At 64.5% G+C, this 57,115-nt stretch carries 51 protein-coding genes, 2 tRNA genes and 2 pseudogenes (1 of these 55 cut by a window edge); 28 read left to right on the top strand and 27 right to left on the bottom strand.

Features of this window, described 5'->3' with window-relative positions:
* The 3 genes in view from IPG14_RS05025 to IPG14_RS05015 are tightly spaced (at most 32 nt apart) and all read right to left on the bottom strand, a layout consistent with a single transcriptional unit that may run on beyond the window.
* Window positions 1–1,169, bottom strand: partial view of a heavy metal translocating P-type ATPase gene (locus IPG14_RS05025; protein WP_343391083.1) — the beginning only. 1,204 nt of this gene lie to the left of the window's left edge; the window shows 1,169 of its 2,373 coding nt (coding positions 1–1,169); its start codon is at window positions 1,167–1,169; its stop codon lies off the left edge, out of view.
* Window positions 1,170–1,201: 32 nt separating this feature from the next.
* Window positions 1,202–1,411: a cation transporter gene (locus IPG14_RS05020; RefSeq protein WP_343384464.1), complete on the bottom strand. Its 210-nt coding sequence runs from the start codon at window positions 1,409–1,411 to the stop codon at window positions 1,202–1,204.
* On the bottom strand, window positions 1,404–1,712 hold the full coding sequence (locus IPG14_RS05015) for a metal-sensing transcriptional repressor (RefSeq protein ID WP_343384465.1): 309 nt from the start codon (window positions 1,710–1,712) through the stop codon (window positions 1,404–1,406). Before IPG14_RS05015 ends, IPG14_RS05020 begins: the two co-directional genes overlap by 8 nt.
* A 116-nt stretch (window positions 1,713–1,828) precedes the next feature.
* Here IPG14_RS05015 and IPG14_RS05010 point away from each other — a divergent pair, with 116 nt between their 5' ends.
* The gene (locus IPG14_RS05010; RefSeq protein ID WP_343391082.1) at window positions 1,829–2,740 is read left to right on the top strand and encodes an SMP-30/gluconolactonase/LRE family protein; all 912 of its coding nucleotides are present in this window, start codon (window positions 1,829–1,831) and stop codon (window positions 2,738–2,740) included.
* Here IPG14_RS05010 and IPG14_RS05005 read toward each other — a convergent pair.
* Both IPG14_RS05005 and IPG14_RS05000 read right to left on the bottom strand, forming a co-directional pair.
* The gene (locus IPG14_RS05005; RefSeq protein WP_343391081.1) at window positions 2,737–3,504 is read right to left on the bottom strand and encodes a 3-oxoacyl-ACP reductase family protein; all 768 of its coding nucleotides are present in this window, start codon (window positions 3,502–3,504) and stop codon (window positions 2,737–2,739) included. The two genes, IPG14_RS05010 and IPG14_RS05005, sit on opposite strands and share 4 nt — an antisense overlap.
* Before the next feature lie 10 nt (window positions 3,505–3,514).
* A complete protein-coding gene (locus tag IPG14_RS05000) occupies window positions 3,515–4,714 on the bottom strand; it encodes a CoA transferase (RefSeq protein ID WP_343391080.1) in 1,200 nt (399 codons plus the stop codon).
* A gap of 129 nt (window positions 4,715–4,843) precedes the next feature.
* On the opposite strand from IPG14_RS05000, the gene IPG14_RS04995 reads away from it, so the two are divergent.
* The 7 genes from IPG14_RS04995 (at window position 4,844) to dnaG (ending at window position 15,520) form a co-directional block, all read left to right on the top strand.
* Window positions 4,844–5,746, top strand: coding sequence for a deoxyribonuclease IV (locus IPG14_RS04995; protein ID WP_343391079.1), 903 nt, complete (start codon window positions 4,844–4,846; stop codon window positions 5,744–5,746).
* Between the two features lie 38 nt (window positions 5,747–5,784).
* Window positions 5,785–6,090, top strand: a complete 306-nt coding sequence (locus IPG14_RS04990; protein ID WP_343384470.1) for a hypothetical protein — start codon at window positions 5,785–5,787, stop codon at window positions 6,088–6,090.
* A 360-nt stretch (window positions 6,091–6,450) separates the two neighbouring features.
* Window positions 6,451–8,301 carry a glutamine--fructose-6-phosphate transaminase (isomerizing) gene (glmS, locus tag IPG14_RS04985; RefSeq protein WP_343391078.1) on the top strand — a complete coding sequence of 617 codons (1,851 nt, stop codon included), beginning with the start codon at window positions 6,451–6,453 and terminating at the stop codon, window positions 8,299–8,301.
* Window positions 8,302–8,443: 142 nt separating this feature from the next.
* Complete coding sequence (gene ppsA, locus IPG14_RS04980; protein WP_343391077.1) at window positions 8,444–10,714, top strand: phosphoenolpyruvate synthase; 2,271 nt, start codon at window positions 8,444–8,446, stop codon at window positions 10,712–10,714.
* A 129-nt stretch (window positions 10,715–10,843) separates the two neighbouring features.
* On the top strand, window positions 10,844–11,908 hold the full coding sequence (locus tag IPG14_RS04975) for a deoxyguanosinetriphosphate triphosphohydrolase (RefSeq protein WP_343391076.1): 1,065 nt from the start codon (window positions 10,844–10,846) through the stop codon (window positions 11,906–11,908).
* Between the two features lie 80 nt (window positions 11,909–11,988).
* Entirely contained in the window at window positions 11,989–13,581 is a 1,593-nt protein-coding gene (locus IPG14_RS04970; protein WP_343391075.1) for a CARDB domain-containing protein, read from the top strand.
* Between the two features lie 85 nt (window positions 13,582–13,666).
* Window positions 13,667–15,520 carry a DNA primase gene (dnaG, locus tag IPG14_RS04965; protein ID WP_343391074.1) on the top strand — a complete coding sequence of 618 codons (1,854 nt, stop codon included), beginning with the start codon at window positions 13,667–13,669 and terminating at the stop codon, window positions 15,518–15,520.
* 308 nt (window positions 15,521–15,828) lie between these two features.
* Here dnaG and IPG14_RS04960 read toward each other — a convergent pair whose 3' ends face one another.
* Together IPG14_RS04960 and IPG14_RS04955 are read right to left on the bottom strand one after the other, a co-directional pair.
* On the bottom strand, window positions 15,829–16,362 hold the full coding sequence (locus tag IPG14_RS04960; RefSeq protein WP_343384476.1) for a helix-turn-helix domain-containing protein: 534 nt from the start codon (window positions 16,360–16,362) through the stop codon (window positions 15,829–15,831).
* Window positions 16,337–17,761, bottom strand: coding sequence for an HD-GYP domain-containing protein (locus IPG14_RS04955; protein ID WP_343389595.1), 1,425 nt, complete (start codon window positions 17,759–17,761; stop codon window positions 16,337–16,339). The genes IPG14_RS04960 and IPG14_RS04955 overlap by 26 nt, the downstream gene beginning before the upstream one ends.
* A 290-nt stretch (window positions 17,762–18,051) precedes the next feature.
* Between IPG14_RS04955 and IPG14_RS04950 the strand changes: the two genes are divergently transcribed.
* A complete protein-coding gene (locus IPG14_RS04950) occupies window positions 18,052–19,212 on the top strand; it encodes a CoA transferase (protein WP_343391073.1) in 1,161 nt (386 codons plus the stop codon).
* Window positions 19,213–19,282: 70 nt separating this feature from the next.
* Here the strand turns inward: IPG14_RS04950 and cysS are convergent, their stop codons facing one another.
* On the bottom strand, window positions 19,283–20,506 hold the full coding sequence (gene cysS, locus IPG14_RS04945) for a cysteine--tRNA ligase (RefSeq protein WP_343391072.1): 1,224 nt from the start codon (window positions 20,504–20,506) through the stop codon (window positions 19,283–19,285).
* Between the two features lie 61 nt (window positions 20,507–20,567).
* Complete coding sequence (locus IPG14_RS04940; protein WP_343391071.1) at window positions 20,568–22,934, bottom strand: CoA transferase; 2,367 nt, start codon at window positions 22,932–22,934, stop codon at window positions 20,568–20,570.
* A 206-nt stretch (window positions 22,935–23,140) separates the two neighbouring features.
* Between IPG14_RS04940 and IPG14_RS04935 the strand changes: the two genes are divergently transcribed.
* From IPG14_RS04935 to IPG14_RS04925, 3 genes are all read left to right on the top strand, one after another.
* Window positions 23,141–23,992, top strand: a complete 852-nt coding sequence (locus IPG14_RS04935) for a CHAP domain-containing protein (protein ID WP_343391070.1) — start codon at window positions 23,141–23,143, stop codon at window positions 23,990–23,992.
* Between the two features lie 98 nt (window positions 23,993–24,090).
* Window positions 24,091–25,818: a DEAD/DEAH box helicase family protein gene (locus IPG14_RS04930; protein WP_343391069.1), complete on the top strand. Its 1,728-nt coding sequence runs from the start codon at window positions 24,091–24,093 to the stop codon at window positions 25,816–25,818.
* A 69-nt stretch (window positions 25,819–25,887) separates the two neighbouring features.
* Window positions 25,888–26,907 carry a potassium channel family protein gene (locus tag IPG14_RS04925; protein ID WP_343384484.1) on the top strand — a complete coding sequence of 340 codons (1,020 nt, stop codon included), beginning with the start codon at window positions 25,888–25,890 and terminating at the stop codon, window positions 26,905–26,907.
* Between the two features lie 45 nt (window positions 26,908–26,952).
* On the opposite strand, the gene IPG14_RS04920 is transcribed toward IPG14_RS04925, so the two are convergent.
* From IPG14_RS04920 to IPG14_RS04900, 5 genes are all read right to left on the bottom strand, one after another.
* Entirely contained in the window at window positions 26,953–27,429 is a 477-nt protein-coding gene (locus tag IPG14_RS04920) for a YbaK/EbsC family protein (RefSeq protein ID WP_343384485.1), read from the bottom strand.
* A gap of 6 nt (window positions 27,430–27,435) precedes the next feature.
* Entirely contained in the window at window positions 27,436–28,224 is a 789-nt protein-coding gene (locus IPG14_RS04915; protein WP_343391068.1) for an SDR family NAD(P)-dependent oxidoreductase, read from the bottom strand.
* Window positions 28,217–29,059, bottom strand: coding sequence for an SDR family NAD(P)-dependent oxidoreductase (locus IPG14_RS04910; RefSeq protein ID WP_343391067.1), 843 nt, complete (start codon window positions 29,057–29,059; stop codon window positions 28,217–28,219). Before IPG14_RS04910 ends, IPG14_RS04915 begins: the two co-directional genes overlap by 8 nt.
* A 63-nt stretch (window positions 29,060–29,122) precedes the next feature.
* On the bottom strand, window positions 29,123–29,944 hold the full coding sequence (uppP, locus tag IPG14_RS04905; protein WP_343384488.1) for an undecaprenyl-diphosphatase UppP: 822 nt from the start codon (window positions 29,942–29,944) through the stop codon (window positions 29,123–29,125).
* A gap of 52 nt (window positions 29,945–29,996) precedes the next feature.
* On the bottom strand, window positions 29,997–30,299 hold the full coding sequence (locus tag IPG14_RS04900; RefSeq protein ID WP_343384489.1) for a putative quinol monooxygenase: 303 nt from the start codon (window positions 30,297–30,299) through the stop codon (window positions 29,997–29,999).
* A gap of 87 nt (window positions 30,300–30,386) precedes the next feature.
* Between IPG14_RS04900 and IPG14_RS04895 the strand changes: the two genes are divergently transcribed.
* From IPG14_RS04895 to IPG14_RS04875, 5 genes are all read left to right on the top strand, one after another.
* A complete protein-coding gene (locus IPG14_RS04895; RefSeq protein WP_343384490.1) occupies window positions 30,387–31,067 on the top strand; it encodes a class I SAM-dependent methyltransferase in 681 nt (226 codons plus the stop codon).
* Window positions 31,064–31,573: a DinB family protein gene (locus IPG14_RS04890; protein WP_343391066.1), complete on the top strand. Its 510-nt coding sequence runs from the start codon at window positions 31,064–31,066 to the stop codon at window positions 31,571–31,573. The genes IPG14_RS04895 and IPG14_RS04890 overlap by 4 nt, the downstream gene beginning before the upstream one ends.
* On the top strand, window positions 31,566–32,351 hold the full coding sequence (locus tag IPG14_RS04885; protein WP_343391065.1) for a DNA repair exonuclease: 786 nt from the start codon (window positions 31,566–31,568) through the stop codon (window positions 32,349–32,351). Before IPG14_RS04890 ends, IPG14_RS04885 begins: the two co-directional genes overlap by 8 nt.
* A gap of 41 nt (window positions 32,352–32,392) precedes the next feature.
* A tRNA-Met gene (locus IPG14_RS04880) sits at window positions 32,393–32,469 on the top strand.
* Between the two features lie 82 nt (window positions 32,470–32,551).
* A complete protein-coding gene (locus IPG14_RS04875) occupies window positions 32,552–33,373 on the top strand; it encodes an enoyl-CoA hydratase/isomerase family protein (protein WP_343384493.1) in 822 nt (273 codons plus the stop codon).
* A 93-nt stretch (window positions 33,374–33,466) separates the two neighbouring features.
* Here the strand turns inward: IPG14_RS04875 and IPG14_RS04870 are convergent, their stop codons facing one another.
* The 5 genes and pseudogenes from IPG14_RS04870 to IPG14_RS04850 form a co-directional block, all read right to left on the bottom strand.
* Window positions 33,467–34,954: a hypothetical protein gene (locus IPG14_RS04870; RefSeq protein ID WP_343391064.1), complete on the bottom strand. Its 1,488-nt coding sequence runs from the start codon at window positions 34,952–34,954 to the stop codon at window positions 33,467–33,469.
* A gap of 206 nt (window positions 34,955–35,160) precedes the next feature.
* Window positions 35,161–36,102, bottom strand: a complete 942-nt coding sequence (locus IPG14_RS04865; RefSeq protein WP_343391063.1) for a P1 family peptidase — start codon at window positions 36,100–36,102, stop codon at window positions 35,161–35,163.
* 55 nt (window positions 36,103–36,157) lie between these two features.
* A pseudogene (locus tag IPG14_RS04860) lies at window positions 36,158–36,947 on the bottom strand (alkaline phosphatase D family protein).
* Between the two features lie 950 nt (window positions 36,948–37,897).
* The gene (locus IPG14_RS04855; protein ID WP_343391062.1) at window positions 37,898–39,898 is read right to left on the bottom strand and encodes a phosphatase PAP2 family protein; all 2,001 of its coding nucleotides are present in this window, start codon (window positions 39,896–39,898) and stop codon (window positions 37,898–37,900) included.
* Between the two features lie 135 nt (window positions 39,899–40,033).
* The gene (locus IPG14_RS04850; RefSeq protein ID WP_343391061.1) at window positions 40,034–41,104 is read right to left on the bottom strand and encodes a TIGR03617 family F420-dependent LLM class oxidoreductase; all 1,071 of its coding nucleotides are present in this window, start codon (window positions 41,102–41,104) and stop codon (window positions 40,034–40,036) included.
* Between the two features lie 215 nt (window positions 41,105–41,319).
* Here IPG14_RS04850 and IPG14_RS04845 point away from each other — a divergent pair, with 215 nt between their 5' ends.
* Window positions 41,320–42,492, top strand: a complete 1,173-nt coding sequence (locus IPG14_RS04845) for an acyl-CoA dehydrogenase family protein (RefSeq protein WP_343391060.1) — start codon at window positions 41,320–41,322, stop codon at window positions 42,490–42,492.
* Between the two features lie 133 nt (window positions 42,493–42,625).
* On the opposite strand, the gene IPG14_RS04840 is transcribed toward IPG14_RS04845, so the two are convergent.
* Both IPG14_RS04840 and IPG14_RS04835 read right to left on the bottom strand, forming a co-directional pair.
* Window positions 42,626–43,528 carry an SDR family NAD(P)-dependent oxidoreductase gene (locus IPG14_RS04840; RefSeq protein WP_343384500.1) on the bottom strand — a complete coding sequence of 301 codons (903 nt, stop codon included), beginning with the start codon at window positions 43,526–43,528 and terminating at the stop codon, window positions 42,626–42,628.
* A gap of 127 nt (window positions 43,529–43,655) precedes the next feature.
* The gene (locus IPG14_RS04835; protein ID WP_343391059.1) at window positions 43,656–44,489 is read right to left on the bottom strand and encodes a methyltransferase domain-containing protein; all 834 of its coding nucleotides are present in this window, start codon (window positions 44,487–44,489) and stop codon (window positions 43,656–43,658) included.
* 93 nt (window positions 44,490–44,582) lie between these two features.
* On the opposite strand from IPG14_RS04835, the gene IPG14_RS04830 reads away from it, so the two are divergent.
* From IPG14_RS04830 to IPG14_RS04790, 9 genes are all read left to right on the top strand, one after another.
* Window positions 44,583–44,933, top strand: a complete 351-nt coding sequence (locus IPG14_RS04830; RefSeq protein ID WP_343384502.1) for a rhodanese-like domain-containing protein — start codon at window positions 44,583–44,585, stop codon at window positions 44,931–44,933.
* A gap of 119 nt (window positions 44,934–45,052) precedes the next feature.
* A complete protein-coding gene (locus tag IPG14_RS04825) occupies window positions 45,053–46,312 on the top strand; it encodes a branched-chain amino acid ABC transporter substrate-binding protein (RefSeq protein WP_343391058.1) in 1,260 nt (419 codons plus the stop codon).
* 91 nt (window positions 46,313–46,403) lie between these two features.
* Window positions 46,404–47,363 (top strand): branched-chain amino acid ABC transporter permease, encoded by a 960-nt coding sequence (locus IPG14_RS04820; protein WP_343384504.1) that lies wholly within the window; start codon window positions 46,404–46,406, stop codon window positions 47,361–47,363.
* Window positions 47,356–48,492, top strand: coding sequence for a hypothetical protein (locus IPG14_RS04815; RefSeq protein ID WP_343384505.1), 1,137 nt, complete (start codon window positions 47,356–47,358; stop codon window positions 48,490–48,492). The genes IPG14_RS04820 and IPG14_RS04815 overlap by 8 nt, the downstream gene beginning before the upstream one ends.
* Entirely contained in the window at window positions 48,492–49,391 is a 900-nt protein-coding gene (locus IPG14_RS04810; RefSeq protein ID WP_343391057.1) for an ABC transporter ATP-binding protein, read from the top strand. Before IPG14_RS04815 ends, IPG14_RS04810 begins: the two co-directional genes overlap by 1 nt.
* Window positions 49,378–50,085, top strand: coding sequence for an ABC transporter ATP-binding protein (locus IPG14_RS04805; RefSeq protein WP_343384507.1), 708 nt, complete (start codon window positions 49,378–49,380; stop codon window positions 50,083–50,085). Before IPG14_RS04810 ends, IPG14_RS04805 begins: the two co-directional genes overlap by 14 nt.
* Window positions 50,082–50,915 carry an alpha/beta hydrolase gene (locus tag IPG14_RS04800; protein WP_343391056.1) on the top strand — a complete coding sequence of 278 codons (834 nt, stop codon included), beginning with the start codon at window positions 50,082–50,084 and terminating at the stop codon, window positions 50,913–50,915. Before IPG14_RS04805 ends, IPG14_RS04800 begins: the two co-directional genes overlap by 4 nt.
* A 4-nt stretch (window positions 50,916–50,919) precedes the next feature.
* On the top strand, window positions 50,920–51,594 hold the full coding sequence (locus IPG14_RS04795) for a class F sortase (RefSeq protein WP_343391055.1): 675 nt from the start codon (window positions 50,920–50,922) through the stop codon (window positions 51,592–51,594).
* 52 nt (window positions 51,595–51,646) lie between these two features.
* Window positions 51,647–51,723: transfer RNA gene (locus tag IPG14_RS04790), tRNA-Asp, on the top strand.
* Between the two features lie 57 nt (window positions 51,724–51,780).
* Here IPG14_RS04790 and IPG14_RS04785 read toward each other — a convergent pair.
* Window positions 51,781–52,158 carry a hypothetical protein gene (locus tag IPG14_RS04785; RefSeq protein ID WP_343391054.1) on the bottom strand — a complete coding sequence of 126 codons (378 nt, stop codon included), beginning with the start codon at window positions 52,156–52,158 and terminating at the stop codon, window positions 51,781–51,783.
* Between the two features lie 203 nt (window positions 52,159–52,361).
* On the opposite strand from IPG14_RS04785, the gene IPG14_RS04780 reads away from it, so the two are divergent.
* Window positions 52,362–53,219, top strand: coding sequence for a DUF2520 domain-containing protein (locus IPG14_RS04780; RefSeq protein WP_343391053.1), 858 nt, complete (start codon window positions 52,362–52,364; stop codon window positions 53,217–53,219).
* A 9-nt stretch (window positions 53,220–53,228) separates the two neighbouring features.
* Here IPG14_RS04780 and IPG14_RS04775 read toward each other — a convergent pair whose 3' ends face one another.
* From IPG14_RS04775 to IPG14_RS04755, 5 genes and pseudogenes are all read right to left on the bottom strand, one after another.
* Window positions 53,229–54,113 carry a hypothetical protein gene (locus IPG14_RS04775; protein ID WP_343391052.1) on the bottom strand — a complete coding sequence of 295 codons (885 nt, stop codon included), beginning with the start codon at window positions 54,111–54,113 and terminating at the stop codon, window positions 53,229–53,231.
* A 128-nt stretch (window positions 54,114–54,241) separates the two neighbouring features.
* The gene (locus tag IPG14_RS04770) at window positions 54,242–55,783 is read right to left on the bottom strand and encodes an ethylbenzene dehydrogenase-related protein (RefSeq protein WP_343391051.1); all 1,542 of its coding nucleotides are present in this window, start codon (window positions 55,781–55,783) and stop codon (window positions 54,242–54,244) included.
* A 128-nt stretch (window positions 55,784–55,911) separates the two neighbouring features.
* Window positions 55,912–56,160: a hypothetical protein gene (locus IPG14_RS04765; protein WP_343391345.1), complete on the bottom strand. Its 249-nt coding sequence runs from the start codon at window positions 56,158–56,160 to the stop codon at window positions 55,912–55,914.
* 261 nt (window positions 56,161–56,421) lie between these two features.
* Window positions 56,422–56,607: pseudogene (locus IPG14_RS04760) on the bottom strand (4Fe-4S dicluster domain-containing protein); the annotation flags it as partial.
* Between the two features lie 252 nt (window positions 56,608–56,859).
* Window positions 56,860–57,115, bottom strand: a 256-nt coding sequence (locus tag IPG14_RS04755; protein ID WP_343391050.1) for a hypothetical protein, incomplete at its 5' end; no start/stop codon positions are given.

Raw genomic sequence — 57,115 nt, 5'->3', positions numbered from 1 at the left:
GCGGTAGGGGTCGCGAGGCCGAGCGCGCACGGGCAGGCGACGACCAGCACGGCGACCGCGGCGACCATGCCATCCTGCCAGCCACTGCCGACGAATCCCCAGGCGACGAAGGTGAGGGCAGCGAGCACGATGACGGCCGGAACGAATATCGCCGCGACCTGGTCAACGAGCTTCTGGATGGGTGCCTTCGAGCCCTGGGCATCCTCGACCATCTTCGCCATTCGCCGGAGGGCGGTGTCCTCGCCGACCGCGGTGGCTTCAAACGTGACGACACCGTTCTGGTTGATGGTCCCGCCGATGACATGGTCGCCGGGCTTCCGTTCGACGGGAATCGATTCTCCGGTCAGCATCGATTCGTCGACAGTGGAGTGACCGTCCCGGACCACGCCGTCGACCGGGATGCGCTGGCCGGGGCGGACCACGAGGAGGTCGCCGCGAGCGACCTGTTCGACTGGCACTTCGGTCTCGACACCGGCACGGAGGATCGTCGCATTACGGGCGCTGAGGCCAAGGAGTGAGCGAATTGCACTCGAAGCCGCGCCTTTCGAGGTTTCTTCGAAGTACTTGCCCATCGTGATGAAGACGAGCACCGCGGCGGAGACATCGAAGAACATGTGGTTGTGGTTGTCCCGGAGGACGACCCATGCGCTGTAGAGGAACGCCACCGACGTTCCCATGGCGACGAGCACATCCATGTTTGGGTTCAGGTGACGAAGGCTGACCCAGGCGCCCCGATAGAACCGCCAGCCGAGGCCGAGCTGAATGGGCGTCGCGAGAGCGAGCACGATCCAGCCGTGAAGCCGGGGGTCATCGTTGATGTGCATGCCGGCGATGTCCATTGCCATCGCCAGGATGATCGTCGGGACCGCGAGCGCGCCGAAGAACAGCAACTGAACGAGGGTAGACCGGGCGTGGGCCTCCCGCTCGGCCTGGCGGTCTTTGCCCGCGGCCGACGGAGCTGCCTCATAACCCGCCTTTTCAACGGCAGCGACGAGCGCACCGACTGCAACCGGTGATGCGAACGTCACGCGGGCCGTCTCCGCTGCGAGATTGACGCTGGCGGTCTCGACTCCCTGAACCTTGCTCAGGGCGCGTTCGACTCGTCGGACGCAGGAGGCGCAGGTCATCCCGGTTATGTCGAGCGTGACGGCGGGATCTGCTGTGGCCATCGGGTGTGGTCCCTTTCCGTGGCGCGGGCAGGCTACCGCGCAGCCGCGGTGTAGCCCTCTTCCTCGACGGCCGCGATGAGCGCGCCGAGGTCAACGAGGTCGGCCGTTACGGTGGCTTGCTTCTTTTCGAGACTGACGACAGCGTCTGAAACGCCGGTGACGTCCTTGAGGGCATTGGTGACCGCCTTCACGCAGTGATCGCAGGTCATCCCGGTGATCTCGAGTTCGATCGTCTTAGCCATGTTGTGCACTTCCTTTCGCGATGGGTGTTGCTTCAGCGGGGCCCTGTACCCGATAAAGCCGCAGAAGTTCGGAGATAGCTCGCTCTTCCTCGCCGCCGGTCATCATCTCGATGACATGGGTGCGGAGGTGGCCCTCGATGACGAGCCCGTCCAGGCTGCGCAGGGCTTTCTGGATGGAGAGCGAGAGATCGAGGACATCCATGCAATAGCGGTCGTCTTCGATCTGTTTCTCAAGAGCCTGGACCTGGCCGCTGATGATTTTCATGCGGCGAAGGGCCTGACGGCGAGTCTCAGGGGTCATCTGGTGATGTCCTCAATAGGGTACCCCCCTATCCTGCCGCAGTCCCCTGCGGGATGCAAGACCCTGGCGTGCTGCCTTTCGGGCCTATGCCAGGTTGTGTCAGAATCCCGTCCGCAATGCGAATCGAAGACGACAACGGCATCTCCGGTCTCCTCAAAGGCGATGAGCGAAAGCTCTGCGGTGGATTCGGGTTCACCGAAGGGCCCATCTGGGTCGCGAGCGACAGCGCGCTGGTGTTCAGTGACATCCCCGGCAACACGATGTACCGATGGCGTCCGGGCCGGGACGAGGCCGATGTCTACCGGAAGCCAAGTGGCTGGTCGAACGGGATGACCCTCGACGGCTCGGGGCGACTCGTGGTCTGCGAACACGGCGGGAGGCGCGTCTCACGCGGCGAGTACGCGAGGCCGTCGGAGACAGTCTCCCTGGCGACCGCATGGGCCGGGAAACGACTGAATAGCCCAAACGACGTCGTGGTGCATTCGAGCGGCGCGATCTTCTTCACGGACCCCACGTACGGCATGGACACCGGCCGCGTACCGGCCTTCGGTTCGCCAGGGCAGACACAAGAGCTCGACTTCCAGGGGGTGTACCGGATCGCGGCAGGTGGGGCCCTGGAGTTGACGATCGCCGAAGGGTTCAGCCAGCCGAACGGCCTTGCGTTCTCGCCCGACGAGTCCGTGCTGTACGTTGGAGACTCGCAGGAGCGGTTGATCTGGCGGTATCCCGTGGGAGCCGACCTTTCGCCTGGGACGAGAACACTCTTCGTGGACCAACGAAACGACCCGCGGCGGGGAGCACCCGACGGCATGAAGGTGGACAGCGACGGGCGGTTATGGACGACGGGCGCAGGCGGCGTCTCGGTCCATACAGCCGAAGGAAGCTATCTCGGAGTCTTTGAGATGGACGAGCATGCGGCCAACCTGACCTTCGGAGGAGCGGATTTCTCGACGCTCTTCCTTACCGCCGGGACGAGCGTCTACGCGGTCGAAACCCTGGTCCGAGGGTCCGTCCCCGGTTCTCGCTAGCCTGCCATCGTCAGGCCGCCACTCACGCTCAACACCTGCCCGGTAACGAAGGCGGAATCGTCACCGGCGAAGTAGACCACTGCCCCGGCGAGGTCTTCGGGTTTCCCGAGCCTGCGCATTGGGATACCCCGGACCATCGATTCGATGACCCTCGCACCGCCTTCGCCGGAAGTGACCTCCGCCAACAGAGCGGTGTCGGTGGGTCCCGGGCAAACGACGTTCACGCGGATACCGTTTCGGGCCATTTCGCGGGCGATGGTCTTGCTGAAACCGATGATGCCGGCCTTGCAGGCGGAGTAAACGGCTTCGCCGGTGGAGCCGACCCGCCCGGCATCCGAAGCGATGGAAACCACCGCCCCAGACTGCTGTTCGACCATGACGGGCAAAACCGCCGAGAAGCAGTTGATGGGACCTCGAAGGTTGATATCGATGACACGATCACGGGTTTCCGGTGTCGTCTGGAGGAACGGCTCGATCTTGTCCCAGCCGGCGTTGTTCACCAGGACATCGATCCGCCCCCAGCGTTCGAGAAGGGAAGTCACGGCGGCCGCCACCGACTGAAGGTTCGTTATGTCGCACTCGATTGCGACCAGCTCACCGCTCCGCTCACCTCGCAACGCGACGGTTTCCACAGCGGACTGGGGCCTGATGTCCGCCACGCCGACGCGCGAGCCCTCCTCCGCGAGCCGGAGACAGATTGCCTGTCCGATGCCGCTGCCGCCGCCGGTGACCAAAGCCACTTTTCCCGCCAGGCCGGTACTCATCGCCTGTCCATCACCTGGCGCCAACGGCGCCGCAGGTCTTGAGATGCTCGATCTCATCCCATGCGAAACCAAATTCGAGGAGTACTTCTTCCGTGTGCTGGCCGAATTCAGGCGCTCCCGAGCGAATCGAACCCGGACTGGCTTCGAGCTGAACGGCGGGACCGACAATCTTGCGTCGCTCCCCGGAAGGGTGGTCGTATTCCACGATGTATTCGTTCGCGACAACCTGGGGATCCGTGGTGATCTGTTCGTAGTCCTGGACCGGTGCGCAGGGCAGACCCTGGCCGCAGAGGAACTCGACCCACTCCCACTGGTCCTTTTCGAGGAAGAGCGCATCGAGCTTCCGAATGATCTCTTCGCGATGGTCGTAGTGGTCCGGAAGCCGGTTGTAGCGGGGGTCATCTCGCCAATCGAGGTGTCCGATGCCCTCGCAGAACGGCCTCCACCAGCGTCCGATCTGGGACATGCTCAAGGCGATCCAGCCGCCATCCTTGCACTGATAGACGTTCCACATGGGCGCCGCCTGAGCGCGGGCGCGCCTCGGAGGAATGGCGCCGGTAAACAGGGTCCCGGTGATGTTGAACGACTGGAGCATGACCTGGCCGCCCAGGAGCGATGCATCGATTTGCTGACCCTGGCCGGTCCGGGCCCTGTGCCAGAGTGCGATGAGGATCCCGTAGGAGAGGGAGATGGCGCCCACCTGGTCCGCCATGCCACCGAAGGAGAAGATCGGCGGGAGGTCGGGCGGGCCCTGCGTCATCATCGTACCGCCGCGGGCCTGTCCGAGGATGTCCATCGCCGGCCACTCTCGGTGCGGGCCCTTGGAGCCATAGCCGCTGGCAGAGGCGTAGATGACGCTCGGGTTTCGCCCGCTGACGGCCGCGTAGTTGAGGCCGAGCTTGTCCATGACACCCTGGCGCATGTTCTGGACGAAGACATCTGCCTGTTCGGCGAGACGGAGGACGGTTTCGCGGCCCTCCGGGTGCTTAAAGTCGACTACGATGCCGCGCTTATTACGATTGTGGCTCTGGAAGTAGGCGTCGCTCACACCACGTCCGGGATCCGGCGAGTCCGGTCCTTCGATCTTGATGACGTTGGCACCGAAGTCGGCCAGCATGGCACTGGCATAGGTGCCCTGCTGCCAGATGGTGCAGTCGATTACCGTGAGTCCCGAAAGCGGGAGCCCGGTGTTCGGGACATCGGGAAACAAAGAAGCCCTCCCTGAGCGACCAGGCGCTCTGGCGGGAATCTTGGAAACGCACGGTGGCGCTGTCAACGACGACGAGGTCAAAGAGCGCCTGTGATAGTGTCCTGAACAGCCGGTGGGGGGTTAGCAAGCATGCGTATTGGAGCGCACGTTTCGAGTGCCGGGGGGCACCACCTCGTTTTCGAACGGGGGCGCGCCATTGGGGCCGAGGCCGTCCAGCTGTTCATTTCGGCGCCGCAGCAGTGGAAGCTACCGGCATGCACCGGGGAACAAATTGACGCGTTCAATGCGGCACGGGAGAAGCACGCGCTCCCCGCGTTCTTCCACGGCGTCTACTTGATGAACTTCGGGAGTCCGGATGAAGGAATGCTCGAGCGCTCGATGGCCTCGCTAAGATCGTACATGCATTTCGCGGGACTCATGGGTGTGGCCGGCACCATTTTCCACGTCGGGAGCCACCTGGGCGCCGGGTTCTCGGACACGATGGCGCGACGCATCGGCGGGATGCTCCTCGACGTGCTGAACGACGAGCCAGCAAACCCTTCGCTCCTCATCCTCGAGAACAACGCGGGCCAGGGCAATTGCATCGGCGGCCACTTTGGAGAGCTCGGGGCGCTTATTCGGGCGATGGACAACCACCCCCGTGCAGCGGTCTGCATCGACACGTGTCATGCCTTCTCCATGGGATACGACCTTGCGACCGAGGACGGCTGCCAGTCCGCGATGGAGGAGTTCGAGCGGGAAATCGGCTTCTCGCGGCTCGCGGCCGTACACGCGAACGACACGAAGCAGCCCATCGGGACGTTCCGAGACCGGCATGAAAACATCGGCGAAGGGCACATCGGTCTTGCCGGATTTCGGACGCTCATGGCTCATCCGGCCTTCCGAGATGTCCCGTTCCTGCTTGAGGTGCCCGGGTTCGATGGGGCCGGACCTGACGTGAAGAATGTCCAGCGATTGAAGAAACTTCGAAGGGAGCTGGCGATAGACGGCCCGAAGCTCCCGAGGATTCCGTCGACGAAGAAGCCGAAGTAGGCTTTGGAAGAGAACAAGCGACGACTTCAGAGGTAACTATGGCTTCGACTGGAAAACTGCAGGGAGCGCTCCTGGCGGAGTGTGGCGAGTGGGTCTGGGAACAACTGCAGGAGGACGGCTATCAGATGTCCGGTGAGCTGGTCGACCTCATCCTCGAGACTGAGCGCGAACTGGCCATCCATACGCGTCCTCTCGACGAGATCGCCTCGCTGCTGGAGGAGGAGTTCCGCATGCGCGGCATCGTGGCGCAACCATATGGGCTCGACGCCGCGCTCATCAAAGTGATCCTCGAATGGGAGGACGACTTTCTCGGTTTCGCCTCCATTTCCCGCGCGGAAAGTTGACCTCATGCGGCGAGGTGGCGGACACTCGCTGCAATCTCGCGAGTCGGAGGCTGCCGCACCAAAAGCCAGGACACAGCACACAGAGAGCCAGTAGCAAGCGCCAGGTCCTTCAGCGGTGAAGGACGACGAGGCGGGGGCAGTATCGAAACATTCGGCGGATGGCCCCCCGGCAGGCACGGCCGCAGGCAGCACACAAACCAGCGCGGGCAACCGGCTGACAAAGGTGCACCAGGTGCCAGGGGACTTGCAGTCCCCTTGTCGCTCTCCATGCCCATGGAACGGTAGTGGACTCGCCGAGCGCGAGCCTTGTGTGCTGCCGCCTTGCCCTCCGGGGCCCACGGCAAAGGAGCCAATCCTCCCATGTGTGGAATCGTCGGTTACGCGGGCGACAAGCCCGCCGTCCCAGTATTGTTGCGCGCCCTCAAAGACCTCGAGTACCGGGGGTACGACTCCGCCGGCATCGCGGTCCTCGACCCGGGCGAAGCCGGAGCGCTTTCGGTAACGAAGAAGCAAGGGAAGATCGCCAATCTCGAAGCTGCGATCAGTGCCGATGCCAGCGCCGCGACGACCGGCATCGGCCATACTCGCTGGGCGACACACGGCAAGCCGAGCGACCAGAACGCGCACCCGCACCTGAGCTGTGGCGGCGAAGTTGTCGTGATCCACAACGGTATCGTCGAGAACTACGCGGAGCTCCGTTCGGAATTGGTTGCGCGCGGACACCAGTTCCGAAGTGAGACGGACACCGAGACGATCGCCCACTTGATGGAGGAGCGGGTGAAAGCTGGGGAGTCCCTCCTCGATGCGCTGCGCGGCAGCGCCGGCCTACTGGCCGGTTCGCAGGCCATTGTCGCGATGTCCCCGGACGAGGCGGGGGTGATGGTGGCCGCGCGACTCGGCAATGCCGGCGGCGTGGTCATCGGCTATGGCGAAGGTGAGATGGTACTTGCGAGCGACCTCGCCGCGGTCCTTCCCGTAACGCAGCGTGTCGCCTTCCTGGCGGACGGCCAGTTCGCCCGCATCGACAAGCTGGGCGCCAGCTTCGTGAACGTCGCAGGAGAAGCGCTTCAAGTCCCGGTGAAACGGATCCCGATCGACCCGGTGAGTGCCCTGAAGGGCGACTACCAGCACTTCATGCTCAAAGAGATCATGGAGCAGCCCGAAGCGCTTTCGGACACCATCTGGAGTCTCGCGACACTCGAACCTGCGGAGCTGTATCTCAACGACCTCGGCGCCGCCGCTGAGCGACTCGCAGGGGTGCAGCGCGTCGTGCTTATCGGGATGGGGACTTCACTTCACGCGGCGATGATCGGCAGACACTACTTCGAGCAGTTCGCGGGCGTGCCTGCGGAAACCGACAACGGCAGCGAATTCCGTTACCGCGACCCGGTACTGGGCCCGGAGACCCTGGTGGTTTCCGTGAGCCAGTCCGGCGAAACGGTGGACGTCCTGGAGGCGATGGCGATCGCCGGTGCGAAAGGCGCCCTCCAGGTGACCATCTGCAACACCGAGGGCGCGCAGACGGCTCGAGTTGCGGAGGGGGCGGTCTACACACGGGCCGGGCTCGAACGCGGCGTCGCGAGTACCAAGTGCTTCACGGCCGCCGTGGTCGCCCTGTATGCGCTGGCGCTGAAGCTAGGCCAGGCGAAAGGGAGGCTTTCAGCCGATGAGGTACGCCGCCGTTTGGCCGAGCTAGCGAAGGTGCCCGACGCAGTCGCACGGGTACTCGCGGACGCGAAGCGATACCAGCGCCTAGCGAACGACTACGCCACGACTCAACACCTCCTCTTCCTCGGCCGGGCGCTGGCGTATCCGGCGGCACTCGAGGGTGCGCTCAAGATGAAGGAGATTTCCTACATCCACGCCGAGGGCTATGCCGCCGGCGAGATGAAGCACGGCCCGATAGCGCTCATCGACCCGTCATTCCCGACGATCGCCATCGCGACGAAGCATGCGTTGCGTTCGAAGATGATTTCGAACGTCGAGCAGGTCCAGGCCCGCGGCGGTAAGGTCCTCGCCATCGTCACGGAGGGCGACGATGAACTGGCGAGACTCGCAGATGGGGTGGTCACGATCCCGGAGGTTTCGGAGCTTCTCGAACCAATCGTCGCATCGATCCCGCTCCAGCTGTTGGCGTACTACGTGGCCGTCCATCGGGGCTGCGATGTGGACCAGCCAAGGAACCTCGCGAAAACGGTGACTGTGGAATAGTCCTTCGTTAAGCGTGAAATATTTCCCGCTGGCGGGGGTGTGCATCCCCGCCAGCGGGCTATAATGCGGCGACCGAAGTCATCGGTCTGCGCTATGCGGAAGCCCCGGAGGTATAGGCAGATTGGTTAGCTTGACTCGTTCGGTGGTTTGGTTTTCCGAGGTGGGCCGGGACGATCTCGGCCTCGTCGGTGGCAAAGGCGCCAACCTCGGAGAACTCACGCGCGCCTCGATTCCGGTGCCCCCGGGATTCGTCGTGACGGCCGACACGTATTTTCGATTCATCCAGATCAACGCCCTCGAGCCGCTCATCAAGAAGGACCTGTTTGGGCTCGATGTCCACGACTCGCGCCAACTCAACGAGCGGGCGGCGTTAATCCGCCAGAGGATCATCGAGGCTCCGATGCCGCGGCATATGGCAGAGGAAATCATGGACGCCTACCGCGAACTCGGCGAAGGGGCCGTTGCGGTGCGCAGCTCAGCCACCGCCGAGGACCTTCCCGAAGCGAGCTTCGCCGGCCAGCAGAGCACGTTCCTGAACGTTGTCGGCCCGGAAAACGTCGTCAAAGCCGTCCAGGCCTGCTGGGCTTCGCTGTTCGAGGGCCGGGCGATCTTCTACCGCGAAGAAGCGGGCTACGACCACACAAAGGTCGGCCTCGCCGTCCCCGTGCAGCGCATGGTCCAGTCTCAGAAGTCCGGCGTTATGTTTACCGTTGAACCGGTGACATCGGACGCGACGAAGATCACGATCGAAGCCGTTTACGGCCTCGGCGAGGGAATCGTGTCCGGCGAGATCTCGCCGGACCTCTACCTCGTGGACAAAGAATCCCTGCAGATCCTCGATACGACCGTTGTCGCGCAGCCCCGGATGATCGCGAAGACCCAGGGCTCGGACGGCGGCCACGAGGGTGCGAACTCCTGGATGGACGTGCAGGAAAACCTTCGCGAAGCGCAAAAACTCACGAACGCGGAGATCGTGGAACTCGCCCGCATCGGGCGTTCCGTCGAGGAGCACTACGGGCACCACCAGGACATCGAGTGGGCCTACGAAGACGGCAAGTTCTACCTGACGCAGGCACGCCCTGTGACCACGATGAAGGCGGGCCACGACGACCAGGATGTGGGGGAGGCCGAGGTAGCCGCCGTGCTGCTCAGCGGACAGCCTGCGAGCCCCGGCGTTGGCGTCGGGACCATCCGCGTGGTGCACGACCCTCGGGACATCGACATGGTCAGGCCTGGGGATGTCCTGGTCTCTGAGATGACGACGCCCGACTTCGTCCCGGCGATGAAGCGTGCTTCCGCCATCATCACCGAGCGGGGCGGCCGGACGTGTCATGCCGCGATCGTCAGCCGTGAGCTGGGAATCCCGTGCGTGGTTGGCGCCCACAACGCGACAACCGCCCTCGAGGTCGACCGGGAAGTCACGGTGGACGGGTCGGACGGCAAGGTCTACGCCGGCCGTGCCGAGGCCCGACTGGCCTGGTACGAGCGGCAGAAGGTGAAGTACGCCGCGGCTTCAGCGCTCAAGACCACGACGCGGCTCTACGTGAACCTCGCCGAGCCGGAGCTGGCCGAGCGCGTCGCTCAGCGGAGCGTGGACGGAGTTGGGCTCCTTCGCGCCGAGTTCATCGTGGCGCAAATAGGCACGCACCCGCGCAAGTTCATCGAAGAGGGAAACGGGGCGGAGTACACGCGCCAGCTCGCCGAGGGCATCCGCGAGTTCTGCCGCTCGTTCACACCGCGGCCGGTCGTCTACCGGCTCAGCGACTTCAAGACGAACGAGTATGCAAACCTGCGCGGCGGCGCCCAGTATGAAGCAACCGAAGAGAACCCGATGATCGGCTACCGTGGGGCCAGCCGGTACATCCGCGAACCGGACATCTTCAAGCTCGAAGTCGAAGCGATTAAGGCTGTCCGCAGGGAGTTCAAGAACCTGTACGTAATGGTCCCGTTCGTCCGGACGGCGAGCGAATTGAAGGGCGTGAAGCAACTCCTCGCTGAACACGGCCTGATCCGGGGCGACGACTTCAAGCTCTGGATGATGGTCGAGGTCCCTTCCAACGTGATCATCCTGGACCGGTTCATCGACGTTGGTATCGACGGCATTTCGATTGGGTCCAACGACCTGACCCAGCTCGTGCTGGGGATCGACCGCGACAGCGAGGCGCTCGCCGAGACGTTCGACGAACGGAACGAGGCCGTGATGGCAGCGATCCAGACCGCGGTGACGGTTGCGAAACGCCGGGGCATCACGGCGTCGATCTGCGGGCAGGCGCCCAGCGTCTACCCAGAGGTCACGGAGAAACTCGTCGAGTGGGGAATCACGAGCGTGAGCGTCAGCCCGGACATGATCGATCGGACCCGGGAGATCATCGCGAACGCCGAAGTAAAGCTTGGGCGCGCTCCGAAGCCGTAACGCGGAGCGCTGACTCGGGGCTGTCAACGGGTTCACGACGGACACTCCCATCGGGCAACGGTGGAAACGCATCGGCGAGATCCGGAACCGGCAACAGGTGCGTTCACGCTGCCGCCGTAGAATGTGCGTGTGGACTTGCACCAGGTACGGAGAAGGCTCGAAGGCGACGAACAGCGCCTGAGTCGCTACGCGGCACGCACTTCTACGAGCCGGGGCCGCGCCAGGCCCGAGGCCCCGTCACCGGTGCGCACTGACTACCAACGCGACCGCGACCGAATACTCCACACCAAGGCCTTCCGGCGGCTCAAGCACAAGACGCAGGTCTTCATCGCCCCGGCGCAGGATCATTTCGTCACGCGGCTGACCCACACGCTCGAAGTCGCGCAGGTCGCCCGCACCATCACGCGGGCGTTGAACCTGAACGAGGACCTGGCCGAGGCCGCGGCCCTGGGGCACGACATCGGACACGGACCATTTGGCCATGCCGGCGAAGAAGCCCTGGCGGCGTGCCTGCCCGAGGGATTCCGGCACAATTACCAGTCGGTGAGAGTCCTCGACAAGCTGGAAGGCAACGGCCAGGGACTGAACCTTACTTTTGAAATCCTCGACGCGATCGGCAAGAGCTCGAAGACGCGCGACGATATCTTCGCGGAAGGCTGGGGCGTGCCGGAGACGCTCGAAGGGCAGGTCGTAAAGACGGCGGACGCCATCGCCTATGTGAACCACGACATCATCGACGCCATCCGGGCGGGCCTCATCACCGAGGAGGATCTGCCGCACACCGCGAAAAACGACCTGGGCCGCAGCCATTCGGAGCGGCTGAACACGATGATCTGCGACATCGTCGAGGCGAGCTGGGCCGCGACGGGGGCCGGCGAAAACCCCGTCATCCAGTTCAGCCCAAGGGTCCATGCCGCGGCGAACGAACTCCGGGAGTTCATGTTCCGGCGGGTGTACCTGTACGACTCGACCCTCGCCGAGGCCGAGCGAGGGAAAACCATCGTGACCTTTCTCTTTCGCCACTTCGTCGCGCACCCGGAGGGGATTTCGACGGACTACTCACTCTCCGACGACCCCGTAGAACGCCGTGCCGCGGACTACGTCAGCGGGATGACCGACCTGTTCGCGATTCGTGTCGCGAAGGAGCTCGGTTGCGAACAGGCGCTTGGCTGGCGCGGGCATTCAAGCGGTTAACTTCACGTTAGCTTTGCGTTATGTCCGGGGCGTACTTTGTTGCTGGTAGATCGGGCCAGCCAGATACTCGCAACACCCGCATGAGTGATCGTTACGGCACGGACTACCCAGAAGATGAGCCGATCATCGGCGGCGGTTACGCACCGCCCGCTCCGCCGCCGCTCACGCCGCCCGGACAACCGCAGTACGCCGGCACGGGGGCGGGTTACGAAGACGACGGCGAGGACGCACTCGACTCCTACGAAGATGATGAGTACGACGAGGACGACTACGAGGATGATGAGGACTCGTACGGGTATTACGACGAGTACGAGGATTCTGCTCCCGCCCGCCAGCCGATGTTCTACGTCTTCGTCGCGTTGGCCGCCCTCGTCGGCGGGATTGTTGTCTTCCTGCTCTTTTCGCTGGTGAACAACGGCAACGGCGGAAGCCCGAGCGGCGGAGGGGACACGAAGTTCGCAGTCTCGATCGATTCGCCGCCAAAGGACAAACGCGTCGAAATCGGCAAGATGGAAGAGGTCATCGTCCAGGCTTCAGCGACGGAGGCGATCACCCGCTTCGAACTGTTTGTGGGAGACAAGCTCACCGACACGGTTACGGTGAGCGAGACGCCAGCCGACAACAAGTATCGCGCAGTCATGAAGTTCACCCTGACTGCCCGGGGTAATTACGACCTGATGGTGCGGGTGACGGCTTCGAGCGGGGCGACGAAGGAGTCGAACAAGGTGCGGGTGATCGCGATCGAACCGGTGGGTGAGCGCCCTCAGACGATCAAGGGCAAAGTAGTCGCGGATACGACGCTCCGGTCTGGCCCCTCGGAAACGTACCCCGAGTCGGGCACGTTGAAGGCCGGCACGGAAGTTACGATCCTGGGCAAGAACAAATCGGTCGATTGGCTGTTGATCGACTCGGCCCAGGGTCAACGGTGGGCGAAGCGAACAGCGATTGACCCGCTCGATTCGCTGGAGCTTGTGCCCGTCCGCGATGTCACGCCGACGCCCGCCCCGACGCAGGAAGCCACCAGCACCAGTATCCCGTCGCCTTCCGCTTCAGCGAGCACCAGCCCGACGGCGAACCCGAACGCTCCGGACTTCGTGCCGACGAACGCGGTCCTCATCGAGGGAGGGGCCAAGCTCCGAGTGACGGTGCAGAATGTCAGCACCAATGCCTACAACGGCCCGCTCGTCATCGGCGTGAGCGGGGACATCGCATCGAGTGAGCTGGCTATCGATGCGAAGCTCGCCGGAAATGGTGGAACCGCCACCGTCGATTTCGAAGTCGCCCCGCCGATCACCACGACAGGCAAGAAGGCAGTAGTCAGCGTCGACCCGAAGAACGCTGTGAAAGAAGCGCGCGAAGATAACAACGGCGCGACGTTCGTGCTGCTCCCGCCGGAGGAGTCTCCGGTCATCGTGATCCAAACGCCGACCGTTCAGCCATCGGCCATCAGTATCACGGTCCAGAACACGGGCGGGGCACTCGCCGCGACGACAGTCACCGTGCGTGTGAAGCTCGGTTCTTCGGTCACACTCGAAGAGAAGAGCATCGCGCTGGCGAAGAACCAGAGCGCGACGTTCACGGTTGCACGGCCCCAGGGGACGGGTGAGGCCACGGCGGAAGTGGTCATCAACGGCCAGGTCGTCGCGAGCGCCCAGTTCACGATCTCGCCGTGACGTAACTCCGGGCCGGAGGTTCAGACCGCGACGGTGTGCCCGCAGCGCGACACCTGAAGTCGCGTGCGCCCGTAGCATGGCCCTTGTGGATGTGGTGGAGACGATCAAGCGCCAGGTAGACCCGGTCGAGTACATCGGCCGGGTATCACCGCTGCAGAAATCCGGACGCAGCTTCAAAGGCCTCTGCCCCTTCCACACCGAGAAGACCCCCTCGTTCTACGTGTTCCCCGACCGGGGGACGTGGCGCTGTTTCGGCACGTGCGGAGAAGGTGGCGACATCTTCACGTTCGTGCAGAAGCGGGAGAACACGGATTTCCGCGGGGCACTGCGTGTGCTGGCGGCGGAAGCGGGAGTCGAACTCGTCGCGGAGGACCCGCGCAAACGGTCGCACAATGAGCGGCTCGCCGCGACGATGTCGGCTGCTGTGGAGTACTTCCAGCGGTGCCTGCGCGAGCCGGGCGGCGTCGAGGCCCTGCGTTACCTGAGAGAGAAACGCGGGCTCGAAGAGCGCACAATCGAAACGTGGCGGCTCGGCTGGGCGCCCGATGATTGGCGAGGCCTGCGAGACTTCCTCCGCAACCGGGGGTACGAGGACCGCGACATGATCGGGGCGGGCCTGCTGGTCGAAGGCGAGAACGGTCGTGAACCGTATGATCGGTTCCGGGGCCGCGCGATCATCCCCATCGCCAACGAACGCGGCGAGTTCGTCGCGATGGGTGGGCGTGGCCTTCACGGCGAGGAACCGAAGTACCTGAACTCCCCTCAGACCGAGATCTTCGACAAGGGGCGAACGCTGTTCGGGCTCAACATCGCCGCCGCCGGTATCCGCGAGAGCGGCACGGCAGTGGTTGTCGAAGGCTACATGGACGTCATGGGGCCGTGGCAGGCCGGGTTCACGAATGTAGTCGCCACGATGGGCACGTCGCTCACCGAGAACCACGCGGCAATGCTTCGCCGGTACGCAAAGCGGATCGTTCTGGCGATGGACCCGGACGCGGCGGGACTGGCAGCTGCCGAGCGGGCAGGCGGACTGGTGCTCGGGATCGAATCGCCAGAACGGATGGGACAGGCAGTACGCGCGGCGGACACGCTCGTGAACGCCAACCAGGTCGAACTGCGAGTCGCGCCTTTGCCGGCGGGGAAGGACCCGGACGAGATCGCTCGCGAAGACCCGGAACGGTGGCGGGCGGCGATCGATGGGGCGGCGACCTACCCGGAATTCCTGCTCAAGCGGATCATGGCGGCGGAACCGGTCGAATCCCCCATGCAGGCGCGCGCGACCGTCGACCGCCTGCGACCAGTGCTGGCGGCGGTGAGCGACCCCGTGGAGCGGGCGATGTACGTGCAGCGCGTGGCCCGCCACCTGGGGATTAGCGAAGACGCCGTGCTTGAACGTCTGCGGTCGGCGCTGGTCTCGCGGCCTGGGCCGGGCCGGGCCCAACCAATCGTAAACCTCCCCCTCAACCCCGAAGACGTGCTTCTTGCGCTGCTCATCAGGCACCCGGCATTGCGGCAGTTCTTTCGCAACTACCCGCGATCGCTGTTCAGTGGAGCGCTCGAGCGCGAAATCTTCACCAGGTGGCTCGGCGATGAGGACTTCGCTCGCCAGTCAGGGGACGATGACCCGGTTGTCGCCCGTGTCCGAATACTGGAGAAGAAGCGGTTGCCGCCACTCACCGAGGCCGAGGCCCGGCAAGCGGCGCAAGAGAAGGTCCGGGAGATCCTGAGAGACCGGATCATCCTGCACCAGGCCGCACGGGCGGAGGAACTCGCGGACGCGGAACGGACGCTGGGGGCCAACAAGGTGGCCGAGCTGGCGATGGCTGCGTGGAGAGGGGGCATGCCCGGAGAAGACGACCGCAGCCTTGCCGAAGCGGTAATCGAGGAGCTCCAGCTCGGTCTCAGCATCCATCGACGCGAAGGCCCGGGCGCTGTTTAGCAGTTGCTAAAGTGAGATTTTACAATTCGTCGTGAATCTAGAAGGCGTTTCCTGTTCCGCAACCGTATTGACACCATTCGGTCACTGCCGGTATTAAATACCGGCCGGTCGCAAAACGGCCGGTGAGTTTGAAGCGGGAGGTGCCATAGTGGCAAAGCTCCGGACGCTCCTCGTACTTGGTGCTCTGGCTGCAGTTGCTGTCGTTTCCGCGGCAGTTCCGGCCCTGACGATCACCTGGTAACTGGGGCACAACCCAAAGGGAGAGAGGGCCGCAAGGCCCTTTTTCTCTGTCCCGAAAACCTGGAGCCCTACGAGCCCGCTACCTGCCCGGCCGCGTCATCCACCCTGCGGTACAACAACTCGGCATCGATGAACCGGGCGACGGATTGGGCGAACTCCAAAGCCGCTGCCGGCGGGAGCCCGCGTTCCACCGCCGCGCGTGAGAGGGAGCCAAGCCGCTCCTCTACGAAGCGTTCGACGATCCCGCGGATATGCGCCTCGATGGCCGCGGTCCGCCACAACTCCGACATCAGGGCGGCGTGCTGGGCATCGCCCGCCAGGCCGAGGTAGTGACGGGCGGCTTCCATGGGGCTGCTACCGTCGCGGACAGCGCCGGCGACGCGTTCCAGGCGCCACTCAGCCTGTTCGAGAAGGCTTGCGAGCACGCCCAGGTAGAGTTCCAGTTTGGACGGGAAGTGGGCGTAGACGGCGCCCTTCGAGAGGCCAACCGAAGCGGCAATCGCATCGACGGAGGCGCCATCGTAGCCGCGGCCGGCGAACGCGGATGCGGCAGCCCGCAAAAGGGCGGCCCGGGTCCTAGCTCGCCGCTCTTCCTGACGCATCGCTGTCCTGCCTCCACGCAGGGAGGTACAGGGGCTTGCGAGTCGCCCCGTCGTCCTCTTCCCGCCACCGTGGGAACGCTGCTTCGAAGGCCTCGACAACCTCTGGATCGAATTGCGTCCCGGCGCAGCGCAGTATCTCAGCTAGCGCTGCGTCTGGCGACTGACCTTTACGGTACGGGCGATCGGAGATGATGGCGTCGTACGTGTCGCAGATCGCGAAGATGCGGGCTCCCAGGGGAATATCCTCGCCTTTCAGACGGCGTGGATAGCCGTCGCCGTCCCAGCGTTCGTGATGGGCAAGGACGATCTTCGCGGCGGGGCGCAAATACGGCACCTGGGCGAGGATGCGGTAGCCAAGGGCCGGATGGCGCCGCATGAACTCCCATTCCTCCTCGGTCAGCTTGGCCGGCTTCAAGAGGATGGCGTCCGGGACGCCGATCTTGCCGACATCGTGCATCAAGGCACCCCGGTAGACGGTCAGCAGTTCCTCGTCGGTGTTGATCCCGAGCATCTTCGCCATATCGAGCGAGTGCTGGGCGACCCGTACGGAGTGACCGCGCGTCTCCTGGTCACGAACATCGAGCGCAGTCACCAGTGATTCGAGGGTGCCTGTATAGGCGTCCCTGAGTTCTTCCGACATATCGCGGATCTCAACGTAGGCGTGCTGCAACTGGTCATTGGAGCGTTCGAGACGCATCACATTCTCGCGAGTGCGTTCCACGAACTGGGCGATGGCGTAGCGCGAAAGGAGTAGAGGGAGCCCGAGCACGAGGATAGCGGCGATCCCGAGCTCCCCGTACACAACGGCCAAACCGCCAGCGACCAGCCCGAGCACCAGGTAGTGCGGCAACAGCCATGCAAAGTTCTCGCGGTATGCCGCGCGTACCGAACGGCCGGAAGTCACACTGATGATCGCCGAGACCGACCATGCATCGATAGAGAAGAGGATACCGGCGCCGGCGATCCCGCCCGCGAGCGCCGAAACGGGCTGGCGAAGGTCCCACTCGGTGCCGGTCGCGCCGAAGTAGCTCAGCGTCCATCCCGCGACGGCCGCTGCCGTCGTGGCATGCCCGAAGTTGAAGACCAGCTTCCTGGGATTTCGGGAGGCTGTGAAGAAGCCCGTCATCGCTACCGCGGCGGCCGCCAGCACACCGCCGATGGGTCCGAAGAGGATGGTGCTCAAGAGGCTCCCGACGAAGCTGACCGAGACGCGCCCATCGAAGTAGAGACGGACGGAGAGGACTTCGCACAGCGCCGTGATGAGGACCATGCAGGCGAGCGCGAACGGCTCCTCGATCATCTGGCTGAAGAACGCCAGCGTGAAACAGACCGAGCCAGCGAGGAACATGGTCGCGATCAACCAGTCTTCGCGCCGCTTGTGTTCACTGTTCGAGTTCATCTCATAGGTTGTATCGGACAGGTTCGTGTCGTTTGACAGCGCACGCTTCGTAAAATAGTTGCGAACTGGTGGCCAAACACCAGATCTTCCGGGGGGCGGGCGCGGAAAAGTGGACGGGATTGATGTCTTCCAACAGGACGCCCGTCAGATTCGCGTCCGGACTCCGCAGGGTGTCCCATGCCGTCTGCTGCGGCCTCAGTCCCGGCGGAAGGTGACAACGGTTTCAATTGAGTGAACGCTAAGCGGGTTCGGTCACGGGCCGTCCTCTTCGATTCGCGTAGACTCGCGCAATGGCACGACCTCTTGACGGCATCCGAATCCTCGACTTCACCCGGTACCAGCAGGGGCCGTTCGCGACCGTCCTACTCGGCGACTTCGGCGCCGAGGTGATAAAGGTTGAAGACCCCGGAGGCGGTGATTTCGGCCGCCGCATGTTGAAGGAACCGGATGGATTCAGTGCATTCTGGGAAGCGCTGAATCGCGGCAAGAAGTCGATCACGCTGGACATGCGGCAGGCCGAGGACCGGGACATCGCGCTACGCCTCGGCGAATCGGCCGATGTGGTGGTCGAGAACTTCCGACCGGGGACGATGGACGGCTGGGGTCTGGGCTACGAAGCGTTCAAGGCGCGCAACCCGCGGATCATCTACGCACAAGCGACGGGGTGGGGCACCAAAGGAGCGATGGCGACCCTTCCATCCTTCGACCAGATCGCCCAGGCCTACAGCGGATTCGCCCAACACAGCGGGGGCGGCCCGGGACATCGCCCCGAGGTGCCCTACCCGGGCATCGCCGACCAGAGCGGCGCGATGAACCTGGCGCTTGGCATCATGACGGCGCTGTTCGTGCGCGAGCGGATGGGGATCGGCCAGAAGGTCGAGGTATCGCTCCTCGGCACGCAGATCGCCCTGCAGAGCCCGGACATCCTGCACTTCCTCCACTTTGGAGAGGAACGTGCGCGGGAGTTTCGAGCCTCCCCCACCGTCGGTCACTACGAGTGCGCCGACGGCACCTGGATCATGATTGTCGGCATCGATCAGAAGTTCTGGCCGCGAATCGCCAGGGCGCTGGGCCTCGAAGAACTTATTGACGACCCGAAGTTCGCCCGCGGCTATCCCCGGGCTGTGAATAGGGAGGAACTCCAGGCACGGATGGAGACGGCGTTCCGCTCCGCACCGGCGACGCACTGGCTGGAACGACTGCGGGGCCAAGACGTCCCGGCCTCGGTTGTGCAGGACTACGCCGCTCTCGTGCAACAGGAACAGCCATGGGCCAACGGTTACCTGGTGGAACAGGAACATCCGCGATTTGGGCGGCAGCGGGTGGTCGGGACGCACATCCACTTCAGCGAGACACCGGGCGAAGTGGGCGCCCCGGCCCCGGAACTGGGTGCGGATACGGAGGCCGTGCTGGCACGACTCGCCGCGAACGGCCGGACCGGCTCGCCGTAGTCATCCGGGACACCTGCGGAGCTGTCGGCGCCAAGGCTCACCGGGCATTAAGAGTGCGACTCGATGAACGCTACGGGTTCAAGTCGCCAGTGGCAGGGCCACGGCCGCCCGCGAAAGCGAAGCCCATTGTGGCGAGTGCTTCGCGAAGGGCTGCCGCCTCACCGTCCGGGGCAGTGCCGGCCAGAACGCGGGAGGCCGCCTGGTCGAGCAAGTCGAGCGCTGCCGGCGCCTGGAAGTCATTGTCCATCTCCGCCTCGAACGCCCGTTGGAGCGGACTGGCCGGAGCGCCAGCGGGTTGCACGGCCTGCGCGCTGGCGGCGGCCTTCAGCCTCTCGTAGCGGGCCGTAAGGGCGTCCATGTCTCCAGAGTGGTAGTTGGCGTCCTTGCGAAGGTGTGTGTTCAGAAGATAGAGACGAAGGTGGTCCGGCTCATAGGTCTGCATCAGGACGCGGGCGAGGACGAGATTCCCGAGTGACTTGCTCATCTTCACACTGTCCAGCTGGAGCATTCCGTTGTGAAGCCAGTGACCGCAGAACGGCGCCGGGCCGTAGGCGCATTCAGCCTGTGCGATTTCGTTCTCGTGGTGGGGGTAGATGAGGTCGCTTCCGCCGCCGTGGATGTCGATCTGCGCGCCGAGGTGCTTCACCGACATGGCGGTGCATTCGATGCTCCAGCCCGGGCGGCCGGGACCCCACGGGCTATCCCAACTCGGGTCCCCGGGGTCGACTTCCTGCCAGAGCAGGAAGTCCAGGTGGCCGCGCTTTTTCTCGGCACGTTTCGACTCAGGGTTTTCGAGTTTACCAAGGGCATCGAACGAAAGGCCGTTGAGAGCGCCGTAGCGATCGAAGGTGGCCGCTTCGAAGAAGACGTCACCGCCGACGACGTAGGCGTTGCCGTTTTCGATGAGTTTCGCCGTGGCTTCGATGATCTCCGGGATGTGGTCGGTCGCGTAGGGGTAGGCGTGCGGACGGAGAACGTTCAGGCGGTCGAGGTCGGCACGGAAGATCGCATCGTTTTCGTCGCGAATCTCCGCGATGGGTCGCCCGCCCTGACGCTTCGACACCATGATCATGTCGTCATCGATGTCGGTAACGTTCTGGACGTAGCGGGTGTTGAACCCCTTGTAGACGAGGTAGCGGCGCAGGGTGTCGAACTGCACGTAGGAGAAAGCGTGGCCGAGATGGGTGACGTCGTAGGGCGTTACGCCGCAGACGTACATGCTTGCGCGGCCGGGGGTGACGGGCCGAAAGTCGCGGATCTCTCGGCCGAGCGCGGAATAGAGGCGCAGGGTCACTGCATGCTCCGAAAAGGTGTGCGATCGAGCGTAACAGAGGCTGCCGGGGCTTGCCGAAGCATCACGTGAGCGCTCCGCCGGCGAGCAATGCCGCCAGCTCGTCATCACTGAGCTCGAGCAGGCCCGTCATCACGTCGAAGGTGTCGGCGCCGGCCATGTGTACCCCTTCGTACACATCTGGGCGCGCCCCATTGAACGTCGCCGGGAAGCGGTCGATCGGGTACTCACCCCAGTTTTCGGCTACCGCTGTCCCGAAATATGCGCGAGCCTTCAGCTGTGGGTCACGTGTTGTCAGGTCCTCAGCATTCTGCACCGGCCCAGCACAGATACCCGCTTCCTGGCACATGGCGGCGATGGCGTATCTGTCGCGAGTTGAGGTCCAGCGTGCGACGGCTTCATCGAGTGCGTCCTCGTTCCGGACACGATCGGCATGCGTTCGAAAACGCTCGCCGGAGACAAGATCCGGATCGAGTCCATCGAGAGCTATGAACCGGCGCCACTCGGCTTCACCCCGAATGGCTATCGCGATCCACCGGTCATCTCCGGCGGCGGGATAGATACCGTGCGGCGCCCATGCCCCGAACGGGTGGCGGTTCCCGACGGGTTCGGGATCCACCGAGTTCGCGAGGTAGTCCAGAAGCGCCGGGCCCATGAGCCCGAGGCCAAGTTCGTACTGCGAGAGGTCGATGGTGAGGCCCTCGCCCGTCCGGTCGCGGTGTTCCACGGCCTGGAGGGCGGCGAACGCGCCGGCGAGGCCGCTCAGGTGGTCCGTTAGCGAGAATCCGTAGCCCATGAGGTGGTTGCCGGGCGGGTTCGTGAGATACGTCAGTCCAGTGAGGGCGTGGATCGTAGGGGCGAAGGTGACGAAGCCCTTCCAGGGTCCGTCCTGGCCCATTCCGCCCATAGAGACCACGCTCACGCCCGGGTTCACGGTAAGAAGGCCCTCTCGATCCAGTCCCCAGCGCCTAAGTACCCCGGCGCTGAAGTTGTCAATGATGACATCCGACCTGGCGGCGAGGTTGCGGGCGACTTCGCGGCCCTCCTGAGTCGCCATGTTGATGGTCACGCTCTTCTTGTTCCGGTTCCACATCGTGTAGTAGGGGTGGTCGGGCGTGTTCGCCCCCCCGCCGCGAGACGCAGTGCCGACCTTTATCACCTCGGCTCCAAGATCACCCAGGACGCGTGTGCCGAACGGGCCCGCCAGCACGTGGGTGAAATCCATGACGCGGAGGCCATCGAGTGGCCGGGCCGGATCGCAATGGAGGCGGGAGCCGTCCCGCGGGCGAGGCAACCACTGGACGCTCCCGGCTGCCATGGCCAGGCGGGGACGTCCCTCATCGGCACTGGTCCGGAGGAACCGTCCCGGAAAGGGGACCGGCCCAAACCCCGGTACATCAAGCGGTTGGAGATATTCCCGTGCTTCGATCTGGGGGCTCTTCGTGAGGGCCTCCTGGATGCTCCAGACGACTCCGAACGGCTGATGCCGGCGTTGCGCCTCGAAGAAGAGATCCTCGCCCGGCTTCGTCCTGGTCCAGTCCCGGAGCACGTCCATGACGTAGGGGATGTCGCGGACCATGGCGACGACATTGGGGTACTTGGCCGGGTTCCCCAGATCCTGGGCGGCGCCTTCTTCGAGCAACCACGGGAGCAGGACGTCGGCGAACCTCAGGGCGGCCGTCACCATCACCCCGTGCCCGTCCGAAGCTTCGAAGACTTCGTACGCGTTGCTCCAGTGGAGACTGCCCTGGCGGGGAGCGATAGCAGTGTTCCAGACGCCATCCGGGAAGAACCATTCCATGAGGACTTGTTCGGTACAGCTGATCAGCGCCTCGTGCGCGGACAGGTCAACGTGCTGGTAAGCGCCGCTCTTTCTCGCGGCGCGGAGTGCAGCAAGAACGCAAACGGCGACATAGAGACCGACTGTGTGGTGAGACTGGTTCCCGTAGCCGGAAAGCGGCGGCGTGTCGGCGTTGCCCGTTACCGATGCCGACCCGGAGAGCGCGTTGGCGACGAGGTCGTTCACCCGCCAGCCAGAGAGCGGTCCGCCGACGCCCATCGGTGTCACTGAAAGGTGGACGAGGGCCGGGTTCGCGGCGGTGAGCTCGGCTGGAGACACCTCGGCGGCTCCGATGGGCCAATCCTCGATGAGGACGTCGGCGCCGGCGATGAGTTCGAGAAAGCGTCCTCTGCCGTTTGCCTCCCGGAGGTCCAGTTCAAGAATGCGCTTGCCCGCGTTGTACCAGGTCTGCTGGATGGAGTTGCCAGACGTCCCGAAGTAGGGCGGCTCGGCCGATAGCGGGTCCCCTCCGGGAGGAATCAGGCGCACCACGTCGGCGCCGGCATCGGCGAGCAACCTCCCCGCCAAGACTCCGTTCCAACCTGCCGATTCGATAACGCGAATGCCCGCGAGGGGCGACGAAGACACCATGGGGAAGGATTTTACGGGAAGGTAACAAATTGCAATTTCCCGTCTATTATGTCGCCTAGTTCATCGGCGAGTGCCCGAATTGTGTCTGGCGAACTCCCTTGTGTGAGGTGTTTCATTGCAAAACGCGGCACGTTTCCGGGTTGTGCATGCCAAAACCGTGGGTTAGGGTGCCAAAAGCCCTCAGGGGAACTGAAGCAGGTGAACTGATGCCGTTGTCTCAACACCGGCCGGCCCTGGCAGCCATCCTGGTCGCCGTTGCAGCCGTCCTCACCGCTCTCGCGGCCTTTGCCCATGCGAGCGCGGCTACCACTTCGACGAACCCGATCGTCACTCGCGCCCTCCGTGACCTTGGCACGTACCAGGGGGAGTGCTGGACGTGGATGAAACAGGTTGTCCAGGATTCGACTGGAGCGAAGGTCGGATTCGATTACCGCTTCGGCTATCTCGACGCCGGGGCCGTGGAAGTTGCTTTGAAGGACGCCGGTCCGGGCGACATCATCCAGATCGCCAATGATGCATGGTCTACGGCCGACGCGGATTACGACGGACTCCATACTGCCATCATCATCTCCGTTAATCGGGATGGGACCTTCGAGATCATCGATTCCAATCAGAACTGGGATGGCATGGTCAACCTCCGGTCGGGCTACGACCCTGCCGCCCGCGCAGCCGCCAAGGGTCTGAATTTCCACGTGTATCGCTTCGGCGCGGGCTCATCGAGTGTGCCGGCGAAGCCGATTGTCACGGTTGCCGGGCCCGTCGCTGCAGGCGACCTGGCGCGGGTGAACACACCTGGCGACTGCCTCAGGCTGCGGAATGCGCCGGCCGGCACCATCACCCACTGCCTTGGGCACAACACCCAGGTCACGGTGACGGGCGCCTCGCAGACGGTGGACGGTGTTGCATGGGTCCCGGTGAGCACGGCGGCCGGCAATGGCTGGATGGCAGCAGCTTTCCTTCTGAAGGAAGTGCCCCAGGCCTCGGCGGGGCCCTCCGGATCCGGGACGGTCACCCCCCTGCTGCGCTATCGCTCGTTCGTGACGGTCGCGTCGGACTGACCTACCGCGCATGACGGTTCGTCGCGCGGGCGACGGCAGACACGCGCATCCGCTTCGCCGTACGCTGATCGCCCAGGAATCCGCTTCTCGGAGCAAGTTTGAGCGCATCTCCCGCTGCACATTCGCGCCTGCGGCCGGGCCAGGCCGAGGCATTGGCCAGGTTCGCACAGGCGCTGCGCGCCGGTTCCCGCGCGGAACTCATCGTCGTGCCCGTGGGTTACGGAAAGACGGTCATCGGTGTTGGTTCGTTCGAGGTAGCCGCCGCCGCCGTTGGGGCCGATACGTGCCTCTACCTCACGCCGACGGACGTACTCCGCTCGCAGGTCTATGCGGGCATCGAGAAGGCTCTCGGGGTGATCGGGAGTGCGCGGCCGATCCGGAAGATCCTGGCCGAGAACGCCGCTCTTGACCGGGTAGGCGCCAGCGGCGCCAACTTCATCGTGGCCAGCTACCAGCAAGTGGCGGCCGCTCCCGAACGTTACCGGCGGCTCTGTGCCGGCCGGAAAGTCCACCTGGTGTGCGACGAAGCGCATCATCTCGGCGAACGCGGGACCTGGGCAGAGGCGCTCGGGCAGCTTCCCGTGCTGACAGCGCTACTGCTTTCCGCGACGCCGCTTCGGCTCGACCGCGACCCGATCGCGGGCGCGCGATACATCGAGGACCCCGAAGGAGAGGGTCTCGTCATCGATCCCCTCCTCCACGTCACCATGAGGCAGGCATGGAAAGAGGGCCGCATCCTGAAGCGGCTGAACATGCAGATGAAGGACTACGCCGTCGAGCTCAAGAACAGCACGGGCGAGGTCTACGAGTTCACCGCCTCCGAGATGGCGGACCTCCCCGACTTCGACCAGCGCTGTGTGCGCCAACAGTTGAGATGGAACGAAGACTACGTACAGCCGCTCGTCCGTGAGTTCGCCCGGACGCTCCTGGCGAAGAACGAGGTCGCGCCGGGGAAACACCAGGGGCTGGTGTTCGCCGCCACGAAGGAGCACGCGAACCACCTTGATCGCGTCTTCGGCCGGTGGCACCCCTCGCTCAGGTGTGCGGTGGTGCATTCGGGAGAAGAGCTCAGCGACGCCGAAAACGACCGCCGGCTGCGCGATTTCCACGCGGCGAAGTACGACGTCCTCATCCAGGTGAAGAAGGCAAGCGAAGGGTTCGACGCGCCAACGGTGAGCGTCTTACTCAAGCTCGATGCGGTGTTCAGCCGCGAGCCGGTGATCCAGCAGCTGGGGCGGGGACTTCGCTTCAACCACACGCTCCCGGCCGCACAGAACATCCTCCATGTGTTCATCGGCCGTGACCCACGTCTCGGATCGATCATCGAACACCTCGAACGCGAGGCGCCGCCGGTCGCCCTCAAGCCCAACGGCGAAGGTCTTTTCCTCGAAGCGGACGAACGTGAGGTCGAAGCGCCGGACGAACTGGTGGAGGACGATGAGCGCGAACAGGTAGAGATCCTGGACGTCGAAGAGGCCGGCGACGCATATCTCGACGAGACGGGCCGCTTTGTGGAGGGCCAACAAATGACGATGTTCGGCGTCGCCGCCCCGCCACCGAAGCCACAGCAGCTCGCTGCCGCTCCCGTCGTGGAAGTGGTCGATGTCTACGGCGAGCTCCAGGAGGCCATCGAGTACTGCCGGACGTGGACCAACCGTGCGGCCCGGGAGCGCGCACGCCGTATGCCCGCCGCCGAGAACCACCACGCAGCACTGAACCTTGCCTATGGCCGCGAGGGCGGACGGAAGGGGACGCTGGCCACCGCCGCCGAGTACCGGGCGAAGGGCGATTGGATGAAGCGGAAGTACCTGGACCTGATGAGATAGGGCACGACGCCATGCCCACATCGCGGCCCGGCAGGAATGAGCCGGGCGCCTACGTATAATCCAAGGCTGATGCACCTCCGCGCCCTCCCCGCTGTGATCCCTCCCCGGCTCCAGGTCGCGCTCGGACTCTTCGGTGTCGTGATCGTGGTGGGGACTGGCGGGTACCTGTTACTTACGGACATGTCGTTCGTGGACGCGCTCTACCAGACAGTGACCACGCTCAGCACCGTGGGCTTCCGCGAACTCGCGACCTTCGACACAAAGGCGAAGCTCTTCACGGTAGTGCTCATCCTGTTCGGTGTGGGGACCGTGCTCTATACGCTCAGCCTGGTCATGGAGCAGGTGCTCGAAGGAGACCTGCGCAGCCGGTTCTACGCAAGGAGAATGACGATGCAGATCGCCGAACTTTCCGGCCACTACATCCTCTGCGGCTTCGGCCGCGTGGGGCAGGAGATCGCCCGCGAGCTCAAGGAACGCGGGGTCGATTTCGTTGTTATTGAGCAGACGGCGGAACAGTACGAACGGGCGCGGGCTTTCGGCTACCTCGTGATCAACGGCGATGCTTCGGACGAACGCGTACTGAACCAGTCGAACCTCCGGACCGCGCGCTGTCTCCTCGCCGCGAGCGACAGTGACGCGGGAAACACCTACATCACGCTCACGGCGAAATCGATGAACCCCGGCTGCCACGTGGTCGCAAGATGTGGGCTTCCGCACAACGAAGAGAAGCTCCGTCTCGCGGGGGCCGACCGTGTCCTCTCGCTCTACAGTCTCGGCGGGCGGCGGATGGTCCTCGCGGCCCTCCAACCTCTTGCTGCCGACTTCATGGACACGCTTGCGAGTGGGCGGCACGGCGACCTCGTCCTCGCCGAGTTCGAAGTGAACCCCGACAACGCGTTGGCCGGACGGAAGGTCGGCGAGATCCTCGTCGGCTGTGCAAGCGCCACCCTGCTCGGGATCCGGCATGCGACGGGTCAACTGGAGGTTGGCCCGAAGAACGATGTCCTCCTGAACGAGGGTGACATCATCATGGTGATGGCTGAAGAACGTGACATCGCAGCGCTCAACGCGCGCGGATCTTCACGGTAGACCGCCGTGCCGGTCTGAACGCGTGCCGACACTGCCCGACCGGGCTCAGATCGCCCTGACCGCGGCGGCGCCGGTGAGTGCGATCAGGTCCGCCAGAGCGAGCCTGACGTCGTAGCCGCGCTGACCGGCGCTCACGAGCACCTCTTCGAACAGCGTGGCGCTTTCCTCGACGAAGACTTCGAAGCCGCGTCCGATGAGGGCGAGGGCGCTAATTCCCCCGACCCGAAGGCCCGTCTGCCGCTCGGCATCCCGGTGTGAAGCCATCCGCAGCTTCTTCGCGCCGAGACTCGCGGCGAGCACCTTCATGTCGATCTCAAGTGATGAAGGCACCATCACCAGATAAGGCTTCCCCCGGGGAGGGTCGTGTTCGACGACCAGCGTCTTCAGTACCTGTTCCGGGGGCATGCCGGTGACGCGCGCGACCTCCTGGGCTGAACGGATCGTTTCATCGAAGGCGTACACCTCGTGCGCGATGCCCTTCTGCTCGAGAAGCCGGACGGCGAGAGGCCTGGAACCCGCCATTCCGGGCTACAGGTGCTGGCTCACGCCGCCATCGACGTGGAACACCTGGCCGCTGAAATACCCGGCCGCATCGGAACAAAGCAGCACGGATAGCGCTGCGAGTTCCTCGGCTTTGCCGAAGCGCCGCATGGGAATGAACCGGAGGAGGAGATTGGCACCGATTTCGTCGGGGCCGCGTCCTGGTGTCCAGTCCATCCAGCCGGTGGAGATGCAGTTCGATGTTATGTCGCGTGGACCGAGTTCCTGGCTCAGCGCCGTGCTGAGACCGAGGACACCGGCCTTCGCCGTGGTGTACGCGGAGAGGTTCTCCACGCCACGTTCGGCGAAGATCGAGGTGACAAAGAGAATTCGGCCGGTTTCGCCTTCCGGGAACTCCTTCAGAAACGAACGCGCGGAGTAGTAAGCACCACTCTGGTTCACTGCCTGAATTCGGGCGAAGTCGCTGTCGGTGGTCTTCTCAATCGGTTTGGCGAGGGTGGCATCGGCGTTGTAGACGAGGATGTTCGGCTTTCCGAAGTCCTTGCCGATCTGCTTCAGTCCAACCTGGATGTTCGTCGGAAGGGTGACATCCCAGCCTTGCGAGATGGACTTCCGACCGAGGCCCTCCACGGCCCTGGCGACCCGCTTTGCTTCCATCACCTCGTCGCCATCGAGTGATGCCGAGGCAACCGCGACATCGGCGCCAGCTTCGGCCAAGGCGAGGGCGATGGCGCGGCCGGAAGGATTGGAGCACCCGACGACCAGGGCGCGCTTTCCGGTGAGGTCGAATCCCTGCTTGCGGTCCCAATCAGGCACGTGACGCCTCCACGGTCTCGGCCATGGCGAAGCCAGTCGGTGCGATGCCGCCGGCGAGCCCGCCGCCATCGATAGGGAAGGATTCGCCAGTGATGTAGCTCGAAGCGTCGGAACAGAGGAATACGGCCAGTGCGCCGAGTTCCCACGCCTCGCCGAGGCGTCGGACGGTAATAAATCGCCCGCGCTGTTTGCGCATCGAGACTTCGTCGTCGTTCTGAGCGGGGCTCTGGGCGACGTAACCCGGGATGATGCAGTTTACGCGGATGTCTTCGCCCACCAGTTGCGCAGCGAGGCTCTTCGTAATCGAAATGACACCGGCCTTGGCTGCAGCGTAGCCAAGCGATTGAGGCGAAGAGCGCAGAGCCGTGCCACTTGCCACGTTCACGATGACTCCTCCGCCACCTTGCTTGAGGAACTGCCTGGTGGCGGCACGCGAACAGTAGAAGGCGCTGTGGAGGTTCACCTCGATGGTGTCGTGCCAGTCGGCATCTTCGAGGTCCTGGATCCGGTCCCCTGCGCCGCGGCGGTCGCCGATGCCCGCGTTATTCAGCATGACGTCGAGCCTCCCGAAGTGGGCGACGGTCTTTTCGATCAGGGCGTCGCACTCTTCGCGCTTCTGGACGTTGGTGGGGACGATAAGTGGCCGGCGCCCACCAGCCGCCGCGATCTCGGCCGCGGCAGATTCGAGCTGGCTTACGGTGCGGCTGGCTATGCAGACATCGGCTCCGGCTTCGGCGAGCGAGATGGCCATCGCCTTGCCCAACCCGCGGCCGCCGCCGGTGACGATGACCACTTTCCTCGGCGGACCGTCGAGACGCAGTCTTTCCAATACCATGCGGTTCCTCCTGCTGGACCGTGTGCGCCCGAATCATACGTTCGTGAGCACGGCAGTGCTTCGTCAGGCCACGCGGACCGCACCGATGACCAGGGCCAGCGCCGCGACACCGAAGCGATACAGGATGAACGGCATCAGAGTGCGGGTTCGGAGGAAGCGGAGCAGGTAGTGGATGACTGCGAGCCCGACCGCGAAGGAACACCCGAAACCGATGACGAGTTCGGCCAGTTCGTGTCCAGAGGAAGAAGAGAGATCTCCCGCCTTTAGCAGCGCGGCACCGACAAAGGCGGGAGTGCCCAGGAGAAACGCGAAGCGGGCCGCTGAATCGCGGGTCAGGTGGCGAAACATCCCCATCGAGAGCGTTGCGCCGGAACGGGACACTCCCGGAAAGAGCGCGGCCGCCTGGGCCAGCCCTATCAAGACGACATCCCGTATCCCGATGGATTCGACCGTCCGCGACATGCGTGCCCTGCGATCGGCGAGGAGCATGACGAAGGTGAACCCGCCAAGGGCCAGAGCCACGAGCCACGGCTGGCGGAGGTGTTCTTCGATCCAATCGTCGAACAGCAGCCCCGAGATGGCGGCGGGTACGGAACCGAGCGCGATCAGCCAGAGGAACTGGCTGTCGCGGGAGTGCCTTCGGAAGCGGAACTGGTGGCGGACGAAGTCGGGCACGCCAGCCCGAACCATTCGCCACCAATCCTTCCAGAAGTAGATGAGGAGAGCGAGAAGTGTTCCCAAATGCAGCCCGACGTCGAACGCCAGGCCCTGGTCGGGCCACTTGAAGAGCGCCGGGACGAGGATGAGGTGCCCCGAGGACGAAATCGGGAGGAATTCCGCGAGGCCCTGAACGATTCCCAGGATGGCCGCGCGAAGGAAGTCCATGCGCCCTCAAGGTGTGGTTGCCCGGCGTAACGGGCAACCACACGGACACGGTCTATTCGACGGTCGCGATGCGCGTATAGCGCTCGATAACGGGGCGTCCCCCGAGGAGACCGGCGAGCGACGCGCTCATGGCCTTCATGTGGCCGGTCACGTTGTGCGCCGCCTGTGCCTCCGCGTCCCGGTAGTTCTCGTAGAAGAGGAAGAGTGCCGGGTCGGTGTCGGAGACGTGGAGCGAATACGTCGGGACGGCGCCAGCTTCGTGGGTCTTAACGTTCGCAACCATTTCCGTGAGGACGGCTTTCAGTTCGGCTTCTTTGCCAGGCGCGGCCTGGAGTTTTGCGACGATGGTGATCATGGGTACTCCTCTTTGGGGCAGATGGAGGGAAGTCTACGGCTCAGGAGACGGTGGAACATCCCGGTCCCGGTGGCTACGATCCGGGGGATGTTGAAACGCATGCCGTCCAATCAGGCACGAGCCCTCGTGGCAGCGGCGACGGCGATGCCTACCAGCGATCCGCGCATCTCCTACCCGTCCTGGTACCTCCACCGCTGGCACTTTCTCCCGGAGGGCTACCTTTCGCGCCGGAGCGCCGCAGGGTACGAGAACCTCGTCCGGCATGTGTACAACCAGGGGCTGGAGGCCAGCACCATCCGCGCGACTGTCAGCGAATTGGCCCGCCTGGCCCCGCGGGCCCTGGTCGAAGTCGGCTGCGGACCTGGCCGGCTCCTCCAAAAAGTCGCCGAACGCGGCATCGGCCACGACCTTGTCGGGGTCGACCTGTCCCCGTACCTGCTCGAACGGGCCCGCCGCCGGCTGAAACATCAGCGTATCCGCCTCGTCCATGCTGACGGCCTCGCGTTGCCGGCCGACGAAGGCGCGTTTGATGCCGCGATCTCCTCGCATTATGTGGGGCACCTCCCGCCCGCTGTCCGCCCGTTGGCAGTCGCCGAACTGGCACGGGTCGTCAGGCCGGGCGGCCATGTGGTCGCCGTCGAGCACCGGTGGCATCCGTGGCCGGAATGCCCGGGGCTGAGGCGGATCCGCCACATCCGGCAGAGCCTGGGCTTCATCGGGCTTTCGGTGTTCGAACGGACCGACGCCATCGTCGGGACGCCGTCGTGAGCGACCCAACACCGGAGCAGGCCGCCCGGATTCGCGATTGGATCCGGACCGAGACCGCCGGGCAACCACTTGAGGCCATCCGCGACTCGGTTGCTGCGCGCTATTCCGACATGTGCGAGACCATCGGGGGGTTCACCCGCGAAGCCGTCGCAACGGCCAGCCCCGGCGAGGAATGGGCGCCCATCGACGCCCTGAAACACCTCGCTGAATGGAACTGGCTGGTCGGAGAAGCGGTCCTCCACACCTCGCTCACGGGCGAGCGACCGAACAACCCGCTGCCATCGTTCCCTCGCGAGATCGAGGCGCTCCAGGCGCGTCTGACTGAGTCGGCCGACTCGGTCTGGGCGCATGTCAGCGCGGCCGACCCGGCCGGATTCCTCGAGACGACCTGGGAGCATCCGGTTTTTGGACAGCTAAACTGGCGCGAGTGGTACTTCTTCCTCGGAGTCCACGCGCTGGACCACACGCGCCAGGTCCTTGCGATGAAGGCCGGCCACCATGCCTGAGCGGAAACCGCTTCGTATCGTCCACACCTCCGATGTCCATCTCGGCGCCTATGCGGGAAGCGGCGATGCAAAGTGGAACGCGCGCCGGGAGTTGATGGAACTCACCTTCGAACGCGTGATTGACCTGGCCAACGAGACGAACGCCGACGCCTTGCTCATCGCCGGGGACTTCTTCGACAACGACCGCGTCCCGGAGGAAACGGTTGTCTTTGCCGCCGAGACGATCCGGAAGTTCGCCGGCCAGACCTTCCTGATCCCGGGAAACCACGACCCAATGGACCCGGGGAGCATCTACTGGCGACACGACATGGAATCCATCGCCCGGCGCCTGACGATCGTGCGCGGGCACAAGGGGGAACTGGTGGAGCCGGAAGGACTCGACCTCGTCCTCTGGGGGCGAGCGTATCTCGACACCGACTGGCATTTTAAGCCGCTCGACGGGCTGCCGGAACGTGTCGATGACCGCTGGCACATCGCGATGGGGCATGGACACTTCGTGCGCGAAGGCGGCGAGATGCACCGGTCGTTGTTAATCAAAGACTCGGAAGTGGCGGCGGCAGCGGGACACTGGGACTACATGGCGTTCGGTCACTGGGAACCTCACGCCGACGTGACCACGGCGGGTGTGACGGCGGTGTATTCGGGCGCACCGATGCCGTTGACCGACGCGAACCGGAAGGCCGGACTCGCGGCCGTCGTCGACTTCAATGAATCCGGAGTCCAGTGGACGATGCGGCGCGTCGACCCTCGCCGGCCGGAAGATGTGCCAACCCCGTAGCCGTTTTCGGTAGCCGGGGGAGTGGTAAAGTGAGGGTTCGCGGCAGGGTAGCTCAGCTGGTCAGAGCGCACGACTCATAATCGTGAGGTCGGGAGTTCAAGTCTCCCCCCTGCTACCATCTCCCCTTTTCCTCCCACTTTGCTCCAGGTTTCGCGCTAGAATCGGCCACCGTCGCTCGCCATGCGGCGGCTGGAGGCTGCATGGTGTTCGAAACCGTCCTGACCGAGAAGCGCGGCGACTCCGGTGGCATCCTCTGGGTGACGCTGAACCGGCCCGAGAAGCTGAACGCACTGAACATGACGCTGTTCGATGAGCTGCGGCAGGTGTTCCAGGCGGCGCGCACCGACCGGTCGGTCCGCTGCGTGGTGCTCACCGGGGCGGGACGAGGGTTCTGCGCCGGGGCTGATTTCAGCGGTGGCCGACCCGGCAACTTGCTCTACCCATCGGCCGAATCCGCCACCGACCTCGAGGGCGCCCGCCTGTTCTTTCGCAACGAATCGGAGACGTATATCGCCCTCAAGCGGCTGGACGTCCCGGTCATCGCTTCGGTGAATGGCGTGTGTGTCGGGGCGGGTCTCGACATGGTCGCCCACTGCGACATGGCGGTCGCATCGACGGCAGCCCGGTTCCAGGTTGCTTATGTTAAGCGAGGGCTCTTCGCGGACCTCGGAGGGTTCTATTCACTCCCGCGCGTGATTGGCTGGCGAAAGGCGATGGAGATGATGACCACCGGGAGGTTCATGGCGGCCGAGGAGGCACACTCCGCAGGACTGACCAATTACCTCGTCGCTCCGGAGGAACTCGAGTCAAGAACCATGGAACTGGCCCGGGCAGTGGAATCCGGGCCGCCAATCGGGCAGAAACTCGGCAAGATGCTCGCATACCGGACCCAAAATATGGACTTCGAGACGGCGCTCGAATTCTCCGGGATCGCGCTGAGCACAACGGGGATGTCCGACGACCGGAAGGAAGGCGGCGCGTCCTTCGCGGAGAAACGAGAACCGCGCTTTACCGGACGCTGAGCACGGACGGCGGGCAGCCAACACGGGCGCCCCGGACTGACAGCGAAGGGGCCTGCGACTCGCGCCCGGTCTGTGACCAGGGCTCTCCGGGGGCTACTCGGCCTCGATCAGGCAGTCGTCGTAGTACTCTCGATAGCTGATGAGCGCTTCGTTGGCCGCAACGAACCCGAGATAGACACCGGCGTATCCGAGGAGATTGCCGTTCGTCACCTGGGCAGCGAACTCAGCCGTGGGAAGTGTCGCCGTGATCGTCCCGAGCCGTTGCCGCTGCGGCAGGGTCTGATCGATCCCGAATGCCTCGCCATCAGAGATGTACTGATCGCCGTTGGAATCCGTGAATTCGAACTGCAGGCGGATCGTCGACCCTACCGCCGGCGACCCTCCGGGGCAGGTGTTCTTCTTCACGATGACGAGGAAGGTCCACGTGCCCGCGTTGACTCGGGGAATGAACGGCAGTGGCGTCGCTGTGGGCGTGACCGTCGCCGTGGGCGTGCGTGGAGCCCGCGTCTGCGTCACTCCCGGTGTCGAAGGAGCCCTGGCCGCGGTCGGGAGACGACCCGACTGGAGCTTCGATACGTACTCGCCGATGGCGCGAGCCCACACCCTGAGGTCCTCGGCGACAGCCGGCGCCGAGGGGGCCGCGCCGACGCTATAAGTCACAACGACGGTCTCCGCCAGGCGCTCGATGCAATACCTCCCGGCCGAGTTGGAAGTCGGTATCGCGCAGGTCACCACCCCTGGGCCGTCGCCCTGCGCCGAACTGTAGCTCCAATGGAAGGCTTGGGCGCTCTGGTCCGAATCAAATATGTTGAGGAAAGCGACGGCCGATTCGTCTGCATCCGCGGGACGGCGGATCAGCCATCTCTGTCCATCGGAGAACTCGTCCCTGCTCCCGAATTCGGACCAGGTGAGCGAACTGCCGGGGTCGAGTCCGGGAGCGGGGACCGCCGCCAGCAGCCCCGCGAATACCTCTGGCGGCAGGGTCCGAACCCGATCCGTGGCGCCGGTGGCAAGGATTTGGAAGTGGCGCTCCACTGACCGCAACAGCGCCAGGCCTTGATCCAAGTCGCGTTCGGCCGCTGGAGCCGCTTCAACCGCGACCACGACCGAGCCGGACCGCCCATAGCAGATACTCGCGCCATCCAGATCGGACGGGAGGATGAGCGGCCCTCTCATCCAATAGCAGAAGTGGCCCGGCGCGCTCTTCGTTTCGTCGACATCGTCGAGAGAGACGCGGCGTTTCAACTCAGCGCGAGCGGCCGATTCGGTACGCAGAACGGTGACTTCGGCGAGGTACTGGGAGGACCGTCCGTGGAACTCCATTTCAAGCACGGCGACCAGGTCTTCGGACGCCCCTGCGCCGTATTCCGGAACGCTAGCAAACCGCAGCCGATCGTAGGTCACCCCGCTCGGAAGAGCCCGCGGGTTCTCTTCTGTGGCCGCCACGACCAGGGCGATGGCGTCGGTTTCGGGTGTTGCTTCGGGACCATCGTCATCTCCACCGCTACAGGCGGCCATGGAGCCAGCGGCCACGACCACCAGACAAACGGCTTTCGCACTCCGGGCCGAAATCGACGGCACGTTCTCCTCCGCTGGCGGCGGGAGTTTACCACGCGCGAATTCCGTTTGTGCCCCTTTTCGAAGCCAAATTCAGATGGCTCCGGCCGTCGCACGCGGCAGTCTTCAAGGCGTTTTCGGCCCACGCGACACCGCACCTCCGGGAGTTCCGTGGACGTGCACTCGCCAAGCGTCGCCTCCCTTGCGGACGCTTTACCGGTCTGTCAGAGTCAGCCGTCGAAGGACGAAAGGACAGCGTCCCAGGCCACCTCGCCGGCGACCATTCCCAGGATGTCTGGGCTCGTATTCGCCTGTTGCTGGTTGCTCGTCGCTGCATACAGCGTGTCCCCGTCGCTGGATGTGTGGAAGGGGTCGATCGCGCGTGCCATCGACGTGTGCACTTGCCTTGCGAACTGCCCCAGTTCCCGGCCGGTGAGCTTCGCGTCGGTCGCCACCAGCGTCAGGGTGGTGTTCTTCGTGGGTTTCGGATCCTCCAAACGCGGCCGCGTTTGCCCGGGCGCGAGGATGCTGATGCTGCGCAGCCTCGCGCCAGTCGAAGGGTCGAAGTTCCCACGAACGACGGAACCATCCCGGCCGATGGCCGCTCCGAGGGCGTTGACGACGGTAACGACCAGCAGTCTTACGCCGCCGAACTCGCGGAATGCCGCCCCCTGCCCGCCTCCTTCCGGTGCGAACCTCATCTTCCCGACCGTTGCCGAGCGGCCGGCTCCCCGCGCCCCCAGGGCGATGACTCCCGGCACCGCAGCCCGAACGGCGGCGCGCCCGAGCTCGCGATCCGGATGGATTGTGTTCTGGCGCTTTCCGTAGTCGTAGATGATCGCTCCGTTCACCAGCGGCATGTGGTTAGTGGAGTGTTCCCTTCGCGACCAGAGTTCCCGCGCCACGCCTGTGGTGGCCTCCAGGCCGGGGAGCGAACCCCCGGCAAAACATAGAGCGTGCATCCACTCATAGTCGCCGGCCGTGCCGACGAGCCCGCCGCGCTTGTCGACGGAAGTCGTCCATCCATGATCGAAAAGAAATGCCGTGCAGCCGGTGGGGCCCGCTTCGTATTCGGCGTGCCCGACGGAAAGGCCTGGCAGATCGAAGGTTAGGGTGCGGTTCGCGGCCGGGGAGATCGCCTCGAGCGTGACGTCGTCGTTTGAGAGCGGCATCGCGGCGCCATACTAGCGAGTCGGAACCGCGGCTGCACTCAGTCGGCAGTCGGGCTCATTTGCCGGTTCGGTACTCGAACTCGTAGTGGACGAGCGTTTCGCCGAGATAGTTCTTTCCGTTCCATTCCACGTGGACCGAGTTGCCGGCGTCGGTGACCGTCATCAGGCCAAACTGGCCGCCGCCGGGGTAGGTCCCTTCGCTGTAAGGCCCGCCCTTCACCTTGCCCGGCCGGTCGAGCGCCGCGGCGTGGAATACGGGGAACCCGGGGCCGGTCCCGGCGGTATCAAAGGTGTTATTCGATCCATCGTCGATGGCGAGCATGTGCGCGTCGCCACTGAGCATCGCGAGGTTCGTGATCTTGTTGGAGACGATGAAGTCCGCGATCTCCCGGCGTTCGACGTCATATCCTCCCCAGTCGTCGCGGCCGTCCTCCGCGGGCGCAATCCAGGGAATTCCGTTTACCCAGACGGTCAGCGCGGATGCGTCCCGCGCGCCTAGCAGCTCGTCTTTGAGCCACGCCTTCTGTTCTGCGCCGAGCATCGTGCGCGTTGGGTCGTCCGTTGCCCCTACCGGGGGATCGCTCCGACCTGGTATCGGTCATGATGAAACGGACACGGCCAATCGAGAACGCCTGGTACACGGCGCCGCTCGCTTCTCGGCCGTCGAACGCATAGTGCGGGACAAACTCCCGGTAGACCGACTGGACAGCCGCCCGGGACGGAGAGGTCGAATCAGACCCGTCGCCACCGAAGTCATGGTCGTCCCACACGTAGGCGATCGGCGTGCGCAGATAGAGCGCCTGCTGTGCCGGAGACGTGAGGACACGCTGAAGGGCAGTCCGCATGCGCGAGACGTCGCCGGTCGAGATGTTCTCGTAGTGGATATCGCCGGGGACGATGAAGAGCAGAGCCCCGGCTTCACGGATGCGGTCGTAGACCTGGCCATTGGAACCAGTGCGGGCGCAGGACGCCAGGGCGATAGTGAATGACCCCGGCCCGTTCGGGAAGGTGCGCACGCTACCCCGCCGACCCTCGTCAACGTGGTCACCCAGGCGGAGCGCGTAGCTGTACATGGTATCCGGGGCGAGGCCGGTAACGTGGTAGGCGACGATGCCGGTCTCCTCGAATGGGCCCTGCGCCGGGGCCACAACCGCGGCGGCGCCACCGGCAGAGGTCACAACCAGCTCGGGAATCCCATCGTCTTCATCGGCGAGCCTGGCATTCACGGTAAAACCTGTGGCACTCACTGCCCCGGCCCAGACCCACTCGGCAAGGTCAACCTTGATGGCGGCGACGTCCGATTCGGGATGCGTCGGTCCGTTGTAGTGGTTGTAGACGCGTACCGAAGCGACGGCACCGACTGCAAGCAGCGCGGCCATGCCGACGAGCTCAGCGAGCATGAAAACTCGTCGCCGGCGGTGCTGCCAATGGACGAGGAAGAGGGCGCCAGGCACGAAAAAAGCGAGGCAACCGAACAGTGCGACCCTCGGTTCGTATACGACCGACGCGAGGACCCCGAGGGCGACGGACGAGGTGGTGATAAGCCAACCGCCGATGCCCTCCCACTTGAACGCGACAAGGCACCCCAGAGCCACGAGGGCAAGGGCGCCGTACTGCGCAGTGGTCTCCCAGGATTGTTCCGCGACGCTGCGCGGTGCCCCACGTTCGAACACGAGGACCGCGAATACGCCGAGAGCGAACAGCGCCAACCCTCGCGCTGCCAGGCGACAGGCTTCGACCGCTTCATCAGAGAGCCGGACGAGGCCGTGCCGGCCGAACCACGCCAGGAACGGATTCATGCGGCGGCAGCCTCCCGTCCCGCCACGAGTCTCCGGAGCCCAAGGCGGCGGTAGAGCCGGAAGGGCACCTTTTCGCCGGCGGAGTCGAACACGACGCGGGCGAGCAGATGGTTGGAACGAACCGGTCCGGAGATGAGGTAGGCAAAGGTCCCGATTCCCGGCATCGCGGCGACGAAGATCACCAGAGGGGAGTGAATCCGGATGGCACGGCGCCAGGTCGCGCGGTCGATCCGCCGGGTTGCGAATCTGAGGCAGGCGAGGAGCAGGTTTCCGGTGGTGTAGGACGCACGCGTGATGCTTCCTAGGGGAAAGCGAAGTGCAACGCCGATGATCAGGTGCACCCCCAGGTGGGGGAGCACACCCTGGATCTCGGGCGCCGCGATTGTTTCGCGCAATTCGGCCTCTTGCGCCTCGGTGATGCGGCCGTCGGCCCGCCAGGTTGTCACGCAGGCACCGAGCCATGCGTCGGCACGTTCCCTGCCCATCGAGGTCTTCCGCTGGAGCCAGCGGACAGCTCCGAGAACGCCGAAGCCATCGAATACGAACCGTAGCGTCCGGCTCCAGATCCGGGGCTCCGCACCGTGCCACTCGGCCGCCAGCGATTCCGCCTCGTCCAGCATGTGTTCAAGGTCGGAGACCCACTGCGTGCCCCTGGCCTTACCCATCGCCGCAGCTTCCCTGGCGACGTATTCGCGCGTCAGGTCGAAGTACACATCGTCGTACATCGGGACCATCGCCCGGCGAATGGCCCGCACCCACGCACGAGGCGAAGCAAGGGGTGAGACCAGGCCGGACTCCAGGTCGATGATGGTGTACGAGCCGTCTGCCTGTTCGAGCAGATTGCCCAGCGAACGGGGCTGGCGGGGGTCTATCTGCCAGGTGGGGAACCCGGTTTCATCGAAGCGGTCGGCGAGTTCGAAAAGGAACTGGCGGGCGCGGTGATGGTCTCGGGGCTCCTCGCCTTCGGTGAAGCGCCCGGTGATCGCCCAGCGCCCGTTGATCTGTTCCGCGCGGAGGGCCTGAGCGACGCAGTTCCGTCCAAACCAGTACTCGGTAAGCCGTCCGGCGAGATTCCGGCGTGCCACGGCCGCGCGAAGTGCGGTGGGATTATGGGCATAGGCGAACGGCGCCTGGAAGGAAAGCCAGTAGATGATCTGGGGCACGAATCCCGGGTTGTAGATCTTCGAGACTTCGTCACCGCGGAAGAGGATCGTGCTGGTGAGCGCGTGGGCATGCGGCCGGGCGTCGTCATGGGGGACCGGCGCCGCCCGGATTAATGGCACGTTGCGCGTCGATGGCTCGAGCGCCTGGTACATCAACGCCACGACGAGCAACGCGAGCCCACCGAGGGCGTATCCCCCGAGGACATCGCCGACCCAGTGCCCTCCCAGCCAGACACGGGAGACCCCGGAAAGGACAATGACCGCCACGCATGCCGCACGGACGGCCACGCGGACCGGTGCAAACCGGAGGTGCCTGGCGAGGATGTACACAAACCCGTAGAGCAAGACCGCGCCGACGACATGTCCGCTGGGATAGCTGACATAGTCGTTGTGGGTGGCGGAGTAGGCGATTTCTTCCGGGGTCATCCAGCGGAAGTGCAGCTCACCCCAGTCCGGACGGGGCCGCCGCACCAGCAACCGGATGAGGGTGTTTACTCCACCGACGACGGGAAACGCCAGCAAGGCCGTTGCCGCCAGCCAGCGGCGCATGGCCAACATCGCAATGAGCAGAGACGACCAGAGGGTTATCGCCCAGAACGATGCCGTCAGAGTGCTGAAGAAGCGAAAGAACGACTCGTCGCCTCGAAAGGCAATCTCGCCGACGGCGCGGCTCAGGCCGTAGTCGAAGTCGCCGCGATCCCTGAGGAGCGCATCGAGTGTGAGGCCAAGCAGCGAGACCAGGAGAACGGCGCCAACGGCGACCGCGCCCCGCCCGGGGAGGAACGGACCGGGCTCGTTCGCGGCCGCTTCGCCTGCCGGAGACTGCGGTGCCATCCGGGCGAACTCTACACCCGTCACCCCGGCACTTCGTTGGCCGGATGGGCGAAGGAGCGTGGACGGGTGGGCCAAGAAGGCCAAGCGGCCGCGCCGGGTATCCCGGCGCGGCCGCGAGAAATGCACGGCGGAAGGTCAGGCTTTGACCTTCGAGAGGTCCTCCAGCCCGCGCGGGACGCGAGGCACCACGATCTTCTGGACTTCCTTGATGACGTGCTGGGCGCGTTCGCGCTGTTCGGGCGTGCCGGACGGGAGGGCGAGGCCCAACTTGGCGGCATACTCCCGCTTGTTCGCCACGAATTCCGGCAGCTTGTCATACGTCGATGTCTGGGCGAAGGTCCGGAGCACGGACTCCGGGATGACCTTCTGCATCTCGGCCCACTTGCCTTGCAGCGACATCTCGTGGAGTTGCATGCCGAGCGACTTAAGCTCGTGGACTTCGAAGACTTCGTGGTAGCTCCGCGTCGAACCGTAGAACGAAATCGGCTGGCGCAACCGGTCGAGGCCCTGTTCGATCTCGGACTCGGTCTCACCGAAGACGGTGAAACCGCCACCCGTGATCTCGACATCAGCCCAGGTGCGCCCGCCGCGCTTCAGGCCGATGGCAACGTTCGGGAGCACGACTTCGCGCATGTACTTGTCGGTCATGAAACCGTGGGGCATGACGACATCGGCAACTTCGCCGGCGACACGGGCCATTGCATCGCCAACGAGGGCGAGGCCGACCTTCGGGTCCGGGTAGTCGATCGGGCCGGGGTTGAAGTTCGGCGTCATGAGGGTGAAGTGATAGAACTTACCGACGTAGTCGGGCTTTTCGCCGGTCCGGAACGAGTTCCAGACGGCGTGGAGCATGCGGATGTACTCCTTCATGCGAGTGGCAGGGGCGCCCGGCCAGTCGACGGAGAAGCGGTTCTGGTTGTGGCCCTTGACCTGCGAACCAAGGCCGAGGGTGAAGCGGCCCTTGCTCATGTGCTGGATGTCCCAGGCCTCCATCGCGAGGACGGTTGGGCTGCGCGGGAAGGCGATGGTGACGCTCGTCTGGACCTCGAGCTTCTGGGTGTTCGCGGCCGCGAGGGTGGCGGCGAGCATCGAGTCGTGGGAAGTTTCGGGCGTCGAGGCGAAGTCGTAACCGAGTTCCTCGGCGCGGCGGGCCTGTTCGGGGACACCGGCGAGCCATCCGCCGCCGAATCCTGATCCAACCTTCATAAGTTCCTCCTGGGCCGTGCGTGGGGGCAAGGCGGGTTGTTCTGCGTGGCCGAGTCTACAGATGGCACACGACCTTTGCACCGCGCCGGAACTGGAAAGCCGCCGGGGAGCAGGGAGCACCTGCTGCCGCAACGTACACCCCACCTTTCCCTTTACGTCAGGGTTCCGGATTGGTACTGTTCCGCTACACGACTGTATAAAACGGGAGAACCCACTTGGACTTCAACGACAACGCCTCACAAGCCGAATGGCGCAAGGAAGTCGCGACATTCCTCGCGGCAGAGAAGCCGAAATCCGACCCCGATGCGACCCCCCAGGAAATGATGGAGCGGGGCCGGTCGATGATGAAGGAATGGCGAGGGAAGCTTTCGGCGAAGGGCTGGGTAGCCCCCGCCTGGCCGAAGGAATACGGCGGAGCCGGCCTCGGCGTGATGGAGCAGTTCATCATGAACGAAGAGTTCGCCGAAGCCCGCGCCATGAACGTCGGCGGGATGGGCACCTCGATGATCGGCCCCACGATCATCATTCACGGGAACGACGAACAGAAGGCGGAACACCTCGGCGCGATCCTTCGAGGCGAAGTGCAGTGGTGCCAGGGCTACAGCGAGCCTGGCTCTGGTTCGGACCTCGCCTCGCTGCAGACCCGTGCGGTCCGTGACGGCGACGATTTCGTCATCAACGGCCAGAAGATCTGGACCTCCGGCGCGCACAACGCCGACCGGATGTTCATGCTCGCGCGGACGGACCCGGATGCGCCGAAGCACCGCGGCATCACCTACTTCCTGATGGACATGAAGAGCCCGGGCGTCACGGTGCGACCGCTCATCAACCTGGCCGGCGGACACATGTTCAACGAAGTGTTCTTCGAAGACGTGCGTGTGCCCGCGCGCAACGTCCTCGGCGAAATCAACCGGGGCTGGTACATCGGAACCACGACGCTCGACTTCGAACGCTCCTCTATCGGCAACGCGGTGGGCCAGCGCCAGACCCTCGAGTACTACATGAAGTTCTGGAAGGAAAACCAGGGCACGGCCGCCACCGGCAGCGCCAGCACGAAGGCCAAGGATGAGTTCGCCGACCGCTGGATCGAGGCCGCGGTGGCGAAGATGCTCAGCTACGTCGTCATCACCATCCAGAGCAACGGGCGCGTGCCGAACCATGAAGCGTCCATCGCCAAGCTGTTCAACACGGAATTGAGCCAGCGCATCGCCCGGACGGCCATGAAGATGACCGGGACGAACGGCCTGCTGCTCGGAGGCAAGGCCCCGATGCGGGGTCGGGCGCCGCAGAGCTACATGCAGACTCTCTCGAGCACGATCGCCGGCGGAACGAGCGAAGTTCAGCGCAACATCGTCGCGACGCGCGGGCTTGGTCTGCCGCGGGCCTGAACCGCGCAGTCATCTCGTTTCTCTCAGCACAGGCCCGGCGCGATTACGCCGGGCCTGTCTGTCTCCTGGAGACCAGCACCAACGAAGAAGGCCCGCATTACTGCGAGCCTTTTCGTCTGGCGGTGTGTCGGCGTTAGCCCTGAACTGCCGGAATGAACTGTTTGAAAGTGGACGGCATCATCTTCGAGAGTTCGTCCGTGGTCCACATCTTGTTGCCCTGGAGCACCACCTGGGGCGCGATGTTGCTATAGAGGGTGATGTTGTAGCCGCGGATGCCGAAGCAGCGGCCGCTGATCCAGTTCCCCTCATCGCTGGCCAGGTAGACGAGCGGCGGGGCGATATTTGCCGGGTCCCGTTCGGTGCCCTTGGCCTCGTCAGCGACGACGCGCGTCGCACCACCCTGGGCGCGTTCGGTGGGCACGGTGTCGGTCATACGGGTGGCCGCACCGGGCCCGATGGAGTTCGCCGTGACGCCGTAACGGCCGAGGGCACGCGCGCAGCTGAGGGTGAGGCCCCAGATGCCCATCTTGGCCGCGGCGTAGTTAGGCTGGCCGGGTGCGCCGAAGAGGCCTGATCCCGAGGTGAAATTGATGATGCGTCCACCGTTGCGAGCCTGGCGCCAGTGAATCGAAGCGAAGCGGCTGGTGGCGAAGGTGCCCTTCAGATGGACGCGAACCACCGCATCCCACTCCTCTTCGGTCATGTTGAAGATCATGCGGTCGCGGAGGATACCGGCCACGTTCACGAGGATGTCGAGCTTGCCGAACTCGTTGAGGGCCGTCCGGACGAGATCCTCGGCCTGGTCCATATCGGAGACATCAGCGTAGTTGGCGATGGCCTGGCCGCCGGCCGCCTTGATTTCCGCAACGGTCTGGGCGGCGGGAGAGTTATCGGCCCCTTCGCCGGAGACGGACACGCCGAGGTCGTTGACGACGACCTGGGCGCCTTCGCGGGCGTAGAGGAGCGCGACTTCGCGGCCGATGCCGCGGCCGGCGCCGGTGATGATCGCGGTCTTACCTTCGAGTTTTCCCGCCATGGGATCGGTACCTGCCTGGATGTGTGATAACGGCGAATCTTACGCGCACGTGAGGGATTGGGGAATCCCGCGGAGCGGTGCGAGACAATGGCTTTGGGCCACTCCAGGGTCGGCGTGTCCCAGATCTTTATGGCTTCCAGCTGACGATGCCGAGTGGCGTCGGGCGATCGGAAAGGTAGTAGCGGCCGTCGCGTTCGTAGGCGAGGGCGGGCAGGACTTCGTGCAGGCGCCGGGCGCCCGGGCCATCGGGTTCGATGAAAAGCTGCTGCCGGGAGAAGCCTTCGATCGCCTCGAGCGAGGGGTAGCCCATCGCGCCGCGTTCGCCGAGCCAGACGTTGAAAAGCTTTCCGCGCGCGAGCAGGAGAGCCAGGAACTCCGGAAGGGCAGGCAGCAAATCGCGGGGCTCGCCGTGGACGGCGGGCCAGAGTCCGGCGGCCGCCGTGGCGGGCGCCTCCGAGAGGAGGACGGCGACGCACATGCGGCGGGCGGAAGCCTCCATGGCATCAAGGAAGGGTCCGATTTCGGCAATGTCGTAGCTAACGTGAGCGATGAAGGCGACGTCGGCGACCGGTGGATCTTCGGTTGGCCAGCGTGCCTCGATAGCCGTGATGCCGCCGACCTCGAACTCGGTCATCGCTTCGCGGAGGCCGGCGAGCATCGCCTTCGACGGGTCGAGCGCGACAACGCTGGCGCCGGCGAGCGCCAGCGGGAGGGCATACCGCCCGGCGCCAGCGCCGATATCCAGCCACGTCTCGCCCGGCTGGACCATCGCGCGGAGGACATCCAGGGCGGGTTCGTTGGTGCGCCGTGGGTCGACTTTGAAGCTACCCGCGACGGGAGCGTAGAAGTCGGGCCGTTCGGGGCGTTCGCGGACGCGCTCCGCCTGTTCGTTGTTCGCGCGGACGCGTCGCGTCCACTCGGTGAGGAGTGCTGCAGGTTCGATACCAAGGGGTCCAGTCATGCAAGGAGTCTGCATCGGTGGCTGCAGTGGCAGCAAGGGCAGACGCTTGGTACGATATTGTCGACCCAGTTAGTCAACAATCGGAGGGCAGGAATGGCAACCAAAGATCCGCGAGAACCATTTACCAGGATTACCGTGGCCGAGGCCAAGGAGAAGCTGGACAAAGGCGAAGCGGTCATGGTCGACGTTCGCGAGCCCAACGAATACGTCGAAGTACACGCCACAGGCGTCCGGCTCATACCGGTGAACAGCGTCATCGGCGAGGCGAAGCAGATCCGCGATTTCGCCGGGGGAAAAGAAGTCCTCTTCATCTGCAAGTCCGGAGCGCGAAGCGCGCTCGCCGCCGAGTTCGCGATTGCCGCCGGAGTGGACGAGCTCCCGCTCTCCAACGTGGAGGGCGGCACACAGGCATGGGTGGCCGCCGGTTACCCGACCGGCGATTAACCGGCGGGAACCGCCTTCCCGGATTCCTTGACTCAGAACGCTGTGAATCCTAGTATCCCGCCGACTGCGTACCGGTGTAAGGGACTTACCGACCGGTAAGCATGGAGGAGGACTCAGGAATGACCCACAGTGGAAAGATGTCCCGCTGGACCTGGCTGATGGCGATGGTTGCCCTTCTGGCGATCTTTGCCGTGGCCTGCAGCGGCGACGATGACGACGACAGCAGCTCCGCCGGGTTTACGGACGCGGGCTACAAGACGGCCGGCCTGGATAAGGCCCGGGTCGTGACTATCGATGGCGACATCCCTATCGGCATCTCCAGCGCCCTCACCGGTGAAGTTGCCGGCCTGGGTATCCCGATCGCCGACTCAGCGGAGGTCGGCGGCGAAGGCATCACGATCAAGGGGAAGAAAATCAAATGGGTCCGCGAGGATGACCTTTGCAGCCCCGAGGGTGGCCCCGCGGCCGCCGACCGGCTCGTCAAGGCAAAGGTGGTTGCGGCAATTGGCCCGATCTGCTCCGGCGGAACACGCGCGAGCCTCAAAATCTTCGATGACGCAGGCATCACGCATATCTCTCCCTCGGCGACGGCAGGCGACCTGACCACACCGACTCGGCCGGAAGGCCCATACGTCACCTTCTTCCGCGTGCCGGTCCTGAACGCCGACGAGGCGAAGGCGCAGGCGCAGTTCGCGTACGACACACTGAAGGCGAAGAAAGCCTTCGTCGTGTTCGATACCGATGACTATGGCAAGGACCTCGCAGCCGAGTTCCAGAAGTCGTTCAAGGCCGAAGGCGGCGAGATCGTCGGCACGCCGGCCGGATACGAGAAGAAGACGACCGACTTCAAGTCGATCATCGCCAACATCAAGGCCGCGAAGCCGGACGTCATCTACCAGGCCGGCTTCTACGCGGAGGCGACTCCGTTCCTGCAGCAGCTCCGGGCGGACGCCGACCTCAAGTCAATTCCGTACATCGGCGGCGACGGCATCAAGAACGACGAACTGCTGAGCGGCGCCAAAGACGCCGCCGAAGGCGCCTATCTCGCGCTTCCGGGCACGACGGGTTCGCAGTTCGACACTTACAAGCAGAAGTACGCGGCGAAGTTCAAGGGCAACGCCGACAGCGCAACCTTCGGCGCCGAGGCCTACGACGCGGCCACCGCGATCCTCAAGGCTCTCGACAAGGTCGCCGTCGAAAAGGGTGGCAAGCTCGAAATCGACCTGAAGAAGCTCAACGAAGAAATCAAGAAGAGCAGCTTCGAGGGCGCTTCCGGGAAGGTCGAGTTCCAGGACAACGGCAACCGCGCGGGCGCCGTGGTCCGATTGTTCAAAGTGGTGGGCGGCAAGTACGTGCAACTCGAAGCGGGCAAGAAGTAAGCTTCCTGCTGCGCTGAATCGCTAATAGACGGGAGAGGCGGCACTTTGAGCCACCTCTCCCGTTTCCATATAAGGACCACGGAGACCGGAGATGACGGTCATCTTCTTGACCTCGGCCGAATTCTGGGCCGACCAGCTGGTCAACGGGCTGACGACAGGCAGCATTTACGCGCTGATCGCGCTCGGCTACACGATGGTCTACGGCGTGCTTCAACTGATTAACTTCGCCCACGGCGAGGTCTTCATGATCGGGTCGTTCGCCGGTTACGGCGTCCTCGTCGCGATGGGCGGAGATGACACGTCCGGCGCGATGATCGCGCTGGCCCTGGTACTGGCCATGATCGCGGCGAGTGCCGCCTCGATGGGGACGGCGTTGGCCATCGAGCGCATCGCGTATCGGCCACTGCGCAACGCGCCCCGCCTGGCGCCGCTGATCAGCGCAATCGGCGTGAGCGTGTTCCTGAGCCACCTTGTCGATGACGGTTTCCTGACGGGGCGATCGAAGTACTACCCGAGCATCTTCCCGGATGGCGCCCTGGAACTGGGGCCGTTGACGATTTCGGCCCTGCAAATCTTCCTGATGGGTTCCTCCCTGGCGATGATGGGCGGGCTCTGGTGGGTCATCCAACGGACGAAGCTCGGCCGTGGGATCCGCGCCGTGGCAGAAAGCCGCGACAACGCTTCGCTCATGGGGATCGACGTGAACCGGGCGATTGTGGTCACGTTCGCGCTGGGCGCGATCATGGCCGGCGTGGCCGGTGTCCTCTACGGGCTCTTTTACAGTGCCATCCGCGGAAGTATGGGGTTCATCCCGGGCGTAAAAGCATTTACGGCCGCGGTCCTCGGCGGGATTGGGAGCGTCCAGGGCGCCGTCATCGGCGGGTACTTCCTCGGGCTAACCGAGACCGTCGGCCGGGAGCTTCTGAACGAGATCCCGGGAGTTAGTCTCCCGAACCAGTGGAAGGACGTCGTCGCGTTTAGCCTCCTCGTCCTTGTCCTCATCTTCCGGCCGAACGGCATCTTCGGACAGAAGGAGACGAAGCGTGCTTGAGTCTGTCCGCCCCGGAGTCCCGCGCCTGCCGGAGTGGGCGCACGCATTGATCTTTCTCATCGTTGGGCTGCTGGGGTGGTACTTCCTGGACGACACCTGGGTGCGGATGCTCTTCCTGGTCACGCTCTACGCGACGCTCGGGATGGGCCTGAACGTGGTAGTCGGGCTTGCCGGTCTGCTAGACCTCGGGTTCGTCGCGTTCTTCGCCACCGGGGCCTACGTTGTCGCCATCTGGGGTGCGCCGATCTCGCCATCGGTCGACGGAGTGGTGAACTACTGGGTGCTGCTGCCGATGGCGGTATTCGCGGGGGCCGGGATCGGGATGCTCCTGGGACTGCCGGTGTTGCCACTGAGGGGAGACTACCTTGCCATCGTGACGCTGGGCTTCGGCGAAATCATCCGCATCCTCGCGCTCAACATGGACGATTACACGCGGGGATCTTCGGGGATCTTCGCGCTGGCGAAACCGGACTACGGCGCGGAAACCGTCGACAGCGTCCGCGAGTTCTTCATCATGATCTTGATCGCGGCGATGGCTGTCTGGTTCGTCACGGCCAGGCTGCGTGACTCGAAGGTGGGGCGCGCGTGGGAAGCCATCCGCGAGGACGAAGACGTCGCCCAGGGGATGGGCATCAACACGGTCCGGTACAAGCTCATGGCATTCGCAATCGGCGCCTCGATCGGGGCGCTGGGCGGCGCGATCTACGCTCCATTCGTGGACTTCGTCGCACCGGCCCAATTCAGCCTGATCGTCAGCATCAACGTGCTCGCACTGGTCATCATCGGCGGCATGGGGAACACCACCGGCGTGATCGCGGGCTCGGCGATGCTGATCGGTGTCCCGGAGCTCCTGCAGTTCCAGGAGACCGCCGACGTGCTCGCGAAGTTCGAGTGGCTGCGCGACGGCCTGAACGTTTTCATCGACGGATTCAACGCCGTCTCGTTTGCTGACCTCGGCAAGCTCCCTCCTTCGGAGGAGTGGGGTGACAAGCTCGCGCTGTACCGCTTCATCGTCTTCGGGGCACTTTTGGTAATGGTGATGGTCCTACGCCCATCGGGCCTCTTCCCCAGCCGCCGCCGAGAACTCGAATTCACCGCCGAAGAACCGGCGCCCGCAGGATCGGCCTGATGGCTGCAGGAGACCTCGAAGTACGGGGATTGGGCATGCAGTTCGAGGGGCTGAGCGCGCTTTCCGATGTTTCGCTGCGAGTGCCGGCCGGCGAGATCCACGGGCTGATCGGCCCAAACGGGGCAGGGAAGACCACACTCTTCAACTGCCTCACCGGTTTTTACCGGCCAACCGCTGGCGGGGTCTGGCTTTCGAGCGACCGGATTGACGGCTTCGCGCCGCACGAGATCTCGGCCGCCGGGATCTCGCGCACGTTCCAGAACATCCGGCTCTTCTCCAACATGACAACGATCGAGAACGTGCTGGTCGCCAGCCACCGGCGGATCGGCGGGGTGACGGGATACCACACCCTGAGCCGGCGCGAACGGTACGTTCTGATCGAGAAGATGCGCATTCCGGTCCGCGTGCCGATGGCGATCGCCGCCGGACTGGCGGAGATCGCGGGCGCGATCGTGCGGCCCCCGGCCGCACGGCGTCACGAGCGCGACGCGGTCGAACGAGGCCAGCAGCTGTTGAAGAGCGCAGGGCTCGGTGGACGGGAAAATGTCATCGCCCGCAATCTCCCGTACGGCGACCAGCGCCGGCTCGAGATCGCGCGGGCGCTTGCGACCGGCCCGAGACTCCTGCTCCTGGACGAGCCGACCGCAGGAATGAACCCCCAGGAAAGCTCCGCGATGGTGGCGCTCATCCGCCGCATTCGCGATGAGTTCGATACCACGATCGTGCTCATCGAGCACCAGATGCGTGTGGTCATGGGTGTCTGCGAACAGATAACGGTGCTGGACTACGGCCGGAAAATTTCCGAAGGGACGCCGGCCCAGGTCCAAAAGGACGCCAGGGTCGTCGAAGCGTACCTGGGGACGAGAGCGCTCAAAGAGGGTGGCCATGCCACTCCTTGAGGTCTCGGGGCTCGCAGCGGGCTACGGCGCAATCGCAGCCATCAAGGGCATTTCTCTCGTGGTCGAAGACGGGGAGATCGTCACGCTGATCGGGTCAAACGGGGCAGGCAAGTCGACCACGCTCCGTGCGGTCTCAGGCATCATCCGGCCGCGCGCGGGCCAGGTGACCTTTCGGGGCAAGTCCATCGACCGCCTGCCGCCGCACAAGATCGTCCAGCTCGGGATGTCGCACGTGCCGGAGGGCCGGGGCATCTTCCATCGGATGACCGTCCACGAGAATCTGTTGCTGGGCGCCTACCAGCGTAACGATGACCTCTCCGGCGACCTGGACCGCGTCTACGGGCTCTTTCCGCGGCTGAAGGAGCGGCTCGGGCAGCCTGGCGGCACGCTTTCCGGCGGCGAACAGCAGATGCTGGCGATCGGCCGGGCACTGATGGCCAGGCCGACGCTGCTGCTCCTCGATGAGCCGTCGATGGGCCTCTCACCGCTGCTCGTCGAGACCATCTTCGCGACGATCGCACAGATCCGGCAGCAAGGGTCGACGGTCCTCCTGGTCGAACAGAACGCGCTGATGGCGCTTGAGATCGCGGACCGCGCCTATGTCCTCGAATCCGGGGTGATCACGCTCCAGGGAACTGGCGCCGAGCTGGCGAACAATGATGCGGTCCGCCGTTCGTACCTCGGTGAAGAGTGATTGGCCCGACGACCTCGTTCATCGAGACGGGGCCGCTCCGGTTTCGGACACTGACCTGGGGACAGGGGAGCGAGACCGTGCTTTTTCTTCATGGACTTTCCGGTGTCGCCGAGGTCTGGGGACCGACGGTAGATCACCTGCCCGCCACCCGACGTTATGTCGCACTCGACCAGCGCGGTCACGGCCAGTCTGCGGCGCCAGCGGCCGGCTACACCGCCTCAGACATGGTCTCCGATGCCGCCAGCGTCATCGAACAGCTCGGGGAACGCGTCCACCTCGCCGGGCATTCGATGGGGGCACGCATCGCGCTCGTGCTGGCTGCGCGACTCCCACACCTCCTCAGAAGCGTGGCAATCATCGACATCGGGCCCGAAGCCTCGAAGGCGAACATCGAAAACACCGTGCGCGGGATCGGCACGCGACCCGAACGTTTCGAGAGCCGGGACGCCGCGCTTGAGTTCGCCTTCCGAAAGCGCCAGTCCACGCCGGCGGACGAAGTGGTGTTCCTCGCACGCCTCTCCCCCCACTCCGATGGTTCATTCACCTGGAGAGCTTCCCGCGAAGCGCTGGCCGCCTGCGTGACCGAACAGCGTTCACGCAGCTACTGGCGGGAGTGGCGGCACATCCAGGGGCCAGCGTTGTACGTGCATGGTGGCACTTCGAACGAGGTGCCCTTCAGAATCGCGGAGAAGATGCGGAGGGAGAACCCCGCCGTGCGCTTCGAGCGGTTCGAAGGTGTCGGTCACAACATCCCGCTGCTGGCACCGAAGCTACTGGCGGAAAGCCTGCTGCGGCACTGGGCAACGCCAGAGCAGTCTGCGCAGAAGTGACTGGATGAGCCGAAGCTTCCTCACCCTCGCCATCATCGCCATCGTGCTGGCCGCGAACGGGATCACCCTCGTGACCGCCGAGACGGCGCCTCCCGCCGACCTCAAGTACCGGGTGGTTGCCCCGGGCATCAGCCGGGCCGAGCCGGCGCCCACCCCATCTCCCACGCCGAAACCGGTGCCTTACGCCGGCCCCGTCGCCTGGCTCTACCTGGCGAGTGCGGGAGTCTCCGCCCAATGGCCGGTCGAATCGCGAGACACGACCTTCGTGAGCGGCCGTGAAACCTTCCAGGACCCGTCGAGCCCGGAGCGAATCGCGTGGTACACCCGCTTCGGCCAGCCGGGGTATCCCGCCAACAACAGCATCTTCGCGGCGCACATCAACTACGTAGGATTTGGAGCGGGACCTTTCGCTAACCTGGCGGAGGCAGTTCCAGGTGACGCGCTCTACGTGTCGATGGTCAACGGCGACAATTACACGTACACCGTGATCTCGGTGGAGACCGTGCCACTCGCGGCCCTGGAGAACGGAGCGATGGATGCCTATGTGTTCCCGGCGCTGGGCCTCCACGATGAGCAGGTGACGCTGATCAGTTGCGGCGGAGACTTTGTTGAGCGCCCAGGAGGCGGCGGCGATTACACGAGCAGGATCATCCTCGTTGCGCGACGTTACGTCGACTAAAGGCACCGGCGAACTTGCCCGAGAAAGCCTCAACAGATACGCTCATTCGGCTGGCCCCGTGGTGTAGCGGCCTAACATGCCACCCTGTCAAGGTGGAGATCGGCAGTTCGAATCTGCTCGGGGTCGCCAGTCTCGTTCACTACGATAACCCGCCCAAACGAGGCGGGTTTCGTGCTTCCCGGGCGGTCAATTCGGCGGCCCGTTGGACGGCTTCAGCGGCCAGTAACCCTTGAAAGTCAAGAAGCAGCCGAGCGCACAGAGGACGCCCACGCCCAGGTAGGCCGCGACGTTTTCGCCAGCCTGGTCCGCTTCGGGGAAGAACAATCGCCAGAGTCCGAGGACTCCGATACCCCACCCCGTCAGCGTCACGAGCAGCGTCCAGTTCGGCTTCCAGATGTTGTGAGTCCTGATTATCGCCAGGCCTGCCGCGAAAAGGAGGCCTCCGTTCAGGTAGGTCACCGGAGCGAGGTTCTCTTCCCAAATGTCGAAGTTCACCATCTCGGAGAGGGTCACGACGACTCTGATCGGCCCCAAGAGCCCGGCAATCTGTCTTGAATCTGTCATCTGTGGGTCTCGCTGCCGATGTTACGCCCCAGCTCGAGCCTGCGTCCCGCCTTGAACGCCTTCGGCGAAGCCGCGAAACGGCTCGCGCCCGGACAGTCCTGTGCGAGCGACCTCCCTGGGCGACCGAGTATCCCGGGGGCGAACCAGCGCCGGTCAGCGGTGGGATTTGACGGGCCGCCCAGCGGCGTGCGTTGCTACCCTGAATGACAACTGATTCCCCGTTGGTGGGCATCGTGGGCGCTGGGCGACTTGGCGGCGCACTCGCGGTGGGACTTTCGCGGGCGGGCTACCGGATCGGAGCAATCGGGAGCACCCGAATCTCCTCGGCAAGTGCGGTCGCGGAGGCGATTGGCGGTGTCGCCGAGGCCACGGCTGACGTAACGCGCGTCGCTGCCGTCTGCGACCTCGTCTTCTTCACTGTACCTGACTCCGCGGTCGAAAGCTCCTGCGATACGGTCCGATGGACCCCGCGCCACATGGTCGTCCATTGCAGCGGCGCACTCACGCTGGATGCTCTGAAGAGCGCCGCGTCCGTGGCGGCCGTGGGTTGCCTTCATCCACTCCAGACATTTCCCTCCCGGCTTCCGGAGCCCGACCGGTTCCATGGGATCTTCTGCGGGGTCGAAGGAACTACCGGACTGGGTGAGACCCTGGAACGCATGGCCGCCGCGCTTGGAGCGAGCGTGGTGAGGTTGGAAGGAAGCAACCGTGCCCTCTACCACGCGGCAGCCGTGATGATGAGCAACAATGCGGTGGCGCTTGCCGCGGCGGCGAGCCGCCTCTGGGCACTCGCCGGGTTGCCGCCAGACCTGGGCCGGCCCGCGCTTTCCCCTCTGCTGCAGGCGGCCGCAGCCAACATCGGGAAACTCGAACTCGTCGATGCGCTCACCGGGCCGATCGCGCGGGGAGACCTGGCAACCGTAACGGCCCACCTCAGAGCGCTACAGGGGGAGCCGGAACTACTGGTCCTCTACCGCTTACTCGCGGGAGAACTCCTCCGGCTGTCCTTGCCGCACTCCGAAGGGACGGCGAGGTTGCTTCGAGAAGTCCTGGGCAGCTAGCTCAGCGGGTCACACAGCGGGTTCGGCGGGCAGACCGTCCGCGGCATCCGCTCGCCTCGTGGAAAGCATCCCCACGGAGAGCGCGGCGAGGCCGGCGACGACCAATCCGGACTGGTATGTGCTGTGCAGGCCGATCCCACCGGTGATGAGCAGCGCCAGGCCGGCGGCTTCGAGACCGCGACCGGCCCTGACCAGGCGGACAAGGGCGAACGCGAGCGCCCCGGCGGCAACCGCATAAGCGAAGCCTGGAAGGATCCCAGACAGCCCGACGTTCCAGAGCAAAAGGAACCGAGAAGTCGACCCGTTTCCAAGAAAGAAGGCCAGGGCGAGAAGGGCGACCGCCGCTCCGGCCCAGCGCGCTGCACGATCCTTGCCGCGGCTCGCCAAGAGTGGAGTGGACAGGGCGAAGGCGATGCCGAAAATCTCCGCACCATCGAGCACACGGGCCGGCAACTCGAACGTGATGTCCACTTCCGCGAAGTCCGGAGCCGCGGTGAAGGCTCCACTGAGCGCGAAGGCAATGCCAAAACTCGCAATGGGAATTGATGCCAGGCGTCGCGGAGAGCTCGAAGCGAGAGCCGTGGCGAGTGTCACAACAGCGATCAACGTCGCCCAATCGAGCAGCAGGCGGTCGACAAGGCCCGTTGCGGCTCCTGTTGCCACGACGGCGAAGAGGAGGATTGCGAACGTTGCGGCAATCCCCTGGCGGCCAAAGCGGAGCGCGAGCATCGCGAGAGCCGGGACCATCAGGGCGATCGCAACGAAGTACGCGTAGCGACCACCACGGCTCACGACCGCGTACGGTTCCTGGAGGCTGTTCAAGGCCGGGATATGGATCGCCGTGCGCGTGAACGTCCGGAGGATGGCCAGTTCGATGGCCGATGCTACCGCCAACCCGCCAACGAGGAGAGACAGATCAGGACCATGAACTCTCGTTCGAGGAGCGGCGCATCGTGACGGCCATGTTTAGCGGCCCTTCTCCCGGTAGCCATAGACGGCGAGTCCAGCACCAAGCCCGGCGACTACGAGCAGCAGTGCGCCAGCGATGAGCATGATGGAAGGTTGCTGCCGCCGTCTTCGAAGGCGTCCGCCGCACCGATATTCATCGTGACGAGCTGCGAGACGGCTTTTCGGCCGTTCCGCTCGTCCTTGTCGCCATCCCAAACGGCGAATGCCATGTCGACAGTCGTGCTGGCAGCGAATGAGGCGTGGCCGGGGTTGATGCTTGCGAAGTCCCGTGCAAAGACTACGCTCCACCCATCCGCCGTGTGCTTGCCCATGCCCTGGACATCCTGATTCGCGAGCGTGGTGAGTTCACCGAAAGCGCGGGAATAGAGGGACTGCACGGCTCCGAGGTCGGGGTTCGCGAAGGGATTCCCTGCTTCTCTCGCCGTGTAGAAGAGCGAGTCGGTGTAGGGGTATCCGTCGATCTGCGCGGAAGTGTAGACCTGATTGGGATCCTTGAGGCCCGCGTTCGAATCGGCGCGCCAGTGCCAGATGTTGACGGCAGCATCGGCCTGCCCCATGCAAATGGCAGGGACGGCAGTCTCGCCGCTGGCCGGGAACTCGAGGGCGACGGCGTCCGAGAAGTCTTGCGCTCTCAGGGTCGCTTCGTCCTTCGTGGAATCACTCCAGCTCGCGGACGTAAAGCCGGCCTTCATGGGGTGGACAGCCTGGGCCTTGACCGCGGTGACGCTGCCGCCAGCGATGTATTGCCCGGCCTGGGCCGTCAGCGGATGCTGACGCTGCCTATTTTCACCAGACCCCGGCATCGGGGTCCATGCCGGCTTTGAGACCTCATACGCGTTGATGTACTGAGACTGGGAGACCGCTGGGTTCGTGTTGGTGAGCTGCAAGAGGCCACCGACAGCCAACGCGGCCACCAGTACCACCACTGCCCTTCGATGATTTGCCAAGCGATGCAACATCTTCATCACCTCACTGCGAGCTCTTCCATGGGCACGAAACTGGCGTCGCCAGCGAATTCGGGATATAGCTAATCGGCTGTGGCCAATGCCGGGATGTGTCACCAGGGAGACTTCGACGGGCGTTACTCCCGCAGACGAGCATTCTTGCAGGACCCAATATGAGAGGGTTTCTCCCGCCAGCTGGTAGAAGTGGCCGGCCGGCGCCTGGGAGGCGACCCTTCGGCCGAAGGCAGCGCCCCATCGACCGAGGTGCTCTTCGAGAAAGAGCCGCTGGGCCTTCCGCGTTTGCCCGGCGCGGGGAGCACCGAGATGTTCCTCGGCGTAGGCTTCCTTGCGGCAGAGGTACGCCCTCAATTCGAGTTGGACCGGGAGCTCGTCGGGGCGGGACCCGCCATCCGTCGAGTCCACGCCGAAGGCGCGATAGAACCCGGCGATGTCGGCCATGCGCTGGGTTTGCTGCTGAGCGTCGCCCCCGAAGTAGGCGCTCTCAAAGGCGGGGGCGTCCGGCGACGAACTGAAGGTGGTGAGCGAGATGTAAACGGTCTCGAGGTAGTCGCGCTCGCTTCCTTCGCGACTGCTGCCATGCGAAGCGCGGGCACGCTTGCATCCCCGCCAGGACTTCCGCTGCCGATTCATGGAAGCGCCGCGATGCGCTCATCGTTCGGATAGGCAAAGGCGTGCGCGAGAATTCTGAGGAAGGCCGCCCTGGGTGAGGGCGGATTCGATGCGTTGGTCCGTTGTCGGCCTGGCCATCGGTATCCCTCCTAAATCGTATCCATCGCGAAGCGGTCGGGACGCTCGATGAGCGGCTCGTCCACTGTCACACGGACAACTTCCTTGCCGTTGCTGCTGTAGCCGATGATCGTGTCGTTGTAGATTTCTCGTTTCTGGCCGGCGATGGTCAGTTCCGCCGTCTTCGGGCCCTGTTCGATCTTGTAGGAGAAGATGATCTCTGGGTCGCCCGGAACGTTGCAGCACGGCGAGGGTCTCGCGGCTGGGGTTCGTGTAGGCATCGATAGCGGCCTGACGCCCGGGCCAGAACATCTGCTCGAGGTGGGCTCGCGGCACCCAGCGCGGCGGGAATGTAGTACACGTTCGGCCGCGTGCCGAACTGCGGGTACAGCGGCAGCGCAATCTTGGCGACGAATCAGGTAGTGGAGCGGTTCTGCCGGGTCTTCCACCCACTGCCCGTCGGCGCCGACGTTCACGACACCCTGAAGCCGGATCTTGCCGATGCAGGCCGTCATGCAACGCGCTTCCATCGGGAGTCCATCGGTCAGGGTCTCAGTGCCTTCGACGCGCGGGTAACAGCCGATGCACTTTTTCGGGGTCCGCGTGCTCGGCCGGCATGGACTTGTTAGCGGGGAGGCCTCCACGCATTTGCGGCAGCCGCGGCAACGCTGCTGGTCGATGGGGACGATGCCGTCTTCCTCGCGCTTGTAGGCGGCGTTGCGCGGCACGCAGCGACGCAAGCGGGTAGGTGCAGTGGTTGCAGATGCGCTGGAAGGTAGAAGAACCAGCCGGAGTGCTCAGGAAGGTGACGCCTTCCTTGGAATACCGTGGCGGTAAGTTCGAAGATGTTCGGCGCTCCACTCGTCTTCCAGGATAACTGTAGTCATGTTGGTTCCATTATCGGCCGTTCTTTGAAGATGGTCTTCCTTCGAACGTCCCGTGGTTTCCTCGCATCCTTCCGGCTGGGATCCCAGACTTGCTTACCGGGATTCGCCTGTTCCTGGAGTGTCCATGATCTTGGCGTCCCAGTGTTGGGGGGTATCTGCCGTAATGGCTTGTCTCACGCAAAAGAAAACGATTGTGATCAGTTCCTCTCTTGCCTCATGAGAATCTGGTTCCAGGGTGGGACTTCTGTACGCCATCAGGTTTCTTGATGAGAGTGATACAGCGGTTTTGATGTTGAAGACGGCGGCGAACTGGCGCTTTTTGGCGCACCGGTTTGGAAGCGGTACGACA

This window comes from Candidatus Amarobacter glycogenicus (assembly GCF_016704105.1).
Classification (GTDB): Bacteria; Chloroflexota; Dehalococcoidia; order Tepidiformales; family Tepidiformaceae; genus Amarobacter; species Amarobacter glycogenicus.
Note: the sequence above shows the minus strand (reverse complement) of the source record. Positions and strands in the feature narration are given on the sequence as shown.

Excerpts from the sequence above, each read along its gene's own strand:
- glmS (WP_343391078.1), top strand. The coding sequence starts at position 6,451 with ATGTGTGGAATCGTCGGTTACGCGGGCGACAAGCCCGCCGTCCCAGTA.
- IPG14_RS04780 (WP_343391053.1), top strand. The coding sequence starts at position 52,362 with ATGACAACTGATTCCCCGTTGGTGGGCATCGTGGGCGCTGGGCGACTT.
- IPG14_RS05005 (WP_343391081.1), bottom strand. The coding sequence starts at position 3,504 with ATGAGTACCGGCCTGGCGGGAAAAGTGGCTTTGGTCACCGGCGGCGGC.
- IPG14_RS04995 (WP_343391079.1), top strand. The coding sequence starts at position 4,844 with ATGCGTATTGGAGCGCACGTTTCGAGTGCCGGGGGGCACCACCTCGTT.
- IPG14_RS04795 (WP_343391055.1), top strand. The coding sequence starts at position 50,920 with ATGAGCCGAAGCTTCCTCACCCTCGCCATCATCGCCATCGTGCTGGCC.
- IPG14_RS04865 (WP_343391063.1), bottom strand. The coding sequence starts at position 36,102 with ATGCCGCTCTCAAACGACGACGTCACGCTCGAGGCGATCTCCCCGGCC.
- IPG14_RS05015 (WP_343384465.1), bottom strand. The coding sequence starts at position 1,712 with ATGACCCCTGAGACTCGCCGTCAGGCCCTTCGCCGCATGAAAATCATC.
- IPG14_RS04990 (WP_343384470.1), top strand. The coding sequence starts at position 5,785 with ATGGCTTCGACTGGAAAACTGCAGGGAGCGCTCCTGGCGGAGTGTGGC.
- IPG14_RS04875 (WP_343384493.1), top strand. The coding sequence starts at position 32,552 with ATGGTGTTCGAAACCGTCCTGACCGAGAAGCGCGGCGACTCCGGTGGC.
- IPG14_RS04940 (WP_343391071.1), bottom strand. The coding sequence starts at position 22,934 with ATGGTGTCTTCGTCGCCCCTCGCGGGCATTCGCGTTATCGAATCGGCA.
- uppP (WP_343384488.1), bottom strand. The coding sequence starts at position 29,944 with ATGGACTTCCTTCGCGCGGCCATCCTGGGAATCGTTCAGGGCCTCGCG.
- IPG14_RS04960 (WP_343384476.1), bottom strand. The coding sequence starts at position 16,362 with ATGCGTCAGGAAGAGCGGCGAGCTAGGACCCGGGCCGCCCTTTTGCGG.
- IPG14_RS04825 (WP_343391058.1), top strand. The coding sequence starts at position 45,053 with ATGACCCACAGTGGAAAGATGTCCCGCTGGACCTGGCTGATGGCGATG.
- IPG14_RS04765 (WP_343391345.1), bottom strand. The coding sequence starts at position 56,160 with ATGCCTACACGAACCCCAGCCGCGAGACCCTCGCCGTGCTGCAACGTT.
- IPG14_RS04895 (WP_343384490.1), top strand. The coding sequence starts at position 30,387 with ATGTTGAAACGCATGCCGTCCAATCAGGCACGAGCCCTCGTGGCAGCG.
- IPG14_RS04950 (WP_343391073.1), top strand. The coding sequence starts at position 18,052 with ATGGCACGACCTCTTGACGGCATCCGAATCCTCGACTTCACCCGGTAC.
- IPG14_RS04970 (WP_343391075.1), top strand. The coding sequence starts at position 11,989 with ATGAGTGATCGTTACGGCACGGACTACCCAGAAGATGAGCCGATCATC.
- IPG14_RS04805 (WP_343384507.1), top strand. The coding sequence starts at position 49,378 with ATGCCACTCCTTGAGGTCTCGGGGCTCGCAGCGGGCTACGGCGCAATC.
- IPG14_RS04955 (WP_343389595.1), bottom strand. The coding sequence starts at position 17,761 with ATGAACTCGAACAGTGAACACAAGCGGCGCGAAGACTGGTTGATCGCG.
- IPG14_RS04840 (WP_343384500.1), bottom strand. The coding sequence starts at position 43,528 with ATGGCGGGAAAACTCGAAGGTAAGACCGCGATCATCACCGGCGCCGGC.
- IPG14_RS04925 (WP_343384484.1), top strand. The coding sequence starts at position 25,888 with ATGCACCTCCGCGCCCTCCCCGCTGTGATCCCTCCCCGGCTCCAGGTC.
- IPG14_RS04855 (WP_343391062.1), bottom strand. The coding sequence starts at position 39,898 with ATGGCACCGCAGTCTCCGGCAGGCGAAGCGGCCGCGAACGAGCCCGGT.
- IPG14_RS04850 (WP_343391061.1), bottom strand. The coding sequence starts at position 41,104 with ATGAAGGTTGGATCAGGATTCGGCGGCGGATGGCTCGCCGGTGTCCCC.
- IPG14_RS05010 (WP_343391082.1), top strand. The coding sequence starts at position 1,829 with ATGCGAATCGAAGACGACAACGGCATCTCCGGTCTCCTCAAAGGCGAT.
- IPG14_RS04820 (WP_343384504.1), top strand. The coding sequence starts at position 46,404 with ATGACGGTCATCTTCTTGACCTCGGCCGAATTCTGGGCCGACCAGCTG.
- IPG14_RS05020 (WP_343384464.1), bottom strand. The coding sequence starts at position 1,411 with ATGGCTAAGACGATCGAACTCGAGATCACCGGGATGACCTGCGATCAC.
- IPG14_RS04830 (WP_343384502.1), top strand. The coding sequence starts at position 44,583 with ATGGCAACCAAAGATCCGCGAGAACCATTTACCAGGATTACCGTGGCC.
- IPG14_RS04785 (WP_343391054.1), bottom strand. The coding sequence starts at position 52,158 with ATGACAGATTCAAGACAGATTGCCGGGCTCTTGGGGCCGATCAGAGTC.
- IPG14_RS04835 (WP_343391059.1), bottom strand. The coding sequence starts at position 44,489 with ATGACTGGACCCCTTGGTATCGAACCTGCAGCACTCCTCACCGAGTGG.
- IPG14_RS04810 (WP_343391057.1), top strand. The coding sequence starts at position 48,492 with ATGGCTGCAGGAGACCTCGAAGTACGGGGATTGGGCATGCAGTTCGAG.
- IPG14_RS04910 (WP_343391067.1), bottom strand. The coding sequence starts at position 29,059 with ATGGTATTGGAAAGACTGCGTCTCGACGGTCCGCCGAGGAAAGTGGTC.
- IPG14_RS04920 (WP_343384485.1), bottom strand. The coding sequence starts at position 27,429 with ATGGCGGGTTCCAGGCCTCTCGCCGTCCGGCTTCTCGAGCAGAAGGGC.
- IPG14_RS04885 (WP_343391065.1), top strand. The coding sequence starts at position 31,566 with ATGCCTGAGCGGAAACCGCTTCGTATCGTCCACACCTCCGATGTCCAT.
- IPG14_RS04900 (WP_343384489.1), bottom strand. The coding sequence starts at position 30,299 with ATGATCACCATCGTCGCAAAACTCCAGGCCGCGCCTGGCAAAGAAGCC.
- IPG14_RS04770 (WP_343391051.1), bottom strand. The coding sequence starts at position 55,783 with ATGAATCGGCAGCGGAAGTCCTGGCGGGGATGCAAGCGTGCCCGCGCT.
- IPG14_RS04935 (WP_343391070.1), top strand. The coding sequence starts at position 23,141 with ATGCCGTTGTCTCAACACCGGCCGGCCCTGGCAGCCATCCTGGTCGCC.